General features: G+C 34.6%; 62 protein-coding genes and 1 pseudogene (1 of these 63 running past the window's edge). 41 read left to right on the forward strand and 22 right to left on the reverse strand.

Going from position 1 to position 57,671, the window contains the following annotated elements; all coding sequences use genetic code 11:
* Nucleotides 1-368: choice-of-anchor J domain-containing protein (locus H602_RS18350; RefSeq protein ID WP_035759130.1), on the reverse strand; the 368-nt coding region annotated here is incomplete at its 3' end.
* Nucleotides 369-581: 213 nt separating this feature from the next.
* On the opposite strand from H602_RS18350, the gene H602_RS0107215 reads away from it, so the two are divergent.
* A complete protein-coding gene (locus H602_RS0107215) occupies nt 582-1,340 on the forward strand; it encodes a UDP-2,3-diacylglucosamine diphosphatase (RefSeq protein WP_026977413.1) in 759 nt (252 codons plus the stop codon).
* Here the strand turns inward: H602_RS0107215 and H602_RS0107220 are convergent.
* The 7 genes from H602_RS0107220 to H602_RS0107250 form a co-directional block, all read right to left on the reverse strand.
* Nucleotides 1,337-1,693: a hypothetical protein gene (locus tag H602_RS0107220; RefSeq protein WP_026977414.1), complete on the reverse strand. Its 357-nt coding sequence runs from the start codon at nt 1,691-1,693 to the stop codon at nt 1,337-1,339. The two genes, H602_RS0107215 and H602_RS0107220, sit on opposite strands and share 4 nt — an antisense overlap.
* A gap of 59 nt (nt 1,694-1,752) precedes the next feature.
* Nucleotides 1,753-3,453: a single-stranded-DNA-specific exonuclease RecJ gene (gene recJ / locus H602_RS0107225; RefSeq protein ID WP_026977415.1), complete on the reverse strand. Its 1,701-nt coding sequence runs from the start codon at nt 3,451-3,453 to the stop codon at nt 1,753-1,755.
* 97 nt (nt 3,454-3,550) lie between these two features.
* On the reverse strand, nt 3,551-4,741 hold the full coding sequence (locus tag H602_RS0107230; protein ID WP_026977416.1) for an ATP-binding protein: 1,191 nt from the start codon (nt 4,739-4,741) through the stop codon (nt 3,551-3,553).
* Nucleotides 4,742-4,905: 164 nt separating this feature from the next.
* Nucleotides 4,906-5,256, reverse strand: coding sequence for a HopJ type III effector protein (locus H602_RS0107235; RefSeq protein ID WP_026977417.1), 351 nt, complete (start codon nt 5,254-5,256; stop codon nt 4,906-4,908).
* A gap of 2 nt (nt 5,257-5,258) precedes the next feature.
* Nucleotides 5,259-5,681 (reverse strand): OsmC family protein, encoded by a 423-nt coding sequence (locus H602_RS0107240; RefSeq protein ID WP_026977418.1) that lies wholly within the window; start codon nt 5,679-5,681, stop codon nt 5,259-5,261.
* Between the two features lie 7 nt (nt 5,682-5,688).
* The gene (rsmI, locus tag H602_RS0107245) at nt 5,689-6,366 is read right to left on the reverse strand and encodes a 16S rRNA (cytidine(1402)-2'-O)-methyltransferase (RefSeq protein WP_026977419.1); all 678 of its coding nucleotides are present in this window, start codon (nt 6,364-6,366) and stop codon (nt 5,689-5,691) included.
* A complete protein-coding gene (locus tag H602_RS0107250) occupies nt 6,367-7,413 on the reverse strand; it encodes a hypothetical protein (RefSeq protein WP_026977420.1) in 1,047 nt (348 codons plus the stop codon).
* Between the two features lie 209 nt (nt 7,414-7,622).
* Here H602_RS0107250 and H602_RS0107255 point away from each other — a divergent pair, with 209 nt between their 5' ends.
* From H602_RS0107255 to H602_RS0107300, 10 genes are all read left to right on the forward strand, one after another.
* On the forward strand, nt 7,623-8,204 hold the full coding sequence (locus H602_RS0107255) for a thymidine kinase (protein ID WP_026977421.1): 582 nt from the start codon (nt 7,623-7,625) through the stop codon (nt 8,202-8,204).
* A 370-nt stretch (nt 8,205-8,574) separates the two neighbouring features.
* Complete coding sequence (locus H602_RS0107260; RefSeq protein ID WP_026977422.1) at nt 8,575-8,832, forward strand: DUF6364 family protein; 258 nt, start codon at nt 8,575-8,577, stop codon at nt 8,830-8,832.
* Between the two features lie 60 nt (nt 8,833-8,892).
* Nucleotides 8,893-11,367, forward strand: a complete 2,475-nt coding sequence (locus H602_RS0107265) for a bifunctional UDP-N-acetylmuramoyl-tripeptide:D-alanyl-D-alanine ligase/alanine racemase (RefSeq protein WP_026977423.1) — start codon at nt 8,893-8,895, stop codon at nt 11,365-11,367.
* 71 nt (nt 11,368-11,438) lie between these two features.
* Nucleotides 11,439-11,876: a large-conductance mechanosensitive channel protein MscL gene (gene mscL, locus H602_RS0107270; RefSeq protein ID WP_026977424.1), complete on the forward strand. Its 438-nt coding sequence runs from the start codon at nt 11,439-11,441 to the stop codon at nt 11,874-11,876.
* A gap of 134 nt (nt 11,877-12,010) precedes the next feature.
* Entirely contained in the window at nt 12,011-13,000 is a 990-nt protein-coding gene (locus tag H602_RS0107275; RefSeq protein WP_026977425.1) for an aspartate-semialdehyde dehydrogenase, read from the forward strand.
* 154 nt (nt 13,001-13,154) lie between these two features.
* Complete coding sequence (locus tag H602_RS0107280; protein ID WP_026977426.1) at nt 13,155-13,493, forward strand: hypothetical protein; 339 nt, start codon at nt 13,155-13,157, stop codon at nt 13,491-13,493.
* A 306-nt stretch (nt 13,494-13,799) separates the two neighbouring features.
* Nucleotides 13,800-16,187, forward strand: coding sequence for a TonB-dependent receptor (locus tag H602_RS0107285; protein WP_026977427.1), 2,388 nt, complete (start codon nt 13,800-13,802; stop codon nt 16,185-16,187).
* 19 nt (nt 16,188-16,206) lie between these two features.
* Complete coding sequence (locus tag H602_RS0107290) at nt 16,207-16,773, forward strand: hypothetical protein (protein ID WP_026977428.1); 567 nt, start codon at nt 16,207-16,209, stop codon at nt 16,771-16,773.
* Nucleotides 16,774-16,912: 139 nt separating this feature from the next.
* Nucleotides 16,913-17,272 (forward strand): DoxX family membrane protein, encoded by a 360-nt coding sequence (locus tag H602_RS0107295; RefSeq protein ID WP_026977429.1) that lies wholly within the window; start codon nt 16,913-16,915, stop codon nt 17,270-17,272.
* 49 nt (nt 17,273-17,321) lie between these two features.
* Nucleotides 17,322-19,451, forward strand: coding sequence for a prolyl oligopeptidase family serine peptidase (locus tag H602_RS0107300; RefSeq protein WP_026977430.1), 2,130 nt, complete (start codon nt 17,322-17,324; stop codon nt 19,449-19,451).
* Between the two features lie 286 nt (nt 19,452-19,737).
* Here the strand turns inward: H602_RS0107300 and H602_RS0107305 are convergent, their stop codons facing one another.
* The 3 genes from H602_RS0107305 to H602_RS0107315 are packed head-to-tail and all read right to left on the reverse strand — an operon-like array spanning nt 19,738 to nt 22,497.
* Nucleotides 19,738-20,685, reverse strand: coding sequence for a lipid A deacylase LpxR family protein (locus H602_RS0107305; protein ID WP_026977431.1), 948 nt, complete (start codon nt 20,683-20,685; stop codon nt 19,738-19,740).
* A 3-nt stretch (nt 20,686-20,688) separates the two neighbouring features.
* Complete coding sequence (mtgA, locus tag H602_RS0107310) at nt 20,689-21,369, reverse strand: monofunctional biosynthetic peptidoglycan transglycosylase (RefSeq protein WP_026977432.1); 681 nt, start codon at nt 21,367-21,369, stop codon at nt 20,689-20,691.
* A gap of 15 nt (nt 21,370-21,384) precedes the next feature.
* Nucleotides 21,385-22,497 (reverse strand): NAD(P)/FAD-dependent oxidoreductase, encoded by a 1,113-nt coding sequence (locus tag H602_RS0107315; RefSeq protein WP_026977433.1) that lies wholly within the window; start codon nt 22,495-22,497, stop codon nt 21,385-21,387.
* A 475-nt stretch (nt 22,498-22,972) separates the two neighbouring features.
* On the opposite strand from H602_RS0107315, the gene H602_RS0107325 reads away from it, so the two are divergent.
* The 4 genes from H602_RS0107325 (at nt 22,973) to H602_RS0107340 (ending at nt 29,724) form a co-directional block, all read left to right on the forward strand.
* On the forward strand, nt 22,973-24,874 hold the full coding sequence (locus H602_RS0107325; protein WP_035759134.1) for a S9 family peptidase: 1,902 nt from the start codon (nt 22,973-22,975) through the stop codon (nt 24,872-24,874).
* A gap of 10 nt (nt 24,875-24,884) precedes the next feature.
* Nucleotides 24,885-25,883: a virulence RhuM family protein gene (locus tag H602_RS0107330; RefSeq protein ID WP_026977436.1), complete on the forward strand. Its 999-nt coding sequence runs from the start codon at nt 24,885-24,887 to the stop codon at nt 25,881-25,883.
* A 114-nt stretch (nt 25,884-25,997) separates the two neighbouring features.
* Nucleotides 25,998-27,191, forward strand: a complete 1,194-nt coding sequence (locus H602_RS0107335) for a C1 family peptidase (RefSeq protein WP_026977437.1) — start codon at nt 25,998-26,000, stop codon at nt 27,189-27,191.
* Nucleotides 27,192-27,300: 109 nt separating this feature from the next.
* The gene (locus tag H602_RS0107340; RefSeq protein WP_026977438.1) at nt 27,301-29,724 is read left to right on the forward strand and encodes an ATP-binding response regulator; all 2,424 of its coding nucleotides are present in this window, start codon (nt 27,301-27,303) and stop codon (nt 29,722-29,724) included.
* On the opposite strand, the gene H602_RS0107345 is transcribed toward H602_RS0107340, so the two are convergent.
* The 7 genes from H602_RS0107345 to pdxA all read right to left on the reverse strand — a co-directional run bounded on the left by H602_RS0107345 (nt 29,713) and on the right by pdxA (nt 36,670).
* Complete coding sequence (locus H602_RS0107345; RefSeq protein ID WP_026977439.1) at nt 29,713-31,062, reverse strand: sigma-54-dependent transcriptional regulator; 1,350 nt, start codon at nt 31,060-31,062, stop codon at nt 29,713-29,715. The genes H602_RS0107340 and H602_RS0107345 overlap by 12 nt on opposite strands.
* 609 nt (nt 31,063-31,671) lie before the next feature.
* Nucleotides 31,672-33,021, reverse strand: coding sequence for an acetyl-CoA carboxylase biotin carboxylase subunit (accC, locus tag H602_RS0107355; protein WP_026977440.1), 1,350 nt, complete (start codon nt 33,019-33,021; stop codon nt 31,672-31,674).
* Nucleotides 33,022-33,107: 86 nt separating this feature from the next.
* A complete protein-coding gene (accB, locus tag H602_RS0107360) occupies nt 33,108-33,590 on the reverse strand; it encodes an acetyl-CoA carboxylase biotin carboxyl carrier protein (protein WP_026977441.1) in 483 nt (160 codons plus the stop codon).
* Between the two features lie 35 nt (nt 33,591-33,625).
* Nucleotides 33,626-34,615, reverse strand: coding sequence for a beta-ketoacyl-ACP synthase III (locus H602_RS0107365; protein ID WP_026977442.1), 990 nt, complete (start codon nt 34,613-34,615; stop codon nt 33,626-33,628).
* 163 nt (nt 34,616-34,778) lie between these two features.
* Nucleotides 34,779-34,976: a 50S ribosomal protein L32 gene (rpmF, locus tag H602_RS0107370; protein WP_026977443.1), complete on the reverse strand. Its 198-nt coding sequence runs from the start codon at nt 34,974-34,976 to the stop codon at nt 34,779-34,781.
* A gap of 9 nt (nt 34,977-34,985) precedes the next feature.
* Nucleotides 34,986-35,528 carry a YceD family protein gene (locus tag H602_RS0107375; RefSeq protein ID WP_026977444.1) on the reverse strand — a complete coding sequence of 181 codons (543 nt, stop codon included), beginning with the start codon at nt 35,526-35,528 and terminating at the stop codon, nt 34,986-34,988.
* Between the two features lie 95 nt (nt 35,529-35,623).
* Entirely contained in the window at nt 35,624-36,670 is a 1,047-nt protein-coding gene (gene pdxA / locus H602_RS0107380; RefSeq protein WP_026977445.1) for a 4-hydroxythreonine-4-phosphate dehydrogenase PdxA, read from the reverse strand.
* A gap of 60 nt (nt 36,671-36,730) precedes the next feature.
* On the opposite strand from pdxA, the gene H602_RS0107385 reads away from it, so the two are divergent.
* The 24 genes and pseudogenes from H602_RS0107385 (at nt 36,731) to H602_RS0107495 (ending at nt 53,558) form a co-directional block, all read left to right on the forward strand.
* Nucleotides 36,731-37,321 carry a riboflavin synthase gene (locus H602_RS0107385; protein ID WP_026977446.1) on the forward strand — a complete coding sequence of 197 codons (591 nt, stop codon included), beginning with the start codon at nt 36,731-36,733 and terminating at the stop codon, nt 37,319-37,321.
* A gap of 455 nt (nt 37,322-37,776) precedes the next feature.
* A complete protein-coding gene (locus tag H602_RS0107390) occupies nt 37,777-38,397 on the forward strand; it encodes a Riean_0653 family protein (RefSeq protein ID WP_026977447.1) in 621 nt (206 codons plus the stop codon).
* 62 nt (nt 38,398-38,459) lie between these two features.
* A complete protein-coding gene (locus tag H602_RS0107395; RefSeq protein WP_026977448.1) occupies nt 38,460-39,074 on the forward strand; it encodes a Riean_0653 family protein in 615 nt (204 codons plus the stop codon).
* A 96-nt stretch (nt 39,075-39,170) separates the two neighbouring features.
* A complete protein-coding gene (locus H602_RS0107400) occupies nt 39,171-39,416 on the forward strand; it encodes a hypothetical protein (RefSeq protein ID WP_157504957.1) in 246 nt (81 codons plus the stop codon).
* Complete coding sequence (locus H602_RS0107405) at nt 39,413-39,889, forward strand: Riean_0653 family protein (protein WP_026977450.1); 477 nt, start codon at nt 39,413-39,415, stop codon at nt 39,887-39,889. The genes H602_RS0107400 and H602_RS0107405 overlap by 4 nt, the downstream gene beginning before the upstream one ends.
* The gene (locus H602_RS20200) at nt 39,883-40,032 is read left to right on the forward strand and encodes a hypothetical protein (protein ID WP_211224056.1); all 150 of its coding nucleotides are present in this window, start codon (nt 39,883-39,885) and stop codon (nt 40,030-40,032) included. Before H602_RS0107405 ends, H602_RS20200 begins: the two co-directional genes overlap by 7 nt.
* Nucleotides 40,033-40,094: 62 nt before the next feature.
* On the forward strand, nt 40,095-40,340 hold the full coding sequence (locus H602_RS0107415) for a hypothetical protein (protein ID WP_157504960.1): 246 nt from the start codon (nt 40,095-40,097) through the stop codon (nt 40,338-40,340).
* A complete protein-coding gene (locus H602_RS0107420; protein WP_026977452.1) occupies nt 40,337-40,948 on the forward strand; it encodes a Riean_0653 family protein in 612 nt (203 codons plus the stop codon). The genes H602_RS0107415 and H602_RS0107420 overlap by 4 nt, the downstream gene beginning before the upstream one ends.
* Before the next feature lie 50 nt (nt 40,949-40,998).
* Nucleotides 40,999-41,157, forward strand: a complete 159-nt coding sequence (locus H602_RS19860) for a hypothetical protein (protein WP_157504963.1) — start codon at nt 40,999-41,001, stop codon at nt 41,155-41,157.
* Between the two features lie 81 nt (nt 41,158-41,238).
* A complete protein-coding gene (locus H602_RS0107430) occupies nt 41,239-44,382 on the forward strand; it encodes a T9SS type A sorting domain-containing protein (protein ID WP_026977453.1) in 3,144 nt (1,047 codons plus the stop codon).
* Nucleotides 44,383-44,483: 101 nt separating this feature from the next.
* Nucleotides 44,484-44,582 (forward strand): annotated as a pseudogene (locus H602_RS20340) (riboflavin synthase); the annotation flags it as partial.
* A gap of 197 nt (nt 44,583-44,779) precedes the next feature.
* Nucleotides 44,780-45,700: a hypothetical protein gene (locus H602_RS0107435; protein WP_026977454.1), complete on the forward strand. Its 921-nt coding sequence runs from the start codon at nt 44,780-44,782 to the stop codon at nt 45,698-45,700.
* A gap of 256 nt (nt 45,701-45,956) precedes the next feature.
* The gene (locus tag H602_RS0107440; protein WP_026977455.1) at nt 45,957-46,166 is read left to right on the forward strand and encodes a hypothetical protein; all 210 of its coding nucleotides are present in this window, start codon (nt 45,957-45,959) and stop codon (nt 46,164-46,166) included.
* On the forward strand, nt 46,163-46,471 hold the full coding sequence (locus H602_RS0107445; protein ID WP_245574933.1) for a type II toxin-antitoxin system RelE/ParE family toxin: 309 nt from the start codon (nt 46,163-46,165) through the stop codon (nt 46,469-46,471). Before H602_RS0107440 ends, H602_RS0107445 begins: the two co-directional genes overlap by 4 nt.
* A gap of 95 nt (nt 46,472-46,566) precedes the next feature.
* Nucleotides 46,567-47,583: a recombinase RecA gene (gene recA / locus H602_RS0107450; protein WP_035759139.1), complete on the forward strand. Its 1,017-nt coding sequence runs from the start codon at nt 46,567-46,569 to the stop codon at nt 47,581-47,583.
* Nucleotides 47,584-47,709: 126 nt separating this feature from the next.
* Nucleotides 47,710-48,123: a hypothetical protein gene (locus H602_RS0107455; protein WP_026977458.1), complete on the forward strand. Its 414-nt coding sequence runs from the start codon at nt 47,710-47,712 to the stop codon at nt 48,121-48,123.
* Between the two features lie 15 nt (nt 48,124-48,138).
* A complete protein-coding gene (locus tag H602_RS0107460) occupies nt 48,139-48,687 on the forward strand; it encodes an RNA polymerase sigma factor (protein WP_026977459.1) in 549 nt (182 codons plus the stop codon).
* Nucleotides 48,684-50,135 (forward strand): porin family protein, encoded by a 1,452-nt coding sequence (locus H602_RS0107465; RefSeq protein WP_026977460.1) that lies wholly within the window; start codon nt 48,684-48,686, stop codon nt 50,133-50,135. The genes H602_RS0107460 and H602_RS0107465 overlap by 4 nt, the downstream gene beginning before the upstream one ends.
* A 397-nt stretch (nt 50,136-50,532) precedes the next feature.
* On the forward strand, nt 50,533-50,973 hold the full coding sequence (locus tag H602_RS0107470) for a hypothetical protein (protein WP_026977461.1): 441 nt from the start codon (nt 50,533-50,535) through the stop codon (nt 50,971-50,973).
* Between the two features lie 10 nt (nt 50,974-50,983).
* A complete protein-coding gene (locus H602_RS0107475) occupies nt 50,984-51,388 on the forward strand; it encodes a hypothetical protein (protein WP_026977462.1) in 405 nt (134 codons plus the stop codon).
* Between the two features lie 72 nt (nt 51,389-51,460).
* Nucleotides 51,461-51,610, forward strand: coding sequence for a hypothetical protein (locus H602_RS19870; RefSeq protein ID WP_157504966.1), 150 nt, complete (start codon nt 51,461-51,463; stop codon nt 51,608-51,610).
* Between the two features lie 101 nt (nt 51,611-51,711).
* Nucleotides 51,712-52,227, forward strand: coding sequence for a hypothetical protein (locus H602_RS0107485; RefSeq protein WP_157504968.1), 516 nt, complete (start codon nt 51,712-51,714; stop codon nt 52,225-52,227).
* Between the two features lie 133 nt (nt 52,228-52,360).
* Nucleotides 52,361-52,879 carry a hypothetical protein gene (locus H602_RS0107490; RefSeq protein ID WP_026977464.1) on the forward strand — a complete coding sequence of 173 codons (519 nt, stop codon included), beginning with the start codon at nt 52,361-52,363 and terminating at the stop codon, nt 52,877-52,879.
* 145 nt (nt 52,880-53,024) lie between these two features.
* Nucleotides 53,025-53,558 carry a hypothetical protein gene (locus H602_RS0107495; protein WP_026977465.1) on the forward strand — a complete coding sequence of 178 codons (534 nt, stop codon included), beginning with the start codon at nt 53,025-53,027 and terminating at the stop codon, nt 53,556-53,558.
* A 255-nt stretch (nt 53,559-53,813) separates the two neighbouring features.
* On the opposite strand, the gene H602_RS0107500 is transcribed toward H602_RS0107495, so the two are convergent.
* Nucleotides 53,814-54,554, reverse strand: coding sequence for a lysophospholipid acyltransferase family protein (locus H602_RS0107500; RefSeq protein ID WP_026977466.1), 741 nt, complete (start codon nt 54,552-54,554; stop codon nt 53,814-53,816).
* A 117-nt stretch (nt 54,555-54,671) separates the two neighbouring features.
* Here H602_RS0107500 and trpS point away from each other — a divergent pair, with 117 nt between their 5' ends.
* Both trpS and H602_RS0107510 read left to right on the forward strand, forming a co-directional pair.
* Nucleotides 54,672-55,649, forward strand: a complete 978-nt coding sequence (trpS, locus tag H602_RS0107505) for a tryptophan--tRNA ligase (protein ID WP_026977467.1) — start codon at nt 54,672-54,674, stop codon at nt 55,647-55,649.
* Nucleotides 55,650-55,782: 133 nt separating this feature from the next.
* Nucleotides 55,783-56,598 (forward strand): hypothetical protein, encoded by an 816-nt coding sequence (locus H602_RS0107510; protein WP_026977468.1) that lies wholly within the window; start codon nt 55,783-55,785, stop codon nt 56,596-56,598.
* 216 nt (nt 56,599-56,814) lie between these two features.
* On the opposite strand, the gene H602_RS0107520 is transcribed toward H602_RS0107510, so the two are convergent.
* From H602_RS0107520 to dprA, 3 genes are all read right to left on the reverse strand, one after another.
* Nucleotides 56,815-57,171, reverse strand: a complete 357-nt coding sequence (locus H602_RS0107520) for a helix-turn-helix domain-containing protein (RefSeq protein ID WP_026977469.1) — start codon at nt 57,169-57,171, stop codon at nt 56,815-56,817.
* A 2-nt stretch (nt 57,172-57,173) separates the two neighbouring features.
* Nucleotides 57,174-57,503: a type II toxin-antitoxin system HigB family toxin gene (locus H602_RS0107525; protein ID WP_026977470.1), complete on the reverse strand. Its 330-nt coding sequence runs from the start codon at nt 57,501-57,503 to the stop codon at nt 57,174-57,176.
* 85 nt (nt 57,504-57,588) lie between these two features.
* Nucleotides 57,589-57,671, reverse strand: partial view of a DNA-processing protein DprA gene (dprA, locus tag H602_RS0107530; protein ID WP_026977471.1) — the 3' end only. 1,018 nt of this gene lie beyond the right edge of the window; 83 of the gene's 1,101 nt are visible here — the last part of the coding sequence; its start codon lies beyond the right edge, outside the window; it ends in the stop codon at nt 57,589-57,591.

Genomic DNA, 57,671 nt, shown 5'->3' on the forward strand with positions numbered 1-57,671 from the left:
GACGTAGCAGAGGAAATCCGAATCTGATACAACGTTCCGTTATCTCCAGCAATAGATTGCTTAGTGAAAAATCGAAGTTGTCCGTTTGCCGGAATCGTTGTGGATGGCGAAATCAACCAATCTTGAGAGGTGTTTCCCGATCCAATCTCCTCGCGGTTCATGTACGCTGATTTAGTACCATTAACCACAACTGCTGCTGCTGATTGAATGGTCCAACTGTTGGCCGTTCCAACTCCATTGTCCGTAACGAGCCATCCCGTGGGAAAGCCGTTAGGTACTGTCGTACCGGTTTCAAAGTCCTGCGGGAACTGAGAATACCCTACGGTACAATACAAAATAGTGAGTAATAAAAGTGTAATTTTCTTCATGAAATGAAAAATTTATAGGTTGTTTGATAATAGTTATCCCATAGTACGGGATTCCAAATTTAACAAATTTTAAGACTATTAAGACAAAAAACCACTATTTAACTAATTAATGCTCAATTGTTATAATAGAACTTTGCTTACATTTCAAGGTATATCAAAATTTGAAATGTTTTCTCAAACAAGATTTACTACCTTTGAATTTTTAAAAACAAAATGCAAACATCGCTTTCAAAAAAAATATATTTCGCCTCTGACCAACATTTTGGTGCACCAACAGCAGAATTAAGTTTTCCTAGAGAACAAAAGTTCGTAAGATGGCTTGATGAAGTTAAGCAAGATGCCGAAGCAATTTTCCTTTTAGGCGATTTATTTGATTTTTGGTTTGAATATAAAACCGTTGTACCCAAAGGTTTTGTTCGGGTTTTAGGAAAATTAGCCGAAATTCGCGACAGTGGAATTCCTATTTATTTTTTTGTAGGAAATCACGATTTATGGATGGCTGATTATTTTGAAAAAGAACTGAATATTCCAACTTTCCGAGACAACAAAGAGTTTACTTTTGGAAATAAAACTTTTCTAATTGGTCATGGCGACGGAAAAGGTCCTGGCGACAAAGGTTATAAACGAATGAAAAAAGTTTTTACCGCCCCATTTTCAAAATGGCTTTACCGTTGGCTGCATCCGGATATTGGAATGAAATTAGCCCAATATTTATCCGTAAAAAATAAATTAATTTCAGGAAATGAAGATGTAATTTATCTTGGAGAAGACAATGAATGGCTGGTTTTATACGCCAAAAGAAAACTCGAAACCAAACATTACAATTATTTTGTTTTTGGACACCGTCATCTTCCGATGATTCTTGATTTAGGTCAAAATTCTGAATATGTGAATTTAGGCGATTGGATTGGTTACTTTACCTACGGCGTTTTCGATGGAGAAAAATTTGAATTGAAAGAATTTATAAATTAATTTCTTCCTGCTCCAAAAATGTAGTGTTGTACTTTTATTTTAAAAATAGTTCCACCTACCAAATCCTCAATCCCTTCTAATTCTTCAATGGAAACTGCCAAATCAATCTGTTTTGCAGGTGTTTGTAACAAGAAACGATTGCATTTATTTTTTAATTTGCAATCTTCACAACAAATTGTTCGTGACTGACTTTCAGAAATCAGAAAGGCAAATTTTTCCAACTCTGAAAACGTCAAATTAAATCCTGTTTCTTTAAAAACCAATTGAATTTTATCCGTTTGTGCAGCCTCTTTTTGGTTCCAATAAAAGGCCATTCCAAAATCATTTCCGTAAATCTGTGTCGTTATACTCATTTCCTATTCTTTGGAAACAAATATAATTTAATTATTTATATTAATTCTAAATAAAAAAGTTAAAGTTGACTTTCTTGAAGGTCTTTTAAATTCAACTGAAGCGTAGTTTTGCCATTCCATTCGTTTTCATCTATGCTGTAAATAATGTCAATCCGTTTTCGATTTACTACCGAACTGTACTTTTTCCCCAATCCAAAACCAATTGCCGCCAATCCCATCGAATTGTTTTGCTTTACAAAAAGTTTTAAATGCTCGTCATTTAAACCCATTGATTTTCCATAACCTGTGTCAAAAACCATTTTTGCAACAAATACAGGATGCATATTTTGAGGTCCAAAAGGCTCAAATTGTTTTAAAATTCGAATCGTTTTTTCATCAATATCGGTGAAATTTAGTTCCATATCAATATTGATTTGAGGTTCGCGTTGTTCTTCTAAAATGGTTCTTTTAACTTCATTTTCAAAAGCATTTTTGAACTTCTCATAATTTTCCTCAGCCAAAGTCATTCCGGCTGCATACATGTGACCGCCGAATTGTTCCAAATGTTCTGAACACGCTTCCAAAGCGTTATAAACATCAAAACCAAAAACAGAACGTGCCGAAGCTGCCAATTTATCGCCACTTTTAGTAAAAACCAAAGTGGGTCTATAATAGGTTTCTATCAACCGAGAAGCCACAATTCCAATCACACCTTTGTGCCAATTTTCTTGATAAACAACTGTTGAAAATTTATCTTTTTCTTGATTTTCAATAATTTGATTAAGCGCTTCAACGGTAATTTGCTTGTCTAATTCCTTTCGTTCCGAATTATATAGTTCAATTTCACGGGCAAATTCTGTGGCTTGATCAAAATCAAATTCTGATAACAATTCAACCGCATGATTGCCGTGTTTTATTCGTCCAGCCGCATTAATTCTTGGTGCAATTATAAAAACCACATCCGTAATGGTCAACACTTCTTTTTTAACTTGATGAATTAATGCTTTAATTCCAGGTCGTGGATTAGAGTTGATGACTTCCAATCCGAATTTTGCTAAAATCCGATTTTCACCCGTCATCGGAACGATATCTGCAGCAATTGCAGTTGCCACTAAATCCAAGTATTCAACCAAATCTTCCGTAGTTTGCGAACGATTCAGACCCAAAGCTTGAATTAATTTAAAACCAATTCCACAACCACATAATTCGTCGTAAGGATATTCACAGTCAGTACGTTTTGGGTCTAAAACAGCAACCGCATCAGGAATCGTTTCGCCCGGACGGTGGTGATCACAAATGATAAAATCAATGTTTTTTTCTTTGGCGTAAGCCACATGATTAATCGATTTAATTCCGCAATCTAAAGCAATAATCAGCGAAATGGAATTATCATCTGCATAATCAATTCCTTTAAAAGAAACGCCGTAACCTTCCAAATAACGGTCTGGAATGTAAGTGGTGACATTTGGATAAATGGTTTTTAAATATGAAGCAACTAATGAAACTGCCGTAGTTCCATCGACATCATAATCACCAAAAACCATAATATTTTCGCCAGAAATAATGGCTTTTTCAATCCGTTGAACCGCTGTATCCATATCTTTCATTAAATACGGGTCGTGTAAATCCGCTAAAGTGGGACGGAAAAAAAGTCGGGCTTCTTCGAAAGTTTCGATACCACGGGAAACTAAAAGTTCGGCGACAATTTCATCTACTTTAAGTTGGCTTTGCAGTGCTTGTACTTTATGTTGTTCTGGCTTCGATTTTAAATTCCATCTCATCTTTAATAGGTATAAAAAATTGCTAATTTTAGTTTTACGGCTAATAACTGAATTACAAATGTATAAAGTTTATCATTACAATTGACGAAATTTGAATTTAGTACATAAATCCAAACAGCCACACAGGAATGGCATTTCCAAAACCAATTTCTATATTATCTTTTGCCACAAAGGCATTTTCAAGAGTTGCAATTTGCTTTTTCGACTTCCCTTTACCTCCAATTTCGAAGGAATATTTATTATTAATAATGAAATCCGTCTTTTCAGACAAATTAATTTCGTGTACATCTTTAAACTGATTCAAAAAGAACGTTTCTCTTACATTGCCGATATTAATGTTGTCTTTTGCCAGAACATACATTAAGTTAGTATTGTTTAAAAACAATTTTTCAGGCTTTGTAAGCACCCCAATTCCTGAAGCATCTTTATATAATTCATTAACCAATCCCGCCCGACTCAAAATTTTAATCGCTTGAATTAATGTGTTTCTTGACACTCCAATTTTCTCACTTAATTTAGTAACATTTGGCGTAAAAGGTGCACTACTTGCAATTGAAACTAACAGCTTTTTAAGCTTTACCAATGTTTCATAGTTCAAATCTTCCACCGCGTTGATGTCAATTTCTATTATCAAATTGATGGTATTTAATAATTTTTGATTGTAGTTTTCTTCACTTTCAATAAAGTACGGATAAGCTCCAATTTTTAAATATTTTCCAAAATGAGCAATGGGTTTAATCTTTTGTAAAATTTCCGTAGCAATTTGATTGTGACTATTTAAAATTTCATCAAAGGAATAGACGGGAAATTCTATGGAAGTATCTAATAGTATGAATTCCCTAAAAGAGAGTTCTTTTAAATTATAAGAAACGGCTCGTCTGCTTAAATCGGATTCTCCCTTATAAATTTCGAGCATTGATGAGGAAGTAAATATAATTTGCAAACTGGGAAAGTTATCATAAATCAACTTGATTTCTCTCGACCAATTGGGATATTTATGAACCTCATCTAAAAGCAAGTGCTTTCCGCCATTATTTGAAAATTCTTTTGCTAATGCATATAGTTTAAAGTCGTAGAAATAAATATGGTCTAAACTAACATACAAACTTTTAGCTGTTTCTAATTTTAATTTTGAAATCTGAAGTAAAAGCGTTGTCTTTCCCGAGCCTCTCGCTCCTTTTATGGCAATAAGTCTGTTTTCAAAACCGATTTCATTTATTAAATACCGCTGAAAATGAGTAGATACATTTGCAACTTTTTGCTGAAATTCAAATATAAGCTCTTCCATATTTTAAATATTAAAATACAAACTTACAAAATTGTTAATCGCGAACAACAAGAATTAGTATTTATTGTTAACCGAAGACAACGATTAAGGCTTTTAATTGCTTTTACAAAATAGCAATTTATTTGAATTCAAAATTTGTTACACTGATATACAACCGAATTTATTTAGAGCTGTATTTTACTCAAAGCTTCATTCTCAAAATGAATTCCATCCCAACCATATTCCATGAAATTACGGATATTTTGGTGGTCTGTTCCTTCTGGGTTTTGCAAAACATCTTCAAAATAGTAACATCCAAAGCAGCTTAAAGTTTGCAACTTATCCAACTGATACAATTTAGCGAACGCGAAAATGGTACAAAAACCGTTATTTTCCTTTGCTTTATTGAGTTGATTTCCATTTGAAAAAGTTGTTGGAGTAAACGAATAATTAGCATTAACAACAGCAATAGTTTCTTGAAACGAAATACTTTTCGCATCCGATTTCAACTTATTTATAAACTCTGAAATACTCATAATTACGAAGTCAAGTAATTTATGTTAATCTCAATTTTTGCAAACTGACGAAACATAGTCATCACGCCACAATATTTTTCTGTAGATAATTTGACTATTTTTTCAAGCTTATCTTTATCTAGGTTTGCACCAAAAAAATTATAAGTTACCCGAAAAGTGTGATAGGTTTGCACTTCTTCATCAGTCAAATCGCCTTCTGCATCAATGGTAAAGGTATCGATTTCAGCACGCATTTTTCCAACCAAATTAGCGATATCCATTGCCGAACATCCTGCAAGGGAATTCAACATCAATGCCTTTGGTCGCAATCCTGAATCAGAACCGCCTTGTTCCTTTGCCGCGTCAATTGTAATTGTTCCACCCGGATTTGTGCTTTCAAAAGCCAATCCGCCTAACCATTTTGTATGAGATTTTGTTGTATTCATTCAATTTTTATTTAGTTATTTTCCCTCCAACCACTACCACAATTTCCCCTTTCGGAGCTTTTGCTTCAAAATGTGTCAAGACTTCTCTAACTGTTCCACGAACATTTTCTTCATGAAGTTTAGACAATTCTCTAGAAACGCAAATTGGTCGGTCTTCGCCAAAATAAGTTATAAATTCAGCTAATGTTTTCAATAATTTATGTGGCGAAACATAAATAATCATTGTTCGAACTTCTTCTGCTAAAATCAAATAACGCGTTTGACGTCCTTTTTTCTCTGGCAAAAATCCTTCAAATGTAAAACGGTCGTTCGGCAACCCACTGTTTACTAAAGCTGGAACAAAAGCCGTTGCACCAGGCAAACATTCTACTTCCACACCTTGTTCCACACAAGCTCGCGTAAGTAAAAATCCAGGGTCAGAAATTGCTGGAGTTCCCGCATCAGAAATTAAAGCAATCGTTTCACCACTTTTCAATCGGGCGATTAAACTGTCAATGGTTTTGTGCTCGTTATGCATGTGGTGGCTGTACATGTGAGTGCCAATCTCGTAATGCTTGAGCAACTTTCCGCTGGTTCGTGTGTCTTCAGCCAAAATCAAATCAGCTTCTTTCAAAACACGAATCGCTCTGAAAGTCATGTCTTCTAGATTTCCAATTGGCGTTGGAACGATGAATAATTTACCCATTTATGAAAACTTTTTTTCAATAATTTCCATAAAACGAGCTGCATATTCCTCTTTGCCAGTCCAATTATTGTAGTCTGGTTTTACCATATCTTCAATAAATTCTTGTGCTTCTCCAAAATTAGCATACGTACTCAATTGAGAAAGAACGCGATTCATATCTTCATTACTTCCACCAAAAAGATGTTTTTCAAAACCAATTCTATCATTCAAACCAATGTTGATGGTTTTGGATAAACTATCATTCAAAGAAACACTTTTTGGTTCGTGATGGTCAATAACAAATTGCGTTTTCTTGGTTTCCACTACTTCCACTTTAGTCACCGTTTCTTTTTCATCAGCATCCACTTGCGTAGTTGTCGTCTCGTTAGAATACGATTGTTCTGCTCTAACAAAAATTGGCTCCACGTGACCTTCAGTTAAAAAATCTTCAAGCGTAATTTGTTTAGGCAAAACAATTTCAGCAACTTCCTCTTGTGAAATTTCAAATAATGGTGCAAATTCAATTTCTGGTTCGTCTACTATTGCTTCTTCAACCACATCTTCTGATTCATCTACTTCTGATTCCTCTTCTACATCTTCTTCAATTACTTCAGCCGCGTGTTCCACAATTTCCTCTTGAAACACAACTGGCTCTTCCTCTTCAACAGTTGCAGCAGTTTGCGATTCATCTTCCTCTACAGTTTCTAAAACTTCTTCATCAGCACTTGCTTCCAATGGTACATCAACCACGTCAATAGTTGGTTCTGTTATCACTTCTTCTTCAGCTTTAGTCTCTTCCTTTTGCACTTCCTCTTGAGCATTTTCCGCTAAAGTATCCACTTCTGCATTTTCTTCCGCTTCGTAAATCGCTTCCACTTCTTTTTCAGCATTTGCATAACCTATAGTTGGTTTTACCTCGCTAAAATTTTCTTCTACAAAACGCAAAACAGAAATTTTTTCATACAATTTCAACGTTTCTTGTTGCAGTTGTGCCAATTCTGATTTATTTTTAATTTTCAAAATCCGGTGTGCAATACTGATTAATTCAGATTCTAACTTTCTTTTCATAGCTGTAGAATTATAATAAGTTCAATGATATTTTTTTTGGAAACTACTATTCTCAAAAAGTTTATTTCCCAAATCAAGCTTCTAAAACTCGGATTTGCAAAAAATTTTCTACTTTTGACAACTTCGATGTAAAAGTAAAAAATATATGTCGGTTTGGCTTCGCAAAGAAGTAAAAAAAACGAATCCTTTTTAAGGTAGAAAAATACACTATGTTTCTCGAAAATACAGTAAATCATAAAGAACAATTTGGCTGGATTGAAGTAATTTGCGGTTCGATGTTTTCCGGCAAAACCGAGGAACTCATCCGTAGATTGAAGCGTGCTCAATTTGCTAAGCAAAAGGTCGAAATCTTCAAACCTGCAGTTGACACAAGGTATCACGACGAAATGGTCGTTTCGCACGACAGTAATGAAATTCGTTCCACACCCGTTCCTGCCGCTGCAAATATTCGCCTTTTAGCACAAGGTTGCGATGTAGTTGGAATTGACGAAGCCCAGTTTTTCGACGATGAAATCATTTCCGTTTGCAACGACCTCGCCAATTCAGGAATTCGCGTAATAGTGGCCGGTTTAGACATGGATTTTAAAGGAAACCCTTTTGGCCCAATGCCTGCTTTAATGGCAACTGCCGAATATGTGACTAAAGTTCACGCCGTTTGTACCCGAACCGGAAATCTTGCCAATTACAGTTTCCGAAAAAATGACAGCGACAAACTCGTTATGCTTGGCGAAACCGAAGAATACGAGCCTTTGAGTCGTGCAGCTTATTTTCATGCAATGAAGAAAGAGTAGTCAGTGATCCGTTTTTTTAGTATTCAGTCTTTTAAAAGTTATAGGTTATAGTTAAAAATTGGTATTTCAAAAATCAGTATTCCTAATTTAGCATCCAAATTTGTCACTCCGTAGGAGTCTATTATTTCCACCGACTTAAATTGATTTCAAATTTACTTTCGGAGCCAATCACTTGCGAATTTTTTAATTCATATTCCCGCTTTCCTTCCTTCCCGATAAAAATCGGGATTCCCTCCAATCGGGGCTAAATTCAATCTCTAGGCTTCTTTTAATCTTTCTAAAAACGCTTAGACTAAACTCTAATGCAGTTTAAAATTCCATCAGAGTTCCACCACATTTTATGTATATTTGTATCTATATTTTCAATATTATGGAAAACATTTTTACTTTAAAAATTGACAAAAAGCTTTTAAAAAAGGCCAATGAATACGCTAAAAACAATAAAAAAACTCTTTCTGAAATTATTGAAAGCTATTTAAGATTAGTTGTTCTAGGAGAAAAGAATGTATCCACAGAAGAAATTATTATTTCGGATTTTGTTAAAAGTCTTTCTGTAAAAACAAATCTTTCAACTGATTTCGACTATAAAAAAGAGTATCAAAATCATCTCATCGAAAAATATAAGTGATTTACCATTTGTAAACAGGAAACTAACCGAATTTCTCTCATCCATTAACAAAAAATAATTTTGACACTTTCCCTCCAAAATATCATCCCACAAATAAACGCTAAAATCCACGGTACGATTTCCACTGCCGAAATTGATTTGGTTTCTATTGACAGCCGCTCAATGCAAAACAATGAAAATACGTTGTTTTTTGCGTTAAGCGGTTCAAATTACGATGCACATCATTATATTTCAGAACTAATTGATAAAGGCGTCCAAAATTTTGTAGTGACTTACATTCCTGAAAACCTCGAAGGAAAAGCCACATTTTATGTAGTTCAAAACACAAAAAATGCCTTACAGCAATTTGCCGCTTATTACCGAAACTTGTTTCATTTTCCAATTATCGGAATTACCGGAAGTAATGGAAAAACAATTGTCAAGGAATGGCTCAACTTCCTTTTAAGTCCCGATTACAACATTATCCGAAGTCCAAAAAGTTATAATTCGCAAGTTGGCGTACCTCTTTCGGTTCTTGCCATTAATGAAAAACACAACTTAGGGATTTTTGAAGCCGGAATTTCAACGGTAAATGAAATGGAAGCGCTCCAAAAAATCATCAAACCTTCCATTGGAATTCTAACCAATATTGGTTCGGCTCATGATGAAGGCTTTGCTAATATTGGCGAAAAAATCAAAGAGAAAATTAAACTTTTTAAAGATGTAGAAGTTTTAATTTACAATAAAAATAAAACGATTGAACAGTTTTTACCATGTATTGACATCCATGTAAATGACAAAAATCAAGCTTCAAAAACATTTAACTGGAGCTTTAAAGAAAAAGACGCCGACGTTTTTATCAGCAAAAGCACTCTTTTAGACAAAACAGTTTTAAATATTATTTACAAAAATGCCGCTTTTGACATCAAAGTGCCATTTCTAGACGATGCTTCCGTAGAAAACGCCATTCATTGTCTAATGGTTTTACTGTATTTTAACTACAGCATTGAAACCATCGAAAACCGAATCGACCTACTCTATCCCGTGGAAATGCGACTTAAAGTCAAAAACGGAATCAACAATACGACGATTATTGACGACAGTTACAGTTCTGATTTTCAGTCGTTAAAAATTGCTTTAGATTTTTTAGAAAGTCAAAAACAACACAAGAAAAAGACCTTAATATTATCTGATATTTTTCAGAGTGGATTGAGCAATGACGAATTATATACCCGAGTTTCACAATTGGTTATTGCCAATAAAATTCACCGCGTAATTGGCATTGGCGAAACCATTTCTAATTACAAAACTAAATTTATCAACTGCGGCACTTTTAAAAGTACGGATGATTTCATGGAAGCTTTTGATAGTTTGACTTTTGAAAATGAAACCTTATTAGTAAAAGGTGCTCGTTCTTTTGAATTTGAAAAAATAGTGACGCTTCTGGAACAAAAAACGCATGAAACGGTTTTGGAAATCAACCTCAACGCCATCACGCACAATTTGAGTTATTACAAATCAAAGTTGAAGCCAACGACCAAATTAATGGTTATGGTGAAAGCTTTTGGTTATGGAAACGGCGGTTTTGAAATTGCCAAATTGCTCGAACATTTAAAAGTAGATTATCTTGGTGTTGCGTTTGCAGATGAAGGAATTTCGTTGAAAATAGCGGGAATTAAAACTAAAATCATGGTTTTGAATCCTGAAAACACCAGTTTTCCATCCATTATTCAATATGAATTAGAGCCCGAAATTTATTGTATGAAAGGTTTGAATGCCTTTTTGAAAATTACCGAACAAAAAAAATTGGTAGGTTATCCAATTCATATAAAAATCGACACCGGAATGCATCGATTGGGTTTTCAAGAACAAGATTTGCCCGTTTTAATTGAAACCTTAAAGAATACACCTTCCATAAAAGTCAAAAGTATTTTGTCCCATTTGGCAACTAGCGATGATTTAGAAAACAGAAATTTTGCCAATCAGCAAATAAATTTGTTTGAACATCTTTCGACAAAAATCATCCAAGAGCTAGAAATTAATCCCATCCGACACATCTTGAATACATCGGGGATTTCTAATTTTGGCGAAAGCCAATACGATATGGTTCGTTTAGGTATTGGACTTTACGGGATTTCTAACGATGATAAAGAGCAAAAATACTTGGAAAATGTAAGTACATTGAAATCGGTTATTTCTCAAATTCGCGTGATTCAAAAAGGAGAAAGCGTGGGTTATAGTCGACGTTTTGTGGCCGATAGCACAACAAAAATTGCTACTATTCCGATAGGTTATGCTGATGGAATTGCGAGAAGTTGGGGAAATCAAGTGGGTTATGTTACCATAAGAAACAAAAAAGCAGCCATTTTAGGAAGCATTTGCATGGATATGTTGATGGTAGATTGCACAGAAATTGATTGTACCGAAGGTGATTCTGTTATTATTTTTGGCGAAAACCCTACCGTTAAATTGATTGCAGAGAAAACAAATACGATTCCGTACGAAATTTTAACTAGCATTTCTCAACGAGTAAAACGTGTATTTTATCGAGTATAATTTTATAAGAACTAAATGTTTTATACTTTAGCACCCAGTTTTAATAAAAAATCAATCAAAACACAATTATTATGGGATTCATCGGTGATTTTAAAGCCTTTTTAATGAAAGGCGAAATTGTAACTTTAGCGACTGCCGTAATTGTAGGTGGAGCTTTTGGTAAAATTGTAACGTCGTTTACAAATGATATTTTAATGCCTCCTATTGGTATGCTTTTAGGAAATGTGGAATTCACAGACTTAAAAGTTGTGCTCCAAGACGGAATTCCGGCAATAATGAATGGCGAAACTGAAGTAACTCCAGCAGTTGCTGAAGTTGCTATAATGTACGGCTCATTTGTTCAAACTATTCTTGATTTCGTAATTATTGGTTTCTGTATTTTCATGGTTTTAAAGGCTTACGAAAGAACTAAAAAGAAAGAAGCAGCGGCTCCTGCAGCTCCAGCAGCACCTTCTACTCAAGAGAAATTGTTAATGGAAATTCGCGACGAGTTGAAAAGAAAAGCATAATTCAATCCGCTACATCATATATTCTAACTTAAACCGTTCATTGATTTGAACGGTTTTTTTGTTTACTATCAAATTTGTATTTCTCACGTGAATATTAATTACTTTTGTATCACAATTTATTAAAACGCTTTATTATGAAAATTGCAGTTGTTGGAGCAACCGGAATGGTTGGCGAAGTTATGCTTGAAGTTTTGGCAAAAAGAAATTTTCCTGTAACGGAATTAATTCCTGTCGCTTCTGAAAAATCAGTTGGAAAAGAAATTGAATTCAACGGAAAAAAATATAAAGTAGTGGGTTTGCAAACTGCCGTGGACATGAAAGCGGATATTGCTTTGTTTTCAGCTGGAGGAGAAACTTCTTTGGAATGGGCTCCTAAATTTGCAGCAGCAGGAACAACCGTAATTGACAATTCTTCCGCTTGGCGAATGGACGCGAATACAAAACTAATTGTTCCCGAAATCAACGCTTCTGAATTGACAAAAGAAGATAAAATCATTGCCAATCCAAACTGTTCGACAATCCAAATGGTTTTGGCTTTAGCTCCTTTGCACAAAAAATATAAAATCAAGCGAATCATCGTTTCCACGTATCAATCGATTACCGGAACAGGTGTGAAAGCGGTTCAGCAATTGGAAAATGAATACGCTGGAATTAGCGGGGAAATGGCTTATAAATATCCAATTCACAGAAATGCGATTCCACAATGTGATAGTTTTGAAGACAATGGGTACACCAAAGAAGAAATGAAATTGGTCAACGAACCAAAGAAAATATTAAGCGACGATTCAATTAAAATTACTGCAACTGCCGTTCGAGTGCCAATTGTTGGAGGACATTCAGAAGCCGTAAATGTGGAGTTTGAAAATGATTTTGATGTAAATGACGTTCGCAGAATTTTGCATGAAACTCCAGGAATTGTTGTTCAAGACAATACGGATACGCATACTTACCCGATGCCAAAATTTGCACAAGGAAAAGACGACGTTTTCGTAGGAAGAATCCGTCGTGATGAAAGTCAAGCAAATACACTAAACATGTGGATTGTAGCTGATAACTTACGGAAAGGTGCTGCTACTAATACGATTCAAATTGCGGAATATCTAGTTGCTAATCATTTAGTGTAAAAGATTTAATCTAAAATAAAATTTTAAACCATTAAGAAATTAAGAAAATCAAGCCTAACCTTGACTTAATGAAACTTAGTGTCTTAATGGTATTTTTTATTAAAAATTGTTAAACTCAAACGGATTTTTGCATTAAATGCTACCTTTGTATTTCATGAAGAAAAAATTTGCCATAATAAACTTGTCGCTGATGTGCTCAGTATTGTTCGCAATACTGTTTCAATCGCTGCATTCATATGAGCATTTTTTGACAGATGATCTTGCCGTTCATCAGCACGATCATCAGAAGCACGACTTGCATGAAAACAATCACAATCATCAGAAATGTTTTGTTTGTGAATTTACGTTTAACAACTTTGTTGGTGCAGAAATTACCTCTTATGCTTTTAAATCTTCTTTTGAAAGTATTGTTTACAATTCATTTTATGCAGAAAATCCTTCCTTTTTCTCTGGAAGTCATTCTTCTTTACGAGGTCCTCCTCAAGTTGCCTAATCCCGAAAGAATACAAGAAAACTAAAGATTTTAAACGAGCCCGATAGCTTTCGTGGTGCCGATTTTTCATAGGTACTACAGCCGAAAGCGGGAACATGTATTGAGATTCCAAAAATTTGGAATGGCAACACTACAGATTTGTTTCAAGGAAAGCAGGTTTAGTGCATAGTGTGGTATATCAATACAAGTTACTATAAAATTTTCTACTATTAATACGGATTACAATTCTCCCAAGCTTTTGCTTTTTTTCGGACAATTTATATATAGAATTTTGTCTCAATTTTCATTTTAGATTTTTAAAAATCAATGCGTTATTTTATTGCACTAGTCTTCCTATTTATTGGAAACCAATCGCTTGTATATTCCCAAAACAAAGTTAGCGGAACCATTACAAACGAAAAGAACGAACCTCTTGGTGGAAGTCATATTCACTCAGGCACTGCCTTTGTTATCAGCGATCCCAACGGAAACTTTATGATGAATTTACCTTCAGGTGCACATCGAATTATTGTTTCCTATGTGGGATATAAAGCAGTGGACACACTCGTTGATGTACGTAATAATATGGTCTTAAACCTCACATTGAAGCAAGATATTTCGGCATTATCAGAAGTCTTAATTTATGATAAAAGCCTAAAGACCAACACCACAGTTGACAGACAAGTATTAAAAGTTGCCCAGCTGGAACGTTACAGCAGCGGCAGCATTGGAGATGCTTTAAAGGAAATTAGCGGTGTTTCTACTTTAAAAACAGGCAGTACAATTGTAAAGCCAGTTATCAATGGTTTGCACAGCAGTCGGGTTTTGATCATCAATAACAATGTTCGTTTGGAAGACCAACAATGGGGTTTGGAACATGCACCAAATTTGGACATCAATACGGCTGGAAAAGTGTCGGTAATTAAGGGTGCTTCAGGCTTGCAGTATGGAGGAGATGCCATTGGCGGCGTGGTGATAATTGAACCACCAGTGATTCCTGTAAAAGACACATTATATGGAAGAACAATTTTAAACGGTGCTTCAAATGGCCGTGGAGGAAGCGTTTCATCCTCACTTTTTAAGGGATATCAAACGGGTTGGAATTGGAATTTGCAGGGTACTTTTAAATACCTTGGCGATGTGGAATCGCCTGATTATGTACTGTCGAATACGGGAACGCGAGAAAACAACTTTTCTGGCGGCGTGGGTTTTAAAGGTAAACATTCCGGATTTACAGCTTTTTTTAGTTACTACGATGCTACTATTGGAATTTTGAGCGCATCCCATATTGGTAATATTGCTGATTTGGTTGGGGCAATCAATAGTGGAACTCCAAATACGGCAAACGATTTTACTTACAACATTGCTGCACCAAGACAAGAAGTACGGCATTATTTGGGTAAATTAAACTACTATCAAAACTTTTCTGACTTAGGGAAACTCACGCTACAATATGCTTATCAATTGAACGATAGGCAGGAATATGATATTCGACGGGGCGATGACAGAAATAAACCTTCGTTGGACTTGCTTCTGTCTACACATTCGGTTTTGGCTGATTTTGAGACTTCCTCTAGTAAAATTGCTAGATATAAATTTGGCGTAAGCGGAACATATCAAAATAACTTTGCCGATACCGATACTGGCGTCCGTCCGTTGATTCCCAATTACGATAAGTTTGAGGCAGGAATTTACAGCATTGCAACCTTTGCTTTGAATGACACGTGGGAATTGGAAACTGGACTTCGATACGATTATAGCAGAATTGATGCTACAAAATTTTATCTAAAGTCCAGATGGGACGAAAGAAATTACGATGCGGACTTTTCGGACATTATTACCGGAGATTTTGGGACGCAATGGAAAACGAATCCCGATTTTACGTACCACAATTTCTCGGGAAGTATTGGTGCAAAGCATCAAATCAATACTAACTTAACTTGGTTTACCAATGCAAGTTTGGCCAACAGAAGTCCAAATCCTTCCGAATTGTTCAGCGATGGATTGCATCACGCAACGGGTCAGATTGAATTGGGCGACTTACGGTTAAAAAACGAGAAAGCAGTTAAGCTTTCGACTACTTTGGCCTACACCTCCGACACATTTGCCTTTGAGATCAATCCGTACTTGAATATAATCAACGACTTTACATTGCTTGAGCCAGTTGGCTTGGAGCAAAGTAACCGAGGCGCTTTTCCAGTTTGGCAATACCGTCAAGTGAATGCTCGATTAATGGGATTGGACGTCAGTGCGAATTATGACTTTGCCAAAAACCTAAATTTCCGCAGTACTTTTGCTTATGTATACGGTGAAGATCGTAACAACCATGAAGCCCTAATTGATATGCCACCTATCAATTGGAACAATAGCATTCACTACAGCAAAAGTGAGTGGCATCATTTGATTTTGGGGTTGCAAAGTGAGTGGCTTTTTACTCAAAATCGTTTTCCTGATAACGATTTCATTGCAGATGTTCCTATTGATGGTGTATTTGTCCCGACGAATGTAGCGATCAGTCAGCCTCCAAAAGGCTATCATCAGTTGAATTTCAGTTCCGAAATGCAATTTAACGCTTTTGAAAAATCTAAAATTACCGTTGGATTTAACATCCAAAATATTTTTAATACCAATTACCGAGATTACCTCAACCGTACCCGACTTTACGTTGATGATATGGGAAGGAATTTCACAATGCAAATCAAACTTAATTATTAAACATTTAAATTTTACAAACATGAAAATGATCAAATTAGTACCAATGGCTTTAATTGCCTTATTTACATTCAACTCTTGTTCAAGCGATGACGATGCCCAACCGGTAAACGAAGAGGAAGTAATTACTACTGTAACGGTAACACTGACGCCGCAAAATCTCTTGGAACTTCCTGTAATTTTAATATCCAACGACATTGATGGAAACGGACCCATTGCGCCACAAATTACTGTAACAGGAACTCTTACACCAGGAGAGACCTACACAGGAACAGTTTCTTTGTCCAATATATTGACCAATCCTGTGGATGATATTTCAGCAGAAGTATTGGAAGAAGGCCACGAGCACCAATTTTTCTTCAATGCACCAGGAGTTGGAACTTTTGCTTATACAGACCTAGATGTAAACGGTAAACCAATTGGTTTGGAATTTACATTTCTAGCCGCGGCTGATGCAGTATCAGGAAATTTGACCGTAATTTTACGTCACGAACCTATTAAGACTGCGGAAGGTGTAGCGGAGGGTATCATCACAAATGCTGGTGGAGCAACCGATGTTCAAGTTGTTTTTCCAATTACCGTTCAGTAGTTTAAAATAATTTCTAAATTACAAACCGCCCAAATTTGGGCGGTTTTTTTTATAAATTGAATTTTTACTTATTTATTGTCGATTCCTTACATTTTATTTAGTAAATTTAGAAAATCAATAAACCTTTAAACGATTTACTATGAATTCTAAATTTACTCAAATTACACGAATCCTTTTAGGAGTACTTCTTTTACTTTCTGGCTTAAATAAACTTTTTAAATTTATTCCCACTCCAGCGGATGATTTGCTACAATCGTTTGGTCAAGTGGACTACATTCTCCCGATTGTTGCTGTAGTAGAAATTATTATTGCCGTATTATTAATTACTAAAAAGTGGGTTGCTTTTGCATTAATTGTATTGGTTCCCGTATCCTTAAATATTTTATTGTTTCATATATACCTCAATATAGAAGGTATTGCTCCTGCAATTGTGGTGGCGGCACTGAATGGAATTTTACTTTACAAACAACGTCGACAATATGCACCACTTTTTGAGTGAAAAGATCTTTTGATTCGATATATTTGTAGGAATCAAAAAACCTTTTTAAATGAAAAAAACATTCATCACCATGGTTGTTTTAACCACAATTCTTTCGTGCAAAACCGAAGAGAAGAAGACAGCTATTACCGTAAACTATCCTGAAACCAAGATGGTAGACACCGTAACAACGTACTTTGGAACTGAAATTAAAGATCCATACCGATGGCTTGAAGACGACAAATCGGCAGAAACTGCAGCTTGGGTAAAGGCAGAAAATGAAGTTACCTTTGACTATTTAGAGAAAATTCCATTTCGTACTGCCTTGAAAGAACGCATGGAAAAATTGTGGAATTACGAAAAAATTTCTGCACCATTTAAAGAAGGTGATTTTACGTATTTCTACAAAAATGATGGTCTGCAAAATCAATCGGTTTTATACAGAAAAGACAAGAACGGAAAAGAAGAAGTTTTTCTTGACCCAAATGGTTTTTCATCTGATGCAACCACTTCTTTGGCAAATGTATCTTTTTCAAAAGACGGTTCGCTAGTGGCATATTCTACTTCTGCTGCAGGAAGCGATTGGAATACGATTACTATTTTGAACGCAGTTACCAAAGAAAAATTGGAAACTGAAATTCTTGATGTAAAATTCAGCGGAATGTCATGGTATAAAAACGAAGGTTTTTACTACTCGAGTTACGACAAACCAAAAGGAAGTCAGCTTTCGGCAAAAACAGATCAACATAAATTGTATTTTCATAAAATAGGGACGGCTCAAAAAGACGATAAAGTTATTTTTGGGTTGAATGAAAAACGCAGATATGTAGGCGGTGGTGTAACAGACGATAGTAAATATTTAGTTATTTCTGCCTCCACTTCTACTTCCGGAAATGAACTGTACATTAAAGATTTGGAACAACCCAACAGTAAAATTGTAACGGTTGTAAATAATTTTGATAGTGATAATGATGTAATTGATAATGTAGGTTCAAAACTATACATTGCAACAAATAGGGACGCTCCAAACAAAAAGGTAATTACGGTGGATGCCTCCAATCCAACTCCTGAAAACTGGAAGCCTTTTATCAATGAAACAAAAGACGTACTTTCCACATCAACTGGTGGAGGTTCTATTTTTGCAACTTACATTAAAGATGCCGTTTCATTTGTTCAACAATACGATTACGATGGCAAATTAACTCGTGATATTAAGTTGCCAAGTGTTGGAACTGCAGGAGGTTTTGGCGGTAAAAAAGAGGAAACTACATTGTATTATTCTTTTACCAATTATACGACACCCGGCTCCATCTATTCTTTTGATCCTAAAACAGGTGTTTCCAAAGAATACCAGAAACCAAAAGTTGATTTTGCCTCTGCAGATTATGAAAGCAAGCAAGTTTTTTATCCTTCAAAAGATGGGACTAAAATTCCGATGATTATTACATATAAAAAAGGAACAGAATTGAACGGAAAAAATCCAACTATTTTATACGGTTACGGTGGATTCAACATCAGTTTAACGCCTTCGTTTAGTATTGCCAATGCCGTATGGTTGGAACAAGGCGGTGTTTATGCTGTGGCAAATTTACGCGGTGGTGGCGAATACGGAAAAGCTTGGCACGATGCAGGAACGCAATTGAAAAAGCAAAATGTTTTTGATGATTTTATCGCGGCAGCTGAATTTTTAATAGCACAGAAATACACTTCTTCAGATTATCTAGCGGTTCGTGGTGGCTCAAACGGCGGATTGTTAGTGGGTGCTGTAATGACGCAACGTCCAGAATTGATGAAAGTAGCACTTCCAGCTGTTGGTGTTTTAGACATGTTGCGTTACCATACGTTTACCGCTGGAGCAGGTTGGGCTTACGATTACGGAACGGCAGAAGACAACAAAGAAATGTTTGACTATTTATTGAAATACTCTCCAGTTCATAATGTAAAGGCAGGTGTGAGTTATCCGGCAACATTAGTAACCACAGGAGATCACGACGACCGAGTAGTTCCGGCACATAGTTTTAAATTTGCTGCTGAATTGCAAGCCAAACAAAGGGGAACTAACCCTGTTTTGATACGAATTGAAACCAATGCAGGTCACGGAGCGGGAAAACCGGTTTCTAAAACCATTGAAGAAGCAGCGGATATTCAAGCGTTTACTTTGTTCAATATGGGATTTATTGAATTGCCAAACAAGAAATAAGTTATGCATCCAGTTGCCCTAATTTTCACAAATAAAGTAGTGTAATTGTTGGTAACAAAAAAAAATAGTAATTATAGAAAAGCATTCGTTTCGGCGGATGCTTATTTTTGTTGAAATCCTTACATTATATCGCCGTATTGAAGCGAATTGCATGACGTTGATAATTCTACCGGAGGTAATCAAAACGTAAAGCTCGGAATAGTTTTAAAACTTAAACTATAAGTTGACAGCATTCAAATAGAGTTTTATAGAACTTATATATTTCAGTAGTTATGGAAACAATTTCCTACTCTAGCGAATAACCAATACCAATCGACCCATAATAATACCCTTCATTCACAATATTATCCACCTCTTGAGAAGTATAATTAAAGGTATAACTCAAGTTCCAGCGGTTCTTGCGGTACTTAAAACCCGCTTCTCCCTGAAACCGAAACGGCACCAAAGGAAACGTCACCGGACTATTGTCGTCAAACAAACTCCCCTCAATAGTAGCATCATACCCCTGATAATTCACCTTCGGACTGATGAAAAAGTAAAATTCTGAAGTGTCCTTGTAGTTTTGGTCGTACCGAAGTGCCGCATCGTATAAATTAGAATCAGAAACAGGAAGTAAGTTCTTGAAACCAATTCGCAAGACAGGTCCTACCGTTATTTCATTCAAAATCGTGCCCAGTTTTACCTCGGCTTGCGCCAAAATATCCAAGGTGTTCTTGTCGTTTAGCGTATACAGTTTCTTGGCGTAAAAAACTTCCGCCTGAACCAATAACGCATTGTGCATCTGATACTGCCATCCGGATACTTTTTTGTAGCCAAAGGTGGTGTGGAAAAATTCTTGTGTTTCTTGACCAAAGGCATTAGGCCCCATAAAACCAACTTGTGCAATCAATTTAAGCACACTTTCATTGCTGTAAAAATGATGAATGCCCGCTTCCGCAAAAAGTACTCCGGCAAAGGGACGGTCGTTATAATCAATACGTTCCGCTCTTATAGTCTGCGGATTGTAGATGTATTGACCAATTCTAAACTCAGTGATTTTCTTTACTATGTTTTCGCTTTTAGGAGTGTTTAAAAAGCGGTAATAGATTTCGAAACCGTTGGTATAATATTTATCATTGTAGGTAGAAGTATACAAATCGTTGTCTAAAATTAGTCCCATTTCTGCCACATGTTTTTGTGCGACAGAAGTACAACTCATCAGAACAAACACTATAATTCCACCAATTTTAAGCATACATCAATAATCTAATTTCCCCACATATCCCATGTGTTTCACAATTCTTCCTTTCCGTCCTTCAATATAACTCGAAGAATTACTGGCTTTAAATTTCCGCGGATTGGGAAGAATTGCAGCAATTCCGGCCGCTTCTCTTTTCGACAAATCAGCTGCGGATTTTCCGTACCAATGTTTTGAAGCCGCTTCCACTCCGTAAACGCCAGTTCCCATTTCTATGCTATTGAGATAAACTTCCATGATGCGTTCCTTGCCCCAAATGAATTCAATTAAAACCGTGAAATACGCTTCCAATCCTTTTCGTAAATAACTTCTGCCTTGCCAAAGGAAAACATTTTTAGCGGTTTGTTGCGAAATCGTGCTTCCTCCCTTAATTGTTTTTCCATTTTCATTATTCTTCATCGCTTTCTTTATCGCATCAAAGTCGAAACCACTATGCGTTAAGAAATTCCCGTCTTCACTAGCGATAACTGCTTTCTGCATGTTTGTAGAAATATGCTCAAGCGGAACCCAATCGTGACTTGTAGTCATTTCTTGTCCGTCTAACTTCTGGTCAATGGCTCGTGTAATCATCAATGGCGTAAACGGTACCGGTACAAATTTAAAAATCACCACCGATAAAATAGACAATCCAAAAAACCAAAGCATTGCTTTCCAGATGAAACGAAATAATTTTTTAAACATAAAATATTCTATTTTTTAAACAAAATCTGCTAATTCTTTTCCTACTAAACTGCCTATCGCAATTCCCATTCCTCCCAACCGAACACCACAATACACGTGATTAGACAATTGTTTTACAATAGGATTCTTGGTCTGACCCATTCCCATAATGCCACTCCAGCGGTGTTCAATCTCAAATTTGTGGTTCGGCAAAATTACTTCTTTTAACAAGCGCTCCAACTCATTTTGAATTAAATTTGTGTTGCCAAAATCAGTCGTCGTTTCACCTTTAATATCCAAGTTTCGGCCTCCGCCAAATAAAATCCGGTTGTCGATATTTCTGAAATAATAGTAGCCTTTGTCTAGATGGAAAGTACCTTTAATTTCTAAATCGGGAATTGGTTTTGTAATCAATACTTGAGCTCTCGCCGGTTGAACGTCTTCTGAAAACAAGTCTTTCGAAAAACCGTTGGTAGCAAAAAGTAATTTCTTGGTCGAAAAAGAGAAATCATTCAACGTTACTTTTACATCAGATTCATTTTCTTGATATTCCGTCACCGATTGATTATTTAAAATTAAAATTCCTTCTGAAAAGGCTAATTTCAATAACTTCTGCATCATTTTCCCCGTATCAATTTGCGCTTCAAAAGGATTGAAAATGATTTGTTGCCGAATCTTTTCAAAGCCAAAAGTATCTTTCTGCAATTTGAAAACCGGACTTTTAAACAAGGGAAAAAGCAATTCATTGACGAAATCTATATTCTCTAAACATTCTTCAAAAGTGTCTTTATCGTTTTCTGTGAATAGTTCGTAACCGCCATTTTGCTGAAAATCCATCGCTTCATCACCAATTCTATTTCGCAACAATTGCAAACCTTCCCAACGTTTCGAAATCAATTTAAAAACTTCTACTGGAGATTGTGTTTTTAAGTCGTCCACAATTTCAGACAAACTTCCAAAGCAAGCGAAGCCGGCATTTTTAGTACTTGCTCCTTCGGGCAAACTTCCTTTTTCAATAATTAGTATTTTACTTTCGGGGAAACGCGTTCGCAAATTTAAGGCGGTATGTAAGCCTACAATTCCACTTCCTACAATGGTGAAGTCAATGTTTTGAAACCAACTTTTATATTCCCAGTAACTTAAATTCATTTGTGTTTTTTGTTTCAAAATTATTACTAAACAATACTATCTATTAAGAGTTTTTGCCTCACAAAGACGCAAAGCTCGAGCTGTTTTTCTTTGCGTCTTGGCACCTTTGCGAGATTATATTACAGTGTTTAAAAGTAGTCATTTTGAATTTAAATCGCGATTCTCATTCAATCTTGATAAAAAAGTGGCGATTAATAACTGCATTTTTCTACGTAAGGAAGCTGTTTTTCGCGTGAGGGATGGAAGAGGAGCTCTCCCGATTTTTCATCGGGAAGCGGGAACGGACAGCCCGACCCTGATTTTTCATCAGGGTCACGCCCAAATTAAATTCTAAAGAAAAGCGGAAGTTATAATTTAGCGTTAAACTTCTTCTATTTCAAGGAAAGCACGACCTTGGACAAGGCAAATCTATAATATTATTAGTATTTTTGGGATTGCTAAAAATGTTCAAGAAATTGAACGAAACACACGTATTATGTATAAAAAAATCGTTCCATTATTAGTGCTAATGATGAGTATAAATGCTTTTTCGCAAGAGGTGATGACGCCAGAATTATTGTTTAAATTAGGTAGAGTTTCGGCTTTGGGAATTACTAAAGACCAAAAAAACATTGTTTATAAAGTGACTCAAGTTTCGGTTGACGAAAATAAATCGAGCAGTAAAGTCTATTTAATGCCTGTAAACGGCGGGAATGCAACAGAAATTACAGATTATTCAACTCTATTGAATGACAAAAATGTTTCGAAAGACGGAAAAGTGTTGTACAGTGAAGAAGTGAAAATCTCGAAAGTTTTAGGGAAAGATTTTTATCCTGAATTAGAAAAGTCGGATGTTCAAATTTACGATGCTTTGGATTACAGACATTGGGACACTTGGAACGAAGGCAAACACAACCACGTTTTTTATAAAGAAAATACTTCGGCAAAAGCTGGAATAGACATTATGCCAACCGAACCTTTTGACAGTCCACAAAAGCCTTTTGGAGGTGATGAAGATTACATTTGGTCGCCTGATGGAAGTAAAATCGTTTACGTTTCCAAGAAAAAAGTGGGAACAGAATATGCGGTTTCTACGAATACGGACTTGTACGAATATGATTTGGCTACCAAAAAAACTACAAATTTAACGGCAGAAAATTTAGGATATGATACGGCTCCACAATTTTCGCCAAACGGAGAATTGACTTGGTTGCAAATGAAACGCGACGGTTATGAAGCCGATAAAAATGATATTATTGTTTCTTTTAAGGGAATAAAAATGAATTTGACTGCCGGTTGGGACGGAACTGTGGATAGTTTTTCATGGAGTGCTGATGGTAAAAAAGTGTATTTCACCGCTGCTGTTGATGGAACCAAACAATTGTTTGAAGTTAATTTTCCGGGAATGACGCGAATTGCCATTACGGTTCAACAAATTACAAAAGGCGATTTTGACGTGACAGGATTGATTGGAATTGTAAATAATTCTGCTATCGTTTCACGTACTGATATGAATCATGCCACCGAACTTTTCTCGTATGATTTGAAGAAAAAATCGTGGAAACAGTTGACAAAAGTGAATGATGATATTTATAAATCCATCACTTTAAGCAAAGTTGAAAAGAGGTATGTAACAACTACAGACGGCAAAAAAATGTTGGTTTGGGTAATTCTACCCCCAAATTTTGACGCTACTAAAAAATATCCAACTTTATTATATTGCCAAGGTGGACCACAATCTGCATTGTCGCAGTTTTATTCTTTCCGTTGGAATTTCCAAGTAATGGCGGCTCAAGGTTATATTGTTGTAGCTCCAAACCGTCGCGGAATGCCAGGTCACGGTGTGGAATGGAACGAGCAAATTAGTAAAGATTGGGGCGGACAAGTGATGGACGATTATTTAAGTGCGATTGACGATGTTGCAAAGGAAAAATACGTGGACAAAGACCGTTTGGGTGCTGTTGGCGCGAGTTATGGTGGATATTCTGTGTTTTATCTAGCGGGAAATCATGATAATCGTTTTAAAACATTTATCGCTCACGATGGTGTTTTCAATACGCAAAGTATGTTTGGGACTACCGAAGAAGTATTCTTTAACCACTGGGATTTTGGTGGTGCTTATTGGGAAAAAGACAACGCAATTGCTCAAAAGGCATACAACGAATTCAACCCAATCAATTATGTAGACAAATGGAACACACCTATTTTAATCATTCAAGGTGGAAAAGATTTCCGTGTGCCAATTGGTCAAAGTTTAGAAGCATTTCAAGCTGTTCAACTTCGTGGAATTAAAAGTAAATTGGTTTATTTTCCAGAAGAAAATCACTGGGTTTTGAAACCACAAAATGCGATTGTTTGGCAAAGAGAATTTTTCAAATGGTTGAAAGAAACCCTTTAATTGTTTCACGATGGAAAGCGAAGTCAAAAACTTTTTAATATATAGTTTACCGAATAACCAAGTTCGAGTAGATGTTTTTGTGAAAAACGAAACTTTTTGGCTAACTCAAAAAGCGATGGCGGCTTTGTTTGAAACGACTCCACAAAATATAACCATTCACTTAAAAAACATCTATGAAGCTGGCGAACTAGATGAAAATTCAACTTGTAAGGATTTTTTACAAGTTCAGAAGGAAGGTTCAAGAATGGTAGAACGTAATCAAAAGTTTTATAATCTTGACGCCATAATTTCCGTGGGTTACCGAGTAAATTCGGCAAAAGCTACTCAATTTAGAATTTGGGCCACTCAAACTTTGAAAGAATTTATCATCAAAGGATTTGTGATGGACGATGAACGATTGAAGCAGGGACAAACTGTTTTTGAGAAAGATTATTTTAAGGAACTTTTACAGCGAGTTCGTTCTATTCGAGCTAGTGAAAGAAGAATCTATCAGCAAATTACTGATATCTTTGCCGAGTGCAGTATGGATTATAATAGAGATTCAGAGGTTACCAAAAACTTTTATGCTGCTGTTCAAAATAAATTTCACTTTGCCATTACTGGAAAAACTGCGGCTGAAATTATTTACTTAAAAGCGGATAGTCTACAAGAAAATATGGGCTTGACCACTTGGAAACATTCGCCGGAAGGCAGAATCTTAAAGCAAGATGTGGTTATTGCAAAAAATTATTTGCAAGAAAATGAAATAAAACAGCTGGAACGAACCATAACCGGGTATTTCGATTATATCGAAGGTTTGATAGAACGCGAAAACACTTTTACAATGAATGAATTAGCAGAAAGTGTCAACAAATTTTTAACCTTCAACGAATATAAAATCATGGAAGGAAAAGGAAAAACATCCCGACTTGAAGCCGAAAAAAAAGCGATTACAGCATATGAAACGTTCAATAAAACCCAAAAAATAGTTTCGGATTTTGATAAAGAAATTAAAAAATTAAAATTATAATTGATTATTCATTTTGAAAATCTCATCCAACATTAACAATTAACTACTGTTAAAATGACGATTGTTCTATAACAATTGCTATTTTTACGCATCTTACTATTCAAACAATTAAATATGTATCCAAAATCTATTAAACCATTTTTATTAGCTGCAACAATGCTTGTTGCTGGAGCAACATTTGCACAAGACAATCTTGTCAATTCTTTAAAAGTCAACTCAAGCGACAACAGTAAAGCGTCTTTTAAGTTTACAGAAGTCATCAATCTTCAAAATACTTCAGTTAAAAATCAAGGTTCTTCCGGAACGTGCTGGAGTTACTCGGCAAACTCATTTCTAGAATCTGAAATGGCTCGAATGGGAAAACAACCCGTTGAAATTTCGCAGATATTTTCCGCTAGAAACACCTACATTGAGAAAGGAAAAATGTACGTAAGAATGCACGGAGCCGTAACATTGGGAGATGGTGGTGCTTTGTATGACGTGATCAATATGTACAAAAAATACGGAGCTGTTCCGCAGTCGGTTTACACAGGCTTGAACTACGGAACCGATAAAAACAAGTTTGGTGAAATGGGTGCGATTACGGAAAGTATTTTGCAAGCCGTAGTAAAAAATCCTAACGGTCAACTGACGCCAAACTGGGAAAAAGCATATGCTTCTGTAATTGATTCTTATCTAGGACAAGTTCCTGAAAGCTTTGATTACAATGGAAAAAAATACACACCACAGAGTTTTGCAAAGGAAGTAATTGGTATTAATGCTGACGATTATATTCAGATTTCTTCTTTTGATACTACGCCATTTTACACAAAAGGAATGCTTTTAGTTCCAGACAATTGGTCTTTTGAGCAGGTTTATAATGTAAAAGCAAACGATTTAACGTCAATAGTGGACAATGCTTTGAAAAAAGGATATACAGTGGCTTGGGCTGGAGATGTAAGTGAAAAAACATTCAGCTGGAAAAATGGAGTTGCATTTGTAAGCGATAAAAGCTTTGACGAAATGAATGCAGACGAAAAAGCCAACATTTTCAATGGTCCAAAACCAGAACCTGTTACAACTGATGAAGCACGTCAAAAGCAATTTGACAATTATTCTACAACGGACGATCACGGAATGCACATTGTGGGACTTGCAAAAGACCAAAATGGAAAAGAATATTACATCGTGAAGAATTCTTGGGGCGTTACCAATGATTATAAAGGATATTTATTCATGACTAAAGAATATGTAAAACTGAAATCAACTGCGATTATGGTTCATAAAGCAGCGGTTCCAAACGATTTGGCTAAAAAAATGAGTCTCTAATTTTTTTTTCAGACCACATATAATCCCGACCATAAATCGGGATTTTTTTATGTTTGTATTTTAACAATTTATACGAATTTAAATTTTCATTACTTTTTATCTTTACGCAATGGCCGATAAAAAAAGTTACATTCCCGTCAAAGTCTTATTGAGTTACCTTGCTTTAATTGCTTTGGTGGCAACGGTAGGCTGGCTTTTATATACTGAAAATATTGTTTTTTCAAAAACGGAAGCCAACATCGCGACCGAGAATGATAAAGTATTAAAGGTCAGCAACCTTCTTTCCAATATTTATAAAAACGAAGGTTATGCTAGAAAAACTTTGCAATCCGATGGCGAAGAAGACTTAAACAATTACATTCTCCACACGGATTCGTTGAAATCCGAAATAGAAGCGTTTAAGGTTTTCATTCCAAATCCCAAGCAAATTACCTTATTGGATACTGTAAAAGTGCTACTGAATAAAAAAGTTCGGACGATACGTGATCTAAAAATTGTAAAACAACAGGCAAATAATGAAGAAGCGGTTCAGCGTGCGATCAACAAGATCACGCAAATGGAAGGGTCTTTGCGCAAACTTCAGATCAATGATTTAGTCAAAAACCCTAATGATTTAGGCGAATATCAACGAAGCGTTTTGCAGAAAATGGTAGCCGTTTTAAACCAAAATATTCCTAACGACAGTTCAAATACGCTCACGCAAAAAGCGCTTGATTCCATGTTGGTCGTTTCAAAAACGGCATTAAGTGACGTAGTTCGTGCTAATGCTTCGGAAAATAAATCATTAGCAATTCAAGAGCAAAAATTGCAAAAAAATGAAGTTTCTATTTCAGAACAATTGCGTAAAATTTTAAACATAATTGAGCGTGAAATCATTCGGAATACCACAGCTACTAATTTGCAAAAAGAAGCTTCTTTGCAGAAAACCAATGAAATAGTAACGTACGCTGCCATTGCAGGTTTTATATTGACCGTGTTTTTTTCGATTTTAATTTTAAGTGATTTTTCCAAAACGGAATCCTATAAGAAACAGTTGGAAGCGGCAAATTTAAAAGCACAAAAATTAATTAAAGACCGTGAGCAATTAATTTCTACCGTGAGCCACGATTTAAAAACGCCTTTGAGTACCATCGTAGGTTATTCCGAACTTTTGGGCAATTCTGATTTGACAGCCAAACAGACGCATTACAATAAAAACATAAAAAGTTCGTCTGAATACATTTCTAAGTTGGTTCAAGATTTATTGGACTTCACGAAGATTGAATCGGGTAAAATTATTGTAGAAAACATGCCTTTCTCATTGCCAAATGTCATTGAGGAAGTGGCAAACAACATCCAAGCGGTTTACACGCAAAAAGAAATTTCACTCCAATTGGATATTGATACTTTATTTGATAAAAATATCGTGAGCGACCCTTTTCGTCTGCGTCAAATTTTGAGTAATTTAATTGGCAATGCTTACAAGTTTACTGAAAAAGGAAGTATTACCATTGAAGCGAAAGTTATAGAGCACAACATCCAAATTACGGTAAAAGACACCGGAATAGGAATTAAAGAAAGCAGTCAAGCACTCGTTTTTGAAGAATTTACTCAAGCCAATGACGGCATTGAAAAAGTCTTTGGAGGCACAGGATTGGGCCTTACCATTGCCCGAAAAATAACAGAATCTTTAAACGGAACATTAACTTTAAAAAGCAAGTACGGTCAAGGAAGCACCTTTTATATTCAACTTCCCTTGATTTGGGCTACACACCAATTTGTGGCAAATGAACCGCAAAACAGAATTACTACACGAAAAACACGTCAAATTGTGATAGTAGACGACGACTCAAATTTGCTCGCTCTGACAGCCGAAGTATTAAGGCAAAAAAATCACATAGTATATCCATTTCATTCGGCGATGGAAGCATTAAATGCAGTTGCAACAATAGATTTTGATTGCGTTATAACAGATATCCAAATGCCCAATTTGGATGGTTTTGGTTTTATCGAGCAACTTCAGCTTTTAGAAATGTATAAGCAACAGCCCATTTTAGCCATCACAGGTCGAGCTGATTTAGCGCTAGAAGTATATCAAAAAGCAGGTTTTTCGTCAGTGGTTCAAAAGCCATATTCGCCATTAAAATTGTTGGAGCAATTGGATGAATTGTTTGCAATAGACAGAAAAGCGACCTTCAATTCTAGCGAAAATGCTGCATCTAATTCGAATTATTCTTTAGTTAAATTGAAAGCATTTTTACCCGATGATGATGTGGCGCTTCGGGAAGTCCTGAATTCCTTTGTCAAAAATACGCACGAAAGTTTGCTGGTTTTACGTCAAGGCATCAATGAGAAAAACGTTTTGGCTGTTCAAGAAATCGCGCATAGAATGTATCCCATGTTTCAACAAATTGAGGCTACAGGAATTGCAGATTTATTAAATGATTTGAGTACAAAACCGTTGGAATTGGATGAAATAGAGCAAATCAATATCTTACTGAATCAGAAAATAACCGTCCTTTTTGAGCTATTCAGAAAAGATTCAGTACTCTAAATTATAAAATTTGAGTTTGTTATAAAGTGTCTTTCTATTGATTTTAAGCAATTTTGCTGCTTCTGATTTGTTATTTTGCGTTTGTTCCAACGCCTGAATAATTGCCTCTTTTTCATTTTGCGAAAGCGAAAAAACAACCTCATCCTTTTCTGGATGCACCAAAAAAAGCTCTGAAGGCAAAACGTCTCTTTCTATAAATTCGCCTGACGTTAATAGTGTCGAACGCTTGACAACGTTCTGTAATTCTCTTAAATTTCCAGGCCACGAATAGTTCTGAAATATCTGAATCACTTCATTCGAAAAACCGATGACTTCTCTATTCAACTGCTGATTGGATTTTTCCAAAAAGAAATCGGCAAATATCAATAAGTCTTCTTTCCGTTCTTTCAACGAAGGTGATGCAATTGAAAATTCATTAATCCTGTGGTATAAATCTTCCCTGAAATCGCCATTTTTTACTGCTTCACGCAAATCTTCGTTGGTTGCCGTAATAATACGAATATCAACGGCAATTTCTTTGGTACTTCCAACAGGTTTGACCTTTCGTTCTTGAAGTGCTCTCAACAATTGCACTTGATTTTCATAAGACAAGTTTCCAATTTCATCTAGAAAAATAGTACCGCCATTTGCTGCTTCAAAGTATCCAATTTTATCATTCAATGCTCCAGTAAATGAACCTTTTACATGTCCAAAAAATTCGCTTGCCGCTAAATCTTTTGGAATAGTTCCGCAATCTACAGCAATGAATGGTTTTTTATTTCGAGTACTGTTTTTATGAATTTTTTGGGCAATGACTTCCTTTCCCGTTCCACTTTCGCCGATAATTAATACTGAAATATCGGTAGGACTGACCAATTTTATGTACTCCGCTAATTTTACAGAAGCAGGTGATATACCTAAAACAAATTCTGAATTGGACTCTTTGACCACTTTAGCGGTGGTTTTAGTTTGGGCAGGCTTGGGTTCTGAAAAAACGCGTGCATTTTTTAAAGCATTTGCAACCACAATCAAAACTTCATCCGGATTGAATGGCTTTGAAATATAATCGGCTGCGCCATTTTTTATTGCTTTTACAGCTGTGTTAATATCGCTGTAACCTGTCATTAAAACCACTGGAGTGAACGGAAGGTCTTGTTTGAATTCGGTAAGCAATGTCATTCCATCGGAATCGGGCAAACGTAAATCAGTCAGAATCAAGTCGAACTTGTCAGATGCCGTTTTGCTTTTGGCTTCAGCCGCAGAAAAAGCTGTAGTAACCGCATAGCCATTTTTAGTCAAAAATTTCTCAACTAGTTTACAAAATGCTACATCATCTTCAATTACTAAAAGTTTGGCCATTGGTAAAATCTTTTGTGCTAATATAAAGTTTAAAAAAAGTGTTTCGTCTTAATTATATGCAAAAAAAAGAGGTTTGAATGAACAAACCTCTTTTTAACAAAAACAAATTATAAGTTACCCTAACTTATTTTATACTACAATTGCCATCGGCATCCGCTCTAACAGTAGCCTTCTGGTATCCAATTGCGATTTGTATTTTAAATGCTCTATCGTGTAATTCTAATTATACTCCTTTTTAAAAAATACCGCTTCGGGAAGATGAATTATTTTAATTTCAGCTGATTTTCCAAATAAAGCATTAAATATTCCATTTGAATAATGAACTGGATTTGAGGCAAAAGAGATAAATCTTCCGAAAGCGATAATTACTTTTTGGAATTGTACATTGTACAATACTATATCAGTAGGTTATCAATACTATTGAAATTATTGTGCCAAAGGAGAAGTGCGATTTCAGATATTGATTTACAACACCTTGCACTTAAAAACTGAAATTAGAGTGTGTAAAGTGTGTAATTTAGCTCATTGCTTTTGTGTAAAATTTCCACAATTGAACCTAAAAAAAATGCCTCACAGGAGATGAGGCATTGATCAAAAATATAATATGTATTAGTCTTTTTTCTCTTTCATTTTGAAAGTATCCATAAAGGCTGTGGTGTAATCTCCAGAAACGTAACGCGGATCATCCATCAATTGACGGTGAAACGGTATTGTAGTATTAATTCCTTCAATTACGAATTCATCTAATGCACGCTTCATTTTATTAATTGCTTCTTGTCTCGTTTGAGCAGTAGTAATCAATTTTGCGATCATAGAATCGTAATTTGGTGGAATAGAATATCCGGAATATACGTGTGTATCTAAACGAATTCCATGACCTCCCGGCGTATGCAAGTTGGTAATTTTTCCTGGTGAAGGACGGAAATCGTTATAGGGATCTTCGGCATTAATTCGGCATTCAATAGAGTGCAACTGTGGGAAGTAATTTTTTCCTGAAATTGGCACACCTGCAGCAACTAGAATTTGCTCACGAATTAAATCGTAATCAATAACTTGCTCTGTAATTGGGTGTTCCACTTGGATTCGCGTATTCATTTCCATAAAATAGAAATTTCTATGCTTGTCTACTAAAAATTCAACAGTTCCGGCGCCTTCATATTTAATATATTCGGCTGCTTTAACGGCTGCATCACCCATTTTCTTACGTAACTCATCCGTCATAAATGGCGAAGGCGTTTCTTCAGTTAATTTTTGGTGACGGCGTTGAACCGAGCAATCTCTTTCAGAAAGGTGACACGCTTTTCCGTAAGAATCTCCTACTACTTGAATTTCGATATGACGTGGTTCTTCAATAAGTTTCTCCATGTACATGCCGTCGTTTCCAAAAGCAGCAGCTGCTTCTTGACGAGCACTTTCCCAAGCTTTAAATAAATCTTCTTCTTTCCAAACAGCACGCATTCCTTTTCCACCACCACCAGCGGTAGCTTTCATCATCACAGGATAACCTACTTCTTTAGCTACTTTTACCGCATCTTCATAATCCGCTAAAATACCTTCAGAACCGGGAACACAAGGAACACCTGCTTCAATCATGGTTGCTTTTGCCGAAGCTTTGTCACCCATACGGTCAATCATTTCTGGAGAAGCTCCAATGAATTTGATTCCGTGTTCTTGACAAATTTTAGAAAATTTTGCATTTTCAGATAAAAATCCGTACCCCGGATGAATGGCATCTGCATTTGTAATTTCTGCAGCAGCGATTATACTAGACATTTTCAAGTAGGATAAATTACTTGGTGGTGGTCCGATACAAACCGCTTCGTCTGCAAACCGAACGTGCAAACTTTCGGCATCTGCCGTAGAGTAAACTGCAACGGTTTTAATTCCCATTTCGCGACATGTTCTAATGATACGTAGGGCAATCTCACCTCTATTGGCAATTAATATTTTTTTAAACATCTTGTTTTAATTATGAGTTATAAATTATAAGTTATGAATTATGAATTATTACCAATAATAATTCATAATTCATAATTTATAATTTTTTAAGATGGATCAACTAGGAATAAGGGTTGGTCAAATTCTACTGGAGACATATCGTCTACCAATACTTTTACAATTTTACCTGAAACTTCTGATTCGATTTCGTTGAATAATTTCATTGCTTCAATTACACAAAGAACATCTCCTTTACCAATTGATGTTCCCACCTCAACAAACATTGCTTTGTCTGGAGAAGGTTTTCTGTAAAATGTTCCAATGATTGGAGACTTGATTGTAATGTATTTTGCATTTTCATCCGCTTGTGGTGCAGCTGCAACTGGCGCTTGAGGAGCACCTAAAGCTGGAGCAGCTTGTTGCATTGGCTGTTGAGCCATTGGCGCTTGTTGCAAATACGTAATCTCTGGAGTAGATTCTCCCAATGTCGTTTTAATGGTAATTTTTACATTATCAATTTCCAATTTCACTTCTGCAACACCCGTAGCTGCTACAAATTTAATTAGGTTTTGAATTTCTTTTAACTCCATAATCAGTTTATTTTAGTTATATTTTGTTTGTTTTTTTAGTAAGCCCATTTTAAATAAATGGCTCCCCAAGTAAATCCGCCACCAAAGGCAGCAAAGATTAGATTATCTCCTTTTTTAAATTTTTTCTCAAAATCAAAAAGCAATAGAGGTAAAGTTCCTGAAGTGGTATTGCCATACTTATGAATATTGACAAGAACCTTATCTTCTTCTAAACCAATTCTGCTTGCTGTAGCATCAATAATTCTTTTATTAGCTTGATGTGCAACTAACCAATCCACATCGTCTTTAGTCAAATTATTTCTTTGCAAAATTTTCTCACTCACATCTGCCATACCGGTAACGGCATATTTGTACACTGTTTTTCCATCTTGAAAAACATAATGTTGACGTTTTGCAACTGTATCTGCCGAAGCAGGAAGTAAAGATCCACCAGCATCAATTTTTAAGAAATCACGACCTACTCCATCGCTTCTTAAAAACTCATCTTGTATTCCTAAACCTTCGTAATTGGGTTCTAATAATGCAGCTCCACCTCCATCACCAAAGATGATGCATGTAGCGCGATCGGTATAATCAATGATGGACGACATTTTATCGGCACCAATGATTAGAACTTTTTTATACTTTCCTGATTTTATGTATGCATCAGCAGTGGACATTGCGTATAAGAAGCCTGAACAAGCAGCTTGCAAGTCATAAGCAAAAGCGTTAGTTGCTCCAATTTGTGTAGCCACATAAACGGCAGTTGCAGCAACAGGCATATCAGGCGTGGTAGAGGCAACAATTACCATATCTATTTCCAAAGGATTTACATTTCCTTTAGCTATTAAGTCTTCCGCAGCTTTTATGCAGAGGTAAGAAGTACCTAAATTATCGTCTTTTAAGATTCTTCGTTCTTTAATTCCAGTTCTTGAGGTAATCCATTCATCATTGGTATCCACCATTGTTTCCAATAATTTATTGGTCAAAACAAAATCTGGAACATAGCCTCCGACTGCAGTAATTGCGGCTGTAATTGTACTCATAAAGTTGTAAGTTTATTCCTTGCCAAAGTGCAACAGAAAAGTTGTGGAAATTACAAAAAAATTTCCAAACCCTAATATTAACTGACAGTAATTATCACTAAATTTTAGACAACAAAAAAAACTCTCACATTGGAGAGTTTAAAATTTGCTTGCAAAACAAATATTATGCAAGAGCCACAGACGATTTGTCAATAACAACTTGTCCTCTGTAGTACATTTTACCTTCATGCCAGTAAGCTCTGTGGTATAAATGTGCTTCTCCAGTGATTGGACATGTCGCGATTTGAGCTACTGTAGCTTTATAATGTGTTCTTCTCTTATCTCTTCTTGTTTTCGAGATTTTTCTTTTAGGATGCGCCATTTTACTATATTATTTATCCGTTAATAGTTGTTTTAATTTGTCCCAACGTGGGTCTATTTCCTTTTCTTCTTCAACTTCTTCTATTACTTCAGTCACTCTCAATTCGTTCAACTTATCTAAAGCTTCCGATTCTAAAGTGCCGTCTTCAACTCCAGGATGCACGCGTTTCAATGGAACCGACAATGCAATCATTTCATAAATGTACTGCGAAACATCTAATTGGTGTTCGCCATGCGGCAAAATCAACAATTCTTCGTTATCTGCATTGTACTCTTCACCAAATTGAACAACCAGTTTCATGCTTCCGTCAATAGGTAAATCAAACATTTCACCTGTTACATCGCAAGGAACATGAACTGTACCTTTGTGCTTAAAAAGCAATTCCAGCATCAAACTTTTTTTCTCTAGAACTAAATCCACTTTAATGTCGGCGCTTTCAAAATCGTCGTATTCAAAGTGATCAAAGAACGTTTTATTAATTTGATACTCAAACTGGTGCTTTCCTAATTTTAATCCTACAAAGGGGATTAAATATTCATTTAACTTTTTCATAGCAACAACAATTTGTCCTTTTCCAGAACCCTAGAATCGGAGTGCAAAGATATACATTTATCGCAAATTCAAAAGGGTTATAAACATTTTTTTGTTTATAAGTGTTTTTCTCTTGTTTTTAGCGGTCTTTTACTGATTTCAGCATATAGATTTCGCGATTTATAAACGTCAAGTGCCAGATAAACGGCTTCTTTAAATGAATTATAATTCGCCAAATTTTTTCCAGCAATGTCATAAGCCGTTCCGTGATCGGGTGAAGTTCTAATTTTATCCAATCCTGCAGTATAATTTACACCTGTTCCAAATGACAACGTCTTAAACGGAATCAATCCTTGATCGTGATACGTAGCAATTACGGCATCAAATTTCTCATATTGATTGCTACCAAAAAATCCATCCGCTGGATAAGGCCCGAAAACCATAATTCCTTCTTCAAACATTTTCTTGATTACGGGACGTATTAATTTTTCATCTTCCGAACCAATCACGCCGCCGTCTCCAGCATGAGGATTCAATCCTAAAACAGCAATTTTTGGTTTATTGATGCTAAAATCTTGCGTCAGACATCTATCAATTGTTTTAATTTTTTTTCGAATTAAGGCTTCCGTCAAATGCGAGGCAATTTCGTTAACCGGAATATGATCCGTCAATAACCCAATGCGAAGCGAACCGCTTACCATCAACATCAATGCATCTCCTTCCAACTCTTTATCTAAATAATCGGTATGGCCGGGAAATTTAAAATCTTCCGATTGAATGTTGTATTTATTTATAGGTGCAGTGACCAAAACATCAATTAATTCGTCTTTCAACGCTTGAGTTGCTGCTGTAAATGATTTAATGGCATATTCGCCCACGACTTCATTATTTACACCATATTCCAACTGTATTGGCTCACGCCAAAGATTCAAAACATTGATTTTTCCTGTGATAATTTGACTTAAATTATCGATACCGTGCAAAGGAGCGGTGGATTCAAAACTCTTGCGCAGAAAGGAAAGTGTTTTTACATTGGCAAAAATAACGGGGGTACACATTTCAAGCATTCGGGCGTCTTCAAATGTTTTTAAAACAATTTCGCTTCCAATACCGTTTAGATCTCCAATTGAAATTCCAACGATTATATTTTCTGCTTTTTTCATGTACTTCAAGTTATTTATTGCTAATTTTGAGGTTACAAATTTAGTAAAATAAAACCACAAATGTTTACCGGAATTATAGAAACCCTCGGCACCGTAAAAGAATTGCGTCACGATCAAGACAACTTACATCTGACCATTTCATCAGCAATTACTTCTGAATTAAAAATCGATCAAAGCGTAGCTCATAACGGCGTTTGCCTTACCGTCGTGGCGATAAATAACGATTCTTATACCGTTACCGCCATCAGAGAAACCATCGAAAAAACCAATCTCGGAAATTGGAACACAGGCGATTTAGTCAATTTAGAACGCGCCATGAAATTGGGCGATCGACTGGACGGACATATTGTGCAAGGTCACGTGGATCAAACTGGCATTTGCAAAAGCGTAGAAAATGCGAACGGAAGTTGGTATTACACCTTTGAATACGATGAAAAACTAAATAATCTGACTATTGAAAAAGGGTCGATTACAGTAAATGGAGTAAGTTTGACTGTGGTCAATTCAAAGCACAATCAGTTTAGTGTGGCGATTATTCCTTATACGTACGAACATACGAACTTCAAGAATTTTGAAGTTGGGACAAAAATTAATTTGGAATTTGATGTAATTGGGAAATATGTGGCAAGGTTGCATCAATTGAGAAACTAAAACACCTCCCAAAATAAATTTAAAATAAACAATTCACACCAGCTCCCGAGGTTTCTATTAAAATCTGTGACGCTCTGCGAACCCGCGATAGCTATCGGGGCCAACTTCGCATAAATATACTTTTTTTCGATGAGCTTAAAACAGGAGACATTATTTTAACAGAAAAAAAAGGCTTCGAGGTCAGAGACCATCGAAGATCTGGAGCATTTTTATGTTTCGCAAGTGCCTTTGCACAAACAAGTTCGTTAGATATATATTTACAAAATGTCAATCAATCTACAGTTACATCAGGAATAATCTATGACCAGTCTCTGCCATTAGCTGATTTATAACCTTTGACAAAAATAAACATCTATAATTATTACAACATGATTTAATTTCTACTTACACAAGCACTTTTAATTAAAATAATTAATTACTTTCAACAATATTTTAACCCCTTAAAGTCTATTATTATGAAAACAAAAATCTTATTGTTTTTAACTATTCTATCGTTAGTAAGTTGCAGTAGCGATGACTCATCCAACGACCCTGCATCGAGACTCCCGCCCGAAACCCAAACAGGTGCAAATACTTTTGGGTGCATTATTGACGGAAAAATACTACTACCTCGCAGTGGAAACACAAGTCAAATTAATCCACTCTACGGAGCCAGATTATTAAGGGGTTTTGCCGAATTTGATTTCGATTATTATGAATTAGAAATAATTGACCATAAAAGTAATAGAAGTGCAAGTTTTTATATTCACATGCATAATGCTGTTCAAAATGGAGTTGGCAGTTACATCATTGATGAGTCAAATGGAATGAATGGAATTGATGGTTATGCACACAATTATATACATTGCAATGTATATAGCCGGGAGACCAGTTCTTACCAAAAATATGTGTCTTTTGAAAATTCTGGTTCATTTATAATCACTAAATCAATGCGAAATGCAACAACTGGTAACATAATTTCTGGTACATTTAATTGTAAAGTTAGAAATATAAACAACCCTAATGATGAGATAGAAATAACGGATGGAAGATTTGACATTAATAGTTTAACAATAAAAACAACCTATTTTCCTTAAAATACATTAAGTAAATTTGACCTAAATAAAATTTTTCAATAACCAAAAAACACCTCCAAATTATGAAAAAATTATTTTTATTACTTATCACAACTTTTATTTTAAGTTGCAGTAGCGACGACTCTTCCAACGACCCCGTATTAAGACTCCCACCTGAAACCCAAACAGGTGCCAATACTTTTGGGTGCATTATTGACGGCAAAATACTATTACCACGTAGTGGAAATACAAGTCAGGTTAGTCCTCTCTCTGGAGCTAGACTATTTGGAGGTTACCCAGATGTATATGATTATCTCGAATTAGAAATAATTGATTACAAAAGTACTCCAAGAGCAAGTTTATTTTTTCACATGCATAGTGCTCCGGAAAATGGACTTGGAACCTTTATAATTAATGAGTCAAACGGAATGACCGATATTGATGGCTTCCAACACCATTATTTACATTGTAATATATTTAATAATAAAACAAATTCTTATCAACAATATGTATCTTATCAAAATTCTGGAACTTATACTATAAACAGATTGACTTTAGGTTCAGGAAGCGGATTAATAATTTCTGGAACGTTTAGTTGCAAAGTTAGAAATATAAAGGACCCTACTGACGAGATAGAAATTACAGATGGAAGATTTGATATCAATAGTTTAACAATAAAGCTTACATACTTTCCTTGATGATAGAGTAGCTTTTGTAAAGGCAAATCTATAAAATTAAATTAAAAATATTTCAAAAACCAAAACAAAATATAATAACCGAAAACACCCCAAATTATGAAAAAATTATTTTTTCTATTCAGTTGTATGTTGATTCCTTTTTACATACAAGCCCAATATGACAGTGCAGCAGCACCAAAAGCATTAGATTCTATGCTGGTCAATATTGACCAATCAACAGTTAGGACGGGTATTATTTATGAACGTACCTATCAAAAAGCCAATTTGTACAATTATAACAGTAAAGATTATAGTCATACTGCCGAGTACAGTTATTTAAACCCCTTAAATTTTAACCTATGAAAAAACTATTTTTACTATTTCTCACAACTTTAATAATAAGTTGCAGTAGCGATGACTCATCCAGCGACCCTGCATCGAGACTCCCACCTGAAACCCAAACAGGTGCTAACACTTTTGGGTGCATTATTGACGGGAAAATACTACTACCTCGTAGTGGAAACACTAGCCAAATTAACCCGCTTTCTGGGGCAGATTTAACAAGGGGGTATCCATCATTTGATTTCGACTATTTAGAATTGAAAATAATTGACCATAAGAGTACAAATGGTAGCATTTTGTTTATTCATATGCATAATGCAATTGAAAATGGGACTGGAAACTATGTTATTGATGAGTCTAATGGATTTACATCTATTGATGGATTAGAGCATCATTATCTATACTCTGATATATACGTACAAAAACAAATTCTTATCAAAGATATCTGTCTTATAATAACTCAGGAACTTTTAAAATTACAAGGTTTATGCTAGGTAATGAAAATTCTGGAACAATTATTTCTGGAACTTTTAATTGCAAAGTTAGAAATATAAATGACCCTTCTGATGAGATAGAAATAACAGATGGAAGATTTGACATTAATAGTTTAACTGTAGCTTTAACTTACTTTCCTTAAATAATTTTGACATTTAAGAGTAAGCTAATAAAAATTTCAATAACCAAAAAACACCCCAAATTATGAAAAAATTATTTTTTCTGTTCATTTGTATGTTATTCACTACTTACATACAAGCCCAAGATGACAGTGCAGCAGCACCAAAGGCATTAAATTCTATGTTGGTCAATATTGACCAATCAACAGTTAGGACAGGTATTATTTATGAACGTACCTATCAAAAAGCTAATTTGTACAATTATAACAGCAAAGATTATAGCAATACTGCCGAGTACAGTTATTTTAACCCCTTAAATTTTAACCTATGAAAAAACTATTTTTACTACTTCTAACAACTTTTATTATAAGTTGCAGTAGCGATGACTCTCTCAACGACCCCGTATTAAGACTCCCGCCCGAAACTCAAACAGGTGCTAACACTTTTGGTTGTATTATTGATGGCAAAATACTACTACCTCGTAGTGGAAACACAAGCCAAGTTAATCCTCTTTCTGGCGCAATCTTGTATGGGGGTTATCCTGATGTTTATGATTATTTCGAATTAAAAATTTTAGATTATAAAACACCTAAAAGTTCAAGTTTTCTTTTCCATTTGCATAATATCGTTGCTAATGGTATAGGAACTTATCAAATTGATAAATCTAACGGAATGAGAAATATCGATGGTATGAATAATAATTATATTCACTGTAATGTATTTAATGAAGAAACAAATTCTTATGAACAATTTCTATCTTATGATAATTCTGGGACGTATACTATAACAAGAATATCTGTTACTCCTGATTATACAATAATATCAGGAACGTTCAACTGTAATTTGAAAAATATTAATGATTCAAATGACGAAATTTCAATAACAGATGGAAGATTTGATATCAATAGTCTTACAGTATTTTTGAAATATTTTCCTTAAAAAATTATCTGTTAACAAATTTTTTTTAATAACCAAAAACACCCCAAACTATGAAAAAATTATTTTTTCTATTCAGTTGTATGTTGATTCCTTTTTACATACAAGCCCAATATGACAGTGCAGCAGCACCAAAAGCATTAGATTCTATGCTGGTCAATATTGACCAATCAACAGTTAGGACGGGTATTATTTATGAACGTACCTATTAAAAAGCCAATTTATACAACTATAATGCTAAAGATTATAGCAATACTGCCGAGTACAGTTATTTCAGACAAAGTTTGCTCGAAATGCACCGTGCGAGTAATGCTACTAAATTTATTTCGCTGGAAAAATTAGAAGAACTTTTAATTGATTCTTATGCTGATAATATTGTTGAAGTAGGGATTTTAAATACCGAGTTTAATGTACTTAATTATAATGTAGATGAACCGCGATTGGGTGGGATGACATTAGACACAGTTGCCAAAAGATTTACGGCAATACCCAACACGCCTCCTTTTTATACCATGCATACTTTGGTAATTGCACCTTTAATGGATGCAGTTGGGGGAGCTGATGTTAAGTTTAATTTTAGTAATCAATTTCTATTTACCAACGGCGATAAAAAAATTACTACGCTTGATGTTGATTTTGGAGAAGGAACCATAGAAAATATTATTGATAACGAAATTTTTAATGAAAAAAGCGTTACCATACAGTACGGCACTAATGGAACTAAAATTATAAAGTTTTTAATCACGTTTGATGATGGTACTACATTAGAAACTAATGGCGCTATCTATTTTACCAATACTACTCTTGGTGCAGGTGGTACAGCTAGTTGTGGCAGTACTGGTATTGAAGATTTGCGTCAAGATTTTTTAGCACAAAAAGCAACAGAACTTTCTCAAGGCTATATAGCAACCGACCCAAAAATTAAAGCACAATTGGATTACAGGGTTTTTTATAGTGCAGGAAATACCCAAAAACTCATCAAAAAACCTCTCATCATCATTGATGGTTTTGACCCTGGAGATAAAAGACGCATTCAAGATTGCGATTGTGCAATAGTCCCGAAATGTGCGTCACAATATCGAGGCTCTAATGGAAATTTTGACCCTGAAAAACATAAATCTATAGTGGATTTGATGATGTATTTTGAAAATGGAGTTCCAAAAGAGCTATTAGTAACATTAAGGGCTGAGGGTTTCGATGTCATAGTTGTAAACTTTCCTAATTATGAAACGAAAAACCTTACAAACAACCAGAATGTTATAATTGATGGTGGTGCTGATTATATAGAGAATAATGCTATGGCGGTGGTTGCCTTATTGCAAGAAATAAAAGGACAAGTAGAGACAAATGGAAGCACGAACAAAACGGCTATCATATCGCCAAGTATGGCAGGACAAATAGCACGATATGCTTTGTCTTACATGGAGAAAAAGTTTGAAGAAACTAATAATACTGACTGGAAACACAATGTATCTCTTTGGGCAAGTTTAGACAGTCCGTTTCTTGGAGCAAACATACCTCTTGGCGACCAAGCACTAATTTATTTATTGAAAGAAGAAGATGATGCAGCAGAAACATTCTATAATCAGGAATTAGCTTCTCCTGCTTCGCAACAAATGCTTATTGAGTTTCATAAACCTAAATTAAATCCATGGGTGTTGAATCCGAGTATTATGATTTCCAACTACAATCAAGTAGATACAAATTTTTTAAACGGACAAACTACGACTCAAGGACTACCTTTAAATAGAGGTAACACCTACTTTCAGCAACATTATAATAAACAATTTACAAGTGGTAAAGTAGGTTCGGATGGATGGCCTCAAGATGTTAGGAAAATTGCAATTGTAAATGGGTCATTAACGGGGTCAAAAGAAGCATTGAAACTTAATGGTCAACCTGAAGTAAGTTTTGCTAATGATGGCGAAAAAGTTTTAAATATCAGAGGATTTCAAAGAATTAGAATTGGTCTTCCATTTGGAGGGTCAATAGTATGGCGGATACATATTGCATCAATGGAAGTAATGTTCATGAAATCAGCTGGACAGGGTGGAAGAATTGCAAGATTCAAAGGTCCTGCAGAAAAGACGACAAATGCTACAAATATTAACAGTCGCGGTGTAATGGATAATGTACCAGGCGGTTATTATGATGTTCAAAACCAGCTAGCCGAACCCATTCTAAGCAACATTCCTTTACCTAGTGCATCTATAAGTGGTTTTAGCTCTTTTAGTTTGTCTAATATTATAGCTGAAGTACTTCATTCTTTCAGCCAAGCTTTTGGAGGCAGTGAGTTTCAGCTTAGAGAATTTAATCCAAATAATTCTTTTATTCCTACATTCTCATCATTAGCAATTCTAAATCCAAATCAGAGTTGGGCTACACCCTTAAATTATAATCTAATTTGTCCCACGAATAAGTTAACACCTTTTGATAGTTACTTTGGTATTGCTAAAAACACAGCCCATATTTCATTTACTAAAGAAAGTAAAGATTGGTTACTAAAGGAACTTGATAATAGTCCTCAAGCACCAAGTTTTCCTCTTAATGCTACAGCATTAACTGGCCCTGGAACGATCTGTACATCTGCAACCTACACTTTTGGAGATATTTGTAAAATTCCTAGTAATGCGGTTTGGACTAAATCTTCTAATTTGCAAATTACAAGCAGCAATGGTTTTTCTATAAATGTAAATAAAGTAGGAAATGGTCAGGGTTTTATTAAAGCAACTTTTCAAAATGGTACATCTGTAACCAAAAATATCTGGGTAGGAGTTCCACAATTCAACAGTCTAGTTCCTGTAGGTAACCAATCTGGCTATAATCCTAACCAACCAAACATTTCTTCTATGGACGGAGGCATTTCTTGTAATGGTATTAGTTTGAAAGTACTATTTGACTCAAATGCAATTTTAGAATATGAATGGGAAAAAATAACTTTAAATGTTAATTGGGGCGTTAGCCCTTCAAGTGGCAACTTAAGCCTAATGACGGTTTGCAATAAAAACTTTGTTTTTAAAGTTAGAGCTAGAAACTCCTGCGGTTGGAGTGACTGGAAACAATTAGAATTTTACATGAACAGATGTAATACTGATTGTGATACTTCTGCTCCATCAAACTCAGTTTCTGGTTTAAATTTTATATTATCTCCCAATCCCGTTTCAAGTGGTTTACTTACAATAGATATTAAACCTTCATCGCCTTGGTTTTATCCACCAGGAACGATTGACCCAATAACTGGTATGCCAATACCTGCACCTCTAGTGATAAAAAAAGTAAATATTAGTATTTTTACAAGTTCTGGAACATTAGTTCAATCTTATTCAAATAAAATAATTCCCACACAAATAGATATTTCCAGCTTAGCCAATGGAAATTATATTGTCCTTTTTGAACATTTTGGAGCAACTGAAAGCTATAATATCATTAAAGGATAATTTGGTTTTAAAATTAAAAAACAGGTTTTGATTAATTTCAAGACCTGTTTTTTATTTAATTGATTTCCTATAGATAAATCAGGTAGTTTTCATAATTATACAATAATAATTTCAAGCATTTTGAATTAGGAACAAAAATCAATTTGGAATTTGATGTCATTGGGAAATATGTGGCGAGATTGCATGGTTTGAGTAGATAAAATTTTTTAATTGCTAATTTTTAATGAAATGAGTCTATCAAAACGAACACGGTTAAAGCATGATAAAATGATTGCTGAAGCGGCTCCGAGATCAGAGAACATTTAAGATTGTGTGATTAAATTATTTATATTTGGAGACTAATTGTTTTTTTATAATTAGACAAAAGTTCCTTTTCATTAAATAACAGTACTTTATAATGGAAGTTTTTATAATTCAAGTAATAATTTTTGGGATCATTTTCTTAACATCTTATTTAGGACGTAAGAGTTTGGATATTACAGCAGTTGTTATTTCCGTCTTTACAATATTTGCTGTTTTCACAAGCTGGCTTATTATTTTACAATTTGTTACAATTGTAATTTCTTATTTATTTGCATTAGATAAAATGAGCTTACGTAAAGAACAAAAAATTCCTGCGAAAAATATAGTAATCCCACAGAACAATTCTAAATCTAATAATGATCGTGGTTGCCTTACTTTTACAACTTTATTTATAGTCGTTATGGGATTTTTATATGCTTATAATGTTTGGTCCGTAAAAAACTCAAATAATAAAATAGCTTCACCTACTATAATAGAAGAAAACACATTTAAAACGAAGGTAGATTCAAAAAATTATGATGATTATGAATATGAAAATAATTCAGATGAAGATCCTACATATTATGTTGATACTGTAAGTCATTCAAATTTTCAAAATTTTGATACTGAAGAAGAAAATAATTATTTTGAAGATGAATATAGATATGATGATGACTACAATGATTATCGAGACGCCTCTGTAAATGATGAAGATACTCATCACAGTAAAATGAAATATGGCAATTTTACATTTTTTCAAGATATAAATTGCGAAATAAATAATGCACAACTTCGAATCAGTAAAGGTGGAATTAACCAAATTAATTTTTTTCTCCAAGTAAGTAATAAATATCAAATGGGAGAGATATCTGGTAGTGCAATAATTTCAAAGGATTTTCAGACAGCGATTTTTAAATCAAAAGATTGTGAATCCTTAATATTTTACTTTTTGCCTAATGAACAAATTCATATTAAAGAATTTAATTGTGATAATTATCATGGTACAAATATTTGCTTTAATTCGGTGTTTTACTAATCAGTATAAAATTATTTCATATTATAACTAATACATCCGCTCCCTAAATTTTATATCAGAAACCGCGACGCGCCGAATGTTTCTGACTTCGCAGAAATATAATTTTTTCAATAAGCTTAAAACTGGAGACATCTTTTTAACAGAAGATAAAAAGCTTCGAGGTCAGAGACCATCGAAGAGCGGAGTATCATTTAAATTGCAATTTATAATTTGGAACAAAAATTGTACATTTGTTTACAAACAAAAAAATTTCATTATGAGTACTTTAGAATTAAAACAAGAACTACATACTCTAATAAATGAGGCAGACGACAACTTCATAAAGAAATTTTATGAAATGGCTAAAACATATGCTATTCAACTTGAAAACGAAAAGATGATTGAAGAAGCTGAAGATGATATTAGAGAAGGTAGACTTTACAGCCAAGAAGAGGCTGAAAAAATCATCGCAAACTGGAAACCGTGAAAAAACCTATTAATTGGACAGCACGTTCATTAAAAGATATAGATAAAATCACACGTTTCAACTCAATACTCTATGGTGTTGAAAAAGCAATTTTAATTTCTAATAGCATTGCTCAAGCTGTCAAGATTTTAGATAATGAAAACTTTACAGATTTAGGCAGCGTTGACAAAGACTTTGATTATTTGTCTCGTAATTACAGAAAAATATTTTACAATCATTGTAAAATAACTTATCGAGAAGGTACTACTAAAATTTATATCTGTCGAGTATTTGATACAAGACAAAACCCTAATAAAAATAAATAACAATCTACAGCGCAAAACACCTCCCAAAATAAATTTAAAATAAGTAATTCACATTCTAAAATTAAGTATTTTTACGAAAAATAAGTGCCAATACCATGAAAGAAAAAACAAGTTCAGAGAAGGAAAACAAGTTAAAAGCCTTACAGTTAACACTTGACAAATTAGACAAAACCTACGGAAAAGGAACGGTGATGAAAATGGGTGACAAAGCCATTGAGGAAGTAGAAACTATTTCTTCGGGATCTTTGGGAATCGATTTAGCATTAGGAGTGGGTGGTTATCCAAGAGGAAGAATCATTGAAATATACGGACCAGAATCTTCTGGAAAAACAACTTTGACACTTCACGCCATTGCAGAAGCTCAAAAAGCAGGTGGAATTGCTGCATTTATCGATGCAGAACACGCTTTTGATAGAAATTATGCTGAAAAATTAGGCGTTGATATTGAAAACCTAATTATTTCACAACCGGATAATGGAGAACAAGCATTGGAAATTGCAGAAAACTTGATTCGTTCAGGAGCAATTGACATTGTCGTTATTGACTCGGTTGCCGCATTGACACCAAAAAGTGAAATTGAAGGTGAAATGGGAGATTCTAAAATGGGTCTTCACGCACGTTTGATGTCGCAAGCATTGAGAAAATTAACAGGAACAATCAGCAAAACGCACTGTACCGTTTTCTTCATCAACCAGTTGAGAGAGAAAATTGGAGTGATGTTTGGAAATCCTGAAACTACAACGGGTGGAAATGCATTGAAATTTTACGCCTCAATCCGTTTAGACATTCGTCGTTCTTCTCAAATTAAAGACGGTGACAACGTTATTGGAAACAGAACCAAAGTAAAAGTGGTTAAAAACAAAGTGGCTCCACCATTTAAAGTCGCCGAATTTGACATTATGTACGGCGAAGGCGTTTCTAAAACAGGTGAAATTTTAGATTTAGCGGTTGAATTTGAAATCGTTAAAAAAGCAGGATCTTGGTTTAGTTATGGTGATACCAAATTAGGACAAGGACGTGACGCTGTAAAGTCATTGATTAAAGACAATCCAGAATTGGCTGACGAACTTGAAGTAAAAATCAAGGATAGAATTAAAGAAAACAACAATTAATTTCGCACAAGCGAGAGAATAGTTCAAAAAAACCGCTTCAATAGCAATTGGAGCGGTTTTTTTTGGTTTAAAACGCAACCTATAAAGGAATATCTCATCCTTATTTAAAATAAAAGCTTTTAAAAAATGAAAAAAATATTCCTACTACTTTTTGTATCTTTCCTTGCACTTTCCTGCTCAATTGATGATGGAGCTAACGATTATTACTACGAGATTTTGCCCGTCGAAAGTAATGATTTACCTGAATCCTTTGAATTTGGGAAAATTTATACCGTCACGCTAACCTACAAAAGGCCCACGGATTGCCACGGAAATGCTACTCTTTATTTTGAGAAAGAAGGTTCCACTCGTACGATTGCCATTCAAACTATAGTGGCAAATAAAAACAATTGCGAAGCAGTTCCAAATGAAGATTCGAGGGAATTGAAGTTTCAATTTGAAATTTTGAGCGACACGCCATACGTATTTAAATTTTACAAAGGCGAAGATGAGGCAGGAGAAGCCCTCTTTGAAAGCGTAACTGTTCCTATAATCAATTAAAAAAAATAAAAACCTGTGGGTTTAGACCAACTCATTATTGCTTGTAAAGAAAATGACGCCAAAGCTCAGGAGCAAATTTATACATTATTTGCTCCCAAGTTTTTTGGCGTCTGCTTGAAGTATTCCACCAACTATGCGGAAGCGGAGGACAATTTACAAGATGGTTTTATTATTATTTTTAAAAAAATGGAGCAATTTCAGTTCAAAGGCTCTTTTGAAGGCTGGGCAAAACGCATTATGATCAATAATGCCTTGCAAAAATACCGAACCCAAGTACGCTTTTTGGAAGTGGTCAATGACAATGTCGCGGAAGATGAAATTCCAGAACTTGATGATGAAGACGTTTCTTTGGATTATTTGATGCAAATAATTCAAGAACTGCCGGACCGTTATCGGATGGTATTTAATCTGTATGTTTTGGACGGGTATTCGCATAAAGAAATTGCTGAAATGCTTGAGATTACAACGGGAACCACGAAATCTAATTTGGCTCGAGCCCGAATGATTTTAAAGGAAAAAATTGACGTACACACTGGAAAAAATAAATTACCTTCGACAAAATGAATGACAAGAAAAACATAGACCGCTTGTTTCAGGAGCGTTTTAAAGATTTTGAAGCCGTTCCAGATGAACAAATTTGGAGCAACATTCACGATGCTTTACACGAGAAAAAACGAAAAAAAGTAATTCCGTTGTGGTGGAAATTCTCCGGTATTGCCGCTGGGTTTTTACTCGCTTTTTTAGCATTCAATACGTTTTGGTCGCCATCCGAAACTGAAACAAGAATAGTAATTTCACCAGAAAAAACTAAGCAATCCGATGCCGAAAAACCAAATGTTCCAACTGAAACAAAGATTGCAGTGGAAGACCCAACTGAAATTAATGTAGAAGAAAATTCCACAAAAAGCACTAGAATTACTCGTCAAAAAACAATCGTCAAAAGCAATTTAAATAGTCGTGCAATCAAAAAACAAAATGGAATTGCTGTAGAAAATACTGCGATTAAAAAATCTACTCAAAATCAATCGGCGTCAAATGCGATTCAAAATCAAAAGGCCGAAATTGATCAAATAGTTTCAAATAATTACATTAAAAGCGTTGGGAGTGAAAATTCATTTGAGGACGATTATATTTCAATAAACAAAGAAAAAATTGCTGATAAAAGCAGAAATTCCAGCGTAAATAATGATGCATTGCAAAAGGAGAAAGACGCTTTAGCAGTGACTTTAGTTGCGGAACCCAATCCTCTAGAAGAAATTTTGAAAAAGAAAAATGAGAAAGAAACTGCAGTTGCCGTTGTTAAAATAAACCGTTGGAATGTAACCACCAATGTGGCTCCTGTATTTTTTAGTTCCGCTGGTAATGGTTCGCCGATTGAAGCGCAATTTGAAGGCAATAGTAAAACTTTTGAAAATAATTTGAGCGTTGGAATTGGTGTTCAATATGCAGTAAATAAAAAATTATCGGTTCGGAGTGGCGTAAATAAAGTGAGTTTAGGTTATGGAACTAACGATGTGGTGTTTTTTGGCGGAATCAATTCTTCGGGCGTGAGTAATTTAAGTACTACCATGGCTACATCAAATATTGAAGTTATTAGTGCCAATAATATTGCGGCATTACGGCCTTTTGAAGACAACTTGTTGAATACTGAAAGTGGTGTTTTGAACCAAAGAATGGGTTATTATGAAGTGCCGTTGGAACTTTCCTATGCAGTGGTGGATCGTAAAATTGGCGTACGTGTAATTGGAGGTTTGAGTACTTTGTTTCTCAATGAAAATTCGGTTTCTGTGCAATCTGCCAATACGACGATGAGTTTGGGGAAAGCCAATAACTTAAACGACATTCATTTTAGCGGAAACGCTGGCGTGGGTTTTAATTATAAATTTTGGAACTCTTTTGAGGCGCACTTTGAACCGACTTTCAAGTACCAATTCAATACTTTTAGCCGTGATGCCGGAAATTTCAAGCCCTATTTTGTGGGATTGTATACGGGAGTAAGTTTTAGGTTTTAATTATAGGAGCTTATACTAAGGTTTATTTTAGTTGGAAAATCAATTTAAAATCAACTGTTAAATTTTAAAGTATTTATTTTTGTACGAAATTTTTTATTAATTTAGTAAAAATTTAATACTTTAAACACCCTAATTATGAGGGAAATTTCTTTACCACTTACTTGATGATTTAACTTCTGGTACAAACCGTGATGCAGTTGAAAATATGCCTCTGTATCAAACCCCTCCCTCTTCAAGTCCTGTTGATTGGAGTTGGAATACCTATGCAAAATATCTTAGCTTGCAAGGTTTAGCAAATTGTTCAGGGTTCAAGATTCAATACCCTTTAGGTTCAGATGAAAAATTCCTATATTATCAATATAATATTAATGCACATTATAATTTAGACTATTAAAAGATGAGAAATATTATTTTACTAGCAATTTTTATAACTAATTATTCAACTGCTCAGGAAATGCATAATATCCTGAAAAAAGATACCATTTATGTCATGTTTGAAGCAAGTGTTGATCAACGGAAATTAGATATTAAAGGATATCATAATAATGGATATTCGTTCTTGAAAACAATATTTTTTAAATCAGAGGTTATTGTTGATAGTCATTATGAGAATACTAAAATTAGAGATGCAAAAGTACTATGTAAACCTAAAAAATTTTTAAAAACGATACAAAAAAACACGATTGATGTAGGGTTCATGAGAAAACATGGAAACAATATTTTTGTAAAGTCACTATTTGGAACGGATAAAATATACTTCATTATTGATACGGCGGAATATAAAAAGAATATTGTAATACTAAGGGAGGTTAATTCTCCAGTAATTATTTTAGAATAAAATTACAATTATGAGAAAAAAACAAATAGTGATGATTTTGGGTATATTAACGTTTTCGTCTTGTAAAGTGCCCAAAAATCAAAATCAAGAAGATAATTTTAGAGATAAAGAAAAGCAAGAATGGATTTTTGCATTCAAGTCAAGTGTTTTTTATGAATGTGTTAAGCATAGTGGAGTTAAGATTGAAAAGGATGCATCTCCGTCTTTAAATTTTGAAGTTTTGGGTGATTTCAAGATTTCATCAAAGACAGATTTGATAGGAAAGAGTTATTCTAAAATCATTGAAGATAGATCCGCGTGGTTGAAAGATGGAGATTTAGATGGATATAAAGCTATTACTAATGGATGCTTGTCTTTCTTTGCCAGTAGAGAATTAGATTCTATTGCAAATGTAGAATTTGAAAGGTCAAGATGATATAATATGTCAATATATTGAAGGTGGAGATGATAAAACTATTTCCTAAATGCGAAATCTTTAAATAAATGGATGCGAGAAACCTTCGGGACAAATCCTGCAACTTCTGCCACTCCATATAACGATAAGCATCTTTCATTTACTGGTAGCGATGGTGGAACAAATGGTGAAAAATTTTCTAACTTGCCAGAGGTTCAAACTTGTCTGGACATGCAGATTTAATAAATGATAATTACTGTCTAGGAAATTGTAATTTTCAACTACCTGTTGAACATATAGATATATGGATTTTAAATTAAAAATTACTTTTTATACAAACAACTATGAAGAAAAATATATTATACTTTAGTTTTTTAATTGCTATATTTTCTTGTTCTAAAATGCCAAATCAAGCTTATTTTGGTGATGATTTTGGAAAAGGTGAAGGTTATAAGTATGGCAAAGTAAGTAACTCGTGGATTACCGCATACAAAGACAATGTTTTTTATAGCTGTATCAGAGAAGGATACAAAAATGATAGTATTTGGATATTAATGGATAAAGAAGATTGGTTCAACACTTATGATGCAATTGATTTGTTGGATATTGATTCGACTATTTTAATTGGACAGAAGGTTATTAAGAACCTACCGAAAGAAGTATATTTCAATTCTCAAGAGTTTCCTTCTGCTAACGACATAAGTAAACATAAAAATTACATATCTTCAACTTGTTTACACTACTACATAAGTAGAGAATTAGATTCAATTGCAAAGCAAGCGTTTAAGCGTGAAGTACAAAGAAAAACAGAATTATATGGCAAAAATTATTATCCGTTATCAGACAATGAAAAGAATTAACAGAAAAAAGAGAGGATAATGAAAATTATGTTTTTCAGGAAAAGCACTTAACAAAAATAGGAACAAAACATTTGGGTTGGCAACCTTGCCCATTTGATTGTTTTTTTAATTTGCAAATAGAAAGAATAGACATATGGATACTAGAATAAAAATTAAATTTATTTATTTTCAAGTTATATTAATTATGATAGCAAGTAATTTGAGTGCACAAGACTATGTTGTTAAAGACTCCATAGTTGTTAATGGAATTAAGCAAGAGTATTCACACATCAGCTTTGGAAAACATTCGGGCACTAAGTATTTTAAAATTATTTTATGTAACGAGGGAAATCGTGCCCTATTTGAAAATGAAATTATATATTGTAGAAATACTTATAAATCCGATTTCAGCGAGTTTTATTTAGTTCCTAAAGCGAGTATTAAATATGATGAACAAATACATACTGAAGAGATAGTATTTGCTTTATTAAAGAAAATTGATGCCCAGAGAATGAAATCTAACTTATCAACTAGTTTAATTCACTCCAAGTATTCAATTGACAAGGATATTTTTGAGTACTACACTGAAAAACCATTAAAAAAAGTAGAAGATTTTAAGGATTATAAGTTTATTGATAAATTAAGTAAGGTTTGCGATTTTTTGCGAGAATAATATCGAATTCTAACTGTTCCAATCACTTGGAATTACAATACTTATTTCACTTATTTAAGCTACCAAGGCTTAGAACAGATTGATAGTTTTAAATCATTATTTCCAGAAGGTTCAGATGCATTTTATATTTACAAGCAATATATGAATGATGGCCTTTTTAATTTATAATATTATAAAAAAAACCATATTATTACTGATTCTATTATTTGCAAATTGTTACTTCAGTTTTGCTCAAATTAATCATGAATTAAAAAAAATAAAGTGTCTGGATAAAATGCCTAATACCTACGAGCAAATAAAAGATCTTGACACAATATTTATCTTATATTATAAATCTGATTTAGATGGTTTTGAGCAAAATGCTTTCAATAAAAAAGGAAGTAAGTATAACAGTTATAATTTTTTTAATGTTCAATTTTTCCCTCTTCAAATTTATGATGAAATAGGATATGAAAAGGTCAATTTCCGAGAACCCCTCATTATGTATAAACGAAAGTCATTTATAACCAAAAATATTGAGCGAACTATAGATGTAAGATTTCTTAAAAAATATCATTATTACATATACACCGATTTTTATCGCAGAAAAAGAACTACTTTTATTATCGACTTAGATTCAAAAGTTAAAAATAAATATAAAATTATTCAGGTAAATTATCCTAGATATATAGTTGAGTGAAAATTATTATTGTGTTTCAATTAATAGCAGTGACTTGGAATTGGAATACATTTCCAGATTAATACTAACACAGTAACCTCCACTGGTTGCGATTAATCATAAAAAAATCGAGGGACACATGGTGTAGAAGTTAATGAGGGTGATCCGATACCTGTTTCCAATCCTGATTTTACTATTCCTAATGAAATAATCTTAACCAAACAACCCTAAAAAGCATATTTTCAACGGCTTGCTTTAGTGGTAAGCCGTTTTAACTTAAGCGTTAAACTTTAACAACTGATGATAAATAACCGTTCTCGTAGCATCTTTAATTTCTTTCTTATCACTCAGTTCTTTTCCTAAAGTAGGAATGGGTTCATGCATTTTTACCCGCATAATTCCCGGACTTCCGCTATAAAATGTATATGAAAAACGTTTTTTATTATCGGCAAATGTCAATGGAACAATAGAAATTTGATGTTCAATTGCCAGTCTAAACGCGCCGTCTTTAAACTCATCCAATACAATAGTTTCATCGCTAGGAACGCCTCCTTCTGGAAAAATACAGATTCCTAAACCACTGTTCAATCTTTTTTGAGCACGTTCAAAAACTGCCATTCTACTCTTAGAACTGGAACGATCCACTAAAATACAAGTTCGCTTGTAGAAATATCCGAACAATGGAATTTTGGCTAATTCCATTTTTCCAACAAACACGAATGGATTTCTCACTACAGCCAACATCAGCATAATGTCGGTCATTGAGGTATGATTGGCCACAAACATGTAGCTTTTTCTTTTCTGTAACTTGGTTTCTCTTTCAACAGTATAGTAAAATCCAGAAGCATACAGCGTGAATTTTGCCCAAACACGTGCTAGTCTAAAAAAATGCGGATACCATTCTTCTTTCAAACTTGAAATAAACAGTAACGGAAACATGACAATAATAGGAATTGCCATCATGATGTAAAACCAAATGCGCCAAAGAGTCCAGAAAATAACTTTAAAAAACCGCATAGCGATGGTGTTTAATTAAACGATTAGGTAAATTTGATTAATTTAAGTGGTTCAAATGTAAGAATTCAATCTTTACTTTTTACGAAAATCGGTACCTTTGCGGAAATTAATTTGACCATGGCAAAAATATTAACGGGAATTCAAAGTACAGGAACGCCTCATTTGGGAAATCTTTTGGGTGCAATTATTCCTGCAATTGAATTATCTAGAAAACCTGAAAACGAAACTTTTCTTTTTATCGCTGATTTACATTCTATTACACAAATAAAAGACGGCGAAACTTTAAGAGAAAACACATACAGTACGGCGGCAACTTGGCTTGCTTGTGGCGTGGATATTTCTAAAGTTACTTTCTACCGTCAAAGCGATGTGCCTCAAACAGCAGAATTGTCGTGGTATTTGAGTTGCTTTTTTCCATTCCAACGTTTGACATTGGCACACTCATTTAAAGATAAATCTGATAGATTGAGCGATGTTAATGCTGGATTGTTTACTTATCCGATGTTAATGGCGGCTGATATTTTATTATACGATGCCGAGTTTGTCCCTGTGGGAAAAGACCAATTGCAGCACATTGAAATTACCCGTGATGTGGCTTCCCGTTTCAATAATCAAATGGGCGAAACTTTTGTGTTACCTGAATCCTATTTGCAAGAAGACACCAAATATGTTCCCGGAACTAATGGTGGAAAAATGAGCAAATCAGCCAATAATATTATTAATATTTTCTTGGAAGACAAGAAATTGCGCAAGCAAGTAATGTCTATTGAAACCGACAGTACGCCTCTGGAAGATCCAAAAGACATCAACACGTGTAAGGTTTTTGCTATTTACAAATTATTAGCAACCGAAACTCAAATTGCGGAACTGACGGAAAAATATAAAAATGTAAATCAAGATTTTGGTTGGGGTCATGCCAAACAAGCCTTATTTGAACTCATTACAGAACGTTTTAAAACGGAACGTGAGAAGTACAACTATTACATGTCTAATAAAAATGAAATTGATGAAGCCTTGGCATTAGGTGCTGAAAAAGCAAAAACAGTTGCCAATGGCGTTTTAAGTAGAGTTCGAGAGAAATTGGGGTATTCTTAAACTCTTTCATATAGCACTATAAAGCTTAGGGTGTGGTTATTACAATTTTTTTAAGAAAATTTTAATAACCACATTTCTTTTAAGCCGATTGTTATGTATAATTTTATAAGAAATAACGAAACAAAACACAATTATGAAAAAAATAAACATGTCCACTTTAGGACTTTTGACTTTTGCTCTTGCTACTATGACTTCTTGCAAAGAGGAGGCAAAAACTGATACAACAGTTGAAACTACGATTGAAACTCCAGCAAAATCTGAAATTGCCATCACTCCTATTGAAGATTCAAAAATGTTTCCGGGTGCAAAATTAATGGTGAGCTCACAAGTAGCAACAGCTGCAAATGCTGATTCTGTAAGTTTGAAAACCATGTACAAGGTTTCTAATTTTGAACTGACAATGCACACTGAAGGTCATAATGGCGAACATATGGCAAATTCGGGTCAAGGACAACACATCCATTACATTTTGGACAATACGCCTTATGCAGCTTTGTATAAACCAGAACATGAAGTGAAATTGAAAAAAGGAAGTGAACACTATTTACTTTCATTCTTATCGCGTTCCTACCATGAATCTTTGAAAGAAAAAGATGCATTTGTGGTAGAGCATTTCAAAATTAGCGACAAAGGAGCCTACGAAAAATTAGCTGTTCCAACAGAACCAATGTTGTTTTACAGCCGTCCAAAAGGCGAATATAAAGGAGCAGACACAAAAGCAATTTTACTTGATTTCTTTGTAGTCAATACCACTTTAGCGAAAGACGGTTTCAAGGTAAAAGCAAATGTAAACGGTCAAGATTTCTTACTTGATGAATGGAGACCGTACCAAATCACTGGACTTCCAATGGGAGAAAATATTATCACTTTAACGCTTATGGATGCAAGTGGAAATGCTGTTTCTGGAGAAAATACTTCTGTAGAACGCAAGATCACATTGATGGAATAAATTTTATTAGAATTTAAATATTGAAAAGCGATGCTATTGATTTAGTGTCGCTTTTTAATTTAAAAGAGTTACGTACACAGCTTGCATTAAGTGGCTTGCGATTAAAAACTGATGTTATCGAATATAGACAAGCTTTTGAAATTTTGAAGAAAATTCGGAAATATCAATTTCATTATTACTAATGGATAGCGAGTTAGTAATGGTTATTGCAATATATTAAACACTATGCAAAAATACTTCTGCTGGAATACTAAAATAATTTTTTAATTTTTGAGCCATTTTTAAAGTAATTTCGCGCTTGCCTGAAAGAATCGCAGAAACGTGTCCTTTACTTCCAATAACCGATTCAAGATCTTTAGCTTTAATTCCCATTTCCGCCATCTTATATTTTATGACCTCTAAAGCATCAAGTTCAGGTAATCGATAATATTTATCATCGTAATCTTTAACTAGAACTATTAGTAAATCTAATTCATCAAATTCCGCTGTATTCTCTTTTGCGTGAAATATTTCCATTAATCGCATGGACGCCTTATCATAGTCGTCCTCTGTTTTTAAGACTTTCCATTTCATAGTTACTTCCATTTAAAATTTAAAATTGCTGTGTCAAAAGAAACAGTTTCTACACTGATTTTATCATATTCTTTGTGCGTTCCAAACCAAATTACATAACATGCATTTTGTAAAAATTTTATTGAAACGACCAATCGAAAATCATTTCCCTTTATATTAAAAACAACTCGCTCATTGTTAACAATACTTGCGTTTCCATATACTCGTTTGAGTTCGTTGAAATTATTGAAATCTTGTTTTGTAAATTCACTGTACCAAATCAATAACGGCATTTCTGCAATTGGATATTTATCGGTGTAAAATAAAATTGTTTTCCTTACAAGGATTTTCATGGTACAAATGTATTTCAAAAGTTTTCAAATTGCAAACTTTTACTATCTAATTATTTTTCGAATTTGAAATTGAGGTATTATTTCTTTATATTGACTCAAACAATTTCCCCGGCAAAGGTCTAATTACTCCTTTCAATTCCATATTCAGTAACATTCCCGACAACACAT

The sequence above is a fragment of the Flavobacterium tegetincola DSM 22377 genome, assembly GCF_000425485.1.
GTDB lineage: Bacteria > Bacteroidota > Bacteroidia > Flavobacteriales > Flavobacteriaceae > Flavobacterium > Flavobacterium tegetincola.

Bases quoted from the DNA above. Each gene is read 5' to 3' on its own strand.
- trpS (WP_026977467.1), top strand. From the start codon at position 54,672: ATGGCAAAAATATTAACGGGAATTCAAAGTACAGGAACGCCTCATTTG.
- H602_RS0107520 (WP_026977469.1), bottom strand. From the start codon at position 57,171: ATGAAATGGAAAGTCTTAAAAACAGAGGACGACTATGATAAGGCGTCC.
- H602_RS0107250 (WP_026977420.1), bottom strand. From the start codon at position 7,413: ATGAAAAGAAAGTTAGAATCTGAATTAATCAGTATTGCACACCGGATT.
- H602_RS0107430 (WP_026977453.1), top strand. From the start codon at position 41,239: ATGCACCGTGCGAGTAATGCTACTAAATTTATTTCGCTGGAAAAATTA.
- H602_RS0107260 (WP_026977422.1), top strand. From the start codon at position 8,575: ATGGAAAACATTTTTACTTTAAAAATTGACAAAAAGCTTTTAAAAAAG.
- recJ (WP_026977415.1), bottom strand. From the start codon at position 3,453: ATGAGATGGAATTTAAAATCGAAGCCAGAACAACATAAAGTACAAGCA.
- mtgA (WP_026977432.1), bottom strand. From the start codon at position 21,369: ATGTTTAAAAAATTATTTCGTTTCATCTGGAAAGCAATGCTTTGGTTT.
- H602_RS0107255 (WP_026977421.1), top strand. From the start codon at position 7,623: ATGTTTCTCGAAAATACAGTAAATCATAAAGAACAATTTGGCTGGATT.
- H602_RS0107375 (WP_026977444.1), bottom strand. From the start codon at position 35,528: ATGAAAAAGTTAAATGAATATTTAATCCCCTTTGTAGGATTAAAATTA.
- H602_RS0107235 (WP_026977417.1), bottom strand. From the start codon at position 5,256: ATGAGTATTTCAGAGTTTATAAATAAGTTGAAATCGGATGCGAAAAGT.
- rsmI (WP_026977419.1), bottom strand. From the start codon at position 6,366: ATGGGTAAATTATTCATCGTTCCAACGCCAATTGGAAATCTAGAAGAC.
- H602_RS0107335 (WP_026977437.1), top strand. From the start codon at position 25,998: ATGTATCCAAAATCTATTAAACCATTTTTATTAGCTGCAACAATGCTT.
- H602_RS0107475 (WP_026977462.1), top strand. From the start codon at position 50,984: ATGAGAAAAAAACAAATAGTGATGATTTTGGGTATATTAACGTTTTCG.
- H602_RS0107490 (WP_026977464.1), top strand. From the start codon at position 52,361: ATGGATACTAGAATAAAAATTAAATTTATTTATTTTCAAGTTATATTA.
- H602_RS0107440 (WP_026977455.1), top strand. From the start codon at position 45,957: ATGAGTACTTTAGAATTAAAACAAGAACTACATACTCTAATAAATGAG.
- H602_RS0107395 (WP_026977448.1), top strand. From the start codon at position 38,460: ATGAAAAAATTATTTTTATTACTTATCACAACTTTTATTTTAAGTTGC.
- H602_RS0107325 (WP_035759134.1), top strand. From the start codon at position 22,973: ATGTATAAAAAAATCGTTCCATTATTAGTGCTAATGATGAGTATAAAT.
- accB (WP_026977441.1), bottom strand. From the start codon at position 33,590: ATGGAGTTAAAAGAAATTCAAAACCTAATTAAATTTGTAGCAGCTACG.
- H602_RS0107215 (WP_026977413.1), top strand. From the start codon at position 582: ATGCAAACATCGCTTTCAAAAAAAATATATTTCGCCTCTGACCAACAT.
- H602_RS0107345 (WP_026977439.1), bottom strand. From the start codon at position 31,062: ATGGCCAAACTTTTAGTAATTGAAGATGATGTAGCATTTTGTAAACTA.
- H602_RS0107300 (WP_026977430.1), top strand. From the start codon at position 17,322: ATGAAAAAAACATTCATCACCATGGTTGTTTTAACCACAATTCTTTCG.
- H602_RS0107230 (WP_026977416.1), bottom strand. From the start codon at position 4,741: ATGGAAGAGCTTATATTTGAATTTCAGCAAAAAGTTGCAAATGTATCT.
- H602_RS0107285 (WP_026977427.1), top strand. From the start codon at position 13,800: ATGCGTTATTTTATTGCACTAGTCTTCCTATTTATTGGAAACCAATCG.
- H602_RS0107340 (WP_026977438.1), top strand. From the start codon at position 27,301: ATGGCCGATAAAAAAAGTTACATTCCCGTCAAAGTCTTATTGAGTTAC.
- H602_RS0107385 (WP_026977446.1), top strand. From the start codon at position 36,731: ATGTTTACCGGAATTATAGAAACCCTCGGCACCGTAAAAGAATTGCGT.
- H602_RS0107415 (WP_157504960.1), top strand. From the start codon at position 40,095: ATGAAAAAATTATTTTTTCTGTTCATTTGTATGTTATTCACTACTTAC.
- H602_RS0107390 (WP_026977447.1), top strand. From the start codon at position 37,777: ATGAAAACAAAAATCTTATTGTTTTTAACTATTCTATCGTTAGTAAGT.
- rpmF (WP_026977443.1), bottom strand. From the start codon at position 34,976: ATGGCGCATCCTAAAAGAAAAATCTCGAAAACAAGAAGAGATAAGAGA.
- H602_RS0107420 (WP_026977452.1), top strand. From the start codon at position 40,337: ATGAAAAAACTATTTTTACTACTTCTAACAACTTTTATTATAAGTTGC.
- H602_RS19860 (WP_157504963.1), top strand. From the start codon at position 40,999: ATGAAAAAATTATTTTTTCTATTCAGTTGTATGTTGATTCCTTTTTAC.
- recA (WP_035759139.1), top strand. From the start codon at position 46,567: ATGAAAGAAAAAACAAGTTCAGAGAAGGAAAACAAGTTAAAAGCCTTA.
- H602_RS0107495 (WP_026977465.1), top strand. From the start codon at position 53,025: ATGATGGCCTTTTTAATTTATAATATTATAAAAAAAACCATATTATTA.
- H602_RS0107500 (WP_026977466.1), bottom strand. From the start codon at position 54,554: ATGCGGTTTTTTAAAGTTATTTTCTGGACTCTTTGGCGCATTTGGTTT.
- H602_RS0107365 (WP_026977442.1), bottom strand. From the start codon at position 34,615: ATGAGTACAATTACAGCCGCAATTACTGCAGTCGGAGGCTATGTTCCA.
- H602_RS0107525 (WP_026977470.1), bottom strand. From the start codon at position 57,503: ATGAAAATCCTTGTAAGGAAAACAATTTTATTTTACACCGATAAATAT.
- H602_RS0107240 (WP_026977418.1), bottom strand. From the start codon at position 5,681: ATGAATACAACAAAATCTCATACAAAATGGTTAGGCGGATTGGCTTTT.
- H602_RS0107295 (WP_026977429.1), top strand. From the start codon at position 16,913: ATGAATTCTAAATTTACTCAAATTACACGAATCCTTTTAGGAGTACTT.
- H602_RS0107405 (WP_026977450.1), top strand. From the start codon at position 39,413: ATGAAAAAACTATTTTTACTATTTCTCACAACTTTAATAATAAGTTGC.
- H602_RS0107435 (WP_026977454.1), top strand. From the start codon at position 44,780: ATGGAAGTTTTTATAATTCAAGTAATAATTTTTGGGATCATTTTCTTA.
- accC (WP_026977440.1), bottom strand. From the start codon at position 33,021: ATGTTTAAAAAAATATTAATTGCCAATAGAGGTGAGATTGCCCTACGT.
- H602_RS0107470 (WP_026977461.1), top strand. From the start codon at position 50,533: ATGAGAAATATTATTTTACTAGCAATTTTTATAACTAATTATTCAACT.
- H602_RS0107455 (WP_026977458.1), top strand. From the start codon at position 47,710: ATGAAAAAAATATTCCTACTACTTTTTGTATCTTTCCTTGCACTTTCC.
- H602_RS0107220 (WP_026977414.1), bottom strand. From the start codon at position 1,693: ATGAGTATAACGACACAGATTTACGGAAATGATTTTGGAATGGCCTTT.
- H602_RS0107280 (WP_026977426.1), top strand. From the start codon at position 13,155: ATGAAGAAAAAATTTGCCATAATAAACTTGTCGCTGATGTGCTCAGTA.
- H602_RS0107305 (WP_026977431.1), bottom strand. From the start codon at position 20,685: ATGCTTAAAATTGGTGGAATTATAGTGTTTGTTCTGATGAGTTGTACT.
- H602_RS20200 (WP_211224056.1), top strand. From the start codon at position 39,883: ATGCTAGGTAATGAAAATTCTGGAACAATTATTTCTGGAACTTTTAAT.
- H602_RS0107400 (WP_157504957.1), top strand. From the start codon at position 39,171: ATGAAAAAATTATTTTTTCTATTCAGTTGTATGTTGATTCCTTTTTAC.
- H602_RS0107465 (WP_026977460.1), top strand. From the start codon at position 48,684: ATGAATGACAAGAAAAACATAGACCGCTTGTTTCAGGAGCGTTTTAAA.
- H602_RS0107485 (WP_157504968.1), top strand. From the start codon at position 51,712: ATGAAGAAAAATATATTATACTTTAGTTTTTTAATTGCTATATTTTCT.
- pdxA (WP_026977445.1), bottom strand. From the start codon at position 36,670: ATGAAAAAAGCAGAAAATATAATCGTTGGAATTTCAATTGGAGATCTA.
- H602_RS0107330 (WP_026977436.1), top strand. From the start codon at position 24,885: ATGGAAAGCGAAGTCAAAAACTTTTTAATATATAGTTTACCGAATAAC.
- mscL (WP_026977424.1), top strand. From the start codon at position 11,439: ATGGGATTCATCGGTGATTTTAAAGCCTTTTTAATGAAAGGCGAAATT.
- H602_RS0107290 (WP_026977428.1), top strand. From the start codon at position 16,207: ATGAAAATGATCAAATTAGTACCAATGGCTTTAATTGCCTTATTTACA.
- H602_RS0107315 (WP_026977433.1), bottom strand. From the start codon at position 22,497: ATGAATTTAAGTTACTGGGAATATAAAAGTTGGTTTCAAAACATTGAC.
- H602_RS0107275 (WP_026977425.1), top strand. From the start codon at position 12,011: ATGAAAATTGCAGTTGTTGGAGCAACCGGAATGGTTGGCGAAGTTATG.
- H602_RS19870 (WP_157504966.1), top strand. From the start codon at position 51,461: ATGCGAGAAACCTTCGGGACAAATCCTGCAACTTCTGCCACTCCATAT.
- H602_RS0107510 (WP_026977468.1), top strand. From the start codon at position 55,783: ATGAAAAAAATAAACATGTCCACTTTAGGACTTTTGACTTTTGCTCTT.